Below are 46,711 nucleotides of genomic sequence, written 5' to 3' on the forward strand. Positions count from 1 at the left end.
GCCCTGCACGCCGAGACGAGCGCGCTCACCGCCATCGCCAACGACTACGGCTACGGCGACGTCTACGCCCGCCAGGTGCGCGCCCACGGCCGTCCCGGCGACGTCCTGCTGCTGCTCAGCACCAGCGGCGCCAGCCCCAACCTGGTCACGGCCGCGCAGGCTGCCCGCGACGCCGGCCTCACCACCTGGGCGCTCACCGGGGCCGCCCCCAACGCCCTCGCCGACGCCTGCGACGACGTGCTGGCCGTCGCGTCCCCGGACACCCAGGTCGTTCAGGAGCTGCACCTCGTGACCAGTCACCTGCTCTGCGAGTACCTCGAACAGGAACTGCCCGCCGCGCTGGCAGCAGCCGCCCGACCACCGGCCGCCCACCCGGTGCCGGCGGAGCCCGCGCCGGCCGGTCAGCTCCCGTCCGGGCCGGTGCGCACCGGGGTCGAGGTGGTGCTCGACGGTGGGCCGGGACAGCAGGTCGACGCGTGAGGATGAGGAGGCAAGCGTGAGGGGACCTGTGGTGGTGCTCGGGGACACCCTGCTCGACCGGGACGTGGAAGGGGTGGTGAACCGGCTCTGCCCGGACTCCCCGGTGCCGGTGCTCGACGAGACCGCGGCCATCGACCGACCCGGTGGTGCCGGCCTGGCAGCGGTCTTCGCCGCCGCGCAGGGCGCCGAGGTGGTGCTGGTGACCGCGCTCGCCGACGACGCCGGTGGGGCCCGACTGAGCGCGCTGCTCGCCGCCGCCGGCGTGCAGGTGTACCCACTGGCCCTGTCCGGTGCGACGCCGGAGAAGATCCGGCTGCGGGCCCGGGGCCGGGTGCTGCTGCGCCACGACCGTGGCGGCGCGTCCGGCGAGCCGGGCCAGCCTTCCGACGAGGTGCTCCGCGTGATCGGCGCGGCGTCCGCGGTGCTGGTCAGCGACTACGGCCGGGGCGTTGCCCGGCAGCCCGCGCTACGCGACGCGTTGGCCGCCACCCGCGCGCCGGTGGTGTGGGACCCGCACCCGCGCGGGCCGGCGGCGGTGCCCGGCGTCCACCTGGCCACCCCGAACGAGTCGGAGGTGCGCGACCTGGTTCCCGCACTGCCCGGTGCCTCCCGGCTGGCTACGGCGTCCCGTGGTGCCCAGGGGCTACGGCGGCGTTGGCGGGCCGGTGCGGTCGCGGTGACGCTGGGCGGTGACGGCGCGCTGCTCTGCCACGCCGGGTCGACGCCGCTGGTGGTGCCGACCCCGGGCAGCGCCGAGGGGGACACCTGCGGGGCAGGCGACCGGTTCGCGGCCGCCGCCAGCCTCGCGTTGGCCCAGGGCGCGCTGGTCTCCGAGGCGGTGCAGGCGGCGGTCGCCGAGGCGTCCGCGTACGTGGCCGGTGGGGGAGTGGCGGCGGCCCTGCCTCCGCCGGTGCCTCCCATGAACGCTGGTGTGGTCGGCCGGGGTGGCGACCGGGTGGGAGTCGTTGCGGTTGCCACGCTCCTGGGCGAGGTACGGGCCGCGGGTGGCACGGTGGTGGCGACCGGGGGTTGCTTCGACCTGCTGCACGCGGGGCATGTGGCCACGTTGGAGGCGGCCCGGCAGTTGGGTGACTGCCTGATCGTCTGTGTGAACTCCGACGCCAGTGTCGCCGGGTTGAAGGGGCCGGATCGACCGGTGATGTCCGAGGGTGACCGCGCCCGGTTGCTGGCCGCCTTGAGCTGCGTCGACGCGGTCCTCATCTTCGACGAGCCGACCCCGGACGCGGCACTGTCCTGGGTACGACCGGACATCTGGGTCAAGGGCGGCGACTACGCCACCGGCGGTGGGGACGCCGCCGCCACACTGCCGGAGGCGGAGGTCCTGCGTCGGTGGGGCGGGAACACGGTGGTGGTGCCCTACCTGGACGGTCGTTCCACCACCGACATGATCGTCCGCTCCATCGGGGGGCGGACCCGATGACCGCCACGCGGCCCAGCGCCGGGCCCACCGTCCTGGTCACCGGCGGCGCCAGCGGGCTCGGCGCCGCGGTGGTCGCCGCGGTGGCCGCTTCCGGCGGTCGGCCGCTCGTGCTGGACCGGCAGCCGCCGGTCGACGGGGTGTCCTGGACCGAGTGCGATCTGGCCGATACCCGAGCCGCCGAGGTCGCCACCCAGCACATCGCCGAGCAGGCCGGTGGCCTGGACGCGGTGGTCACCGCCGCCGGGACGGATGTGCCGGGTCGACTCGCCGATCTGCCGGGGGAGACCTGGGACCGGATCGTCGCCGTCGATCTGCTGGCCACCGCAGCGGTGATCCGGGCCGCGCTGCCGTTTCTGCTGACGTCTCGGGGCCGCATCGTCACGGTCGCCTCCACCCTGGGCGTCAAGGCGGTCAGCGACGCCACCGCGTACTGCGCGGCGAAGTTCGGCGTGGTCGGCTTCACCCGCGCCCTCGCCGCCGAGCTGGCCGGTCAGGTCGGCGTCACCCTGCTCATCCCGGGCGGGATGCGTACCTCGTTCTTCGACGAGCGCGACCCGCAGTACAAGCCGGGGGCGGACGCGATCCTCAACGATCCCGTCGACACCGCTGCCGCGATCATGTTCGCGCTCAACCAGCCGCCCGGCTGTGCGGTTCGCGAGCTGGTGGTCTGCGCCGAGCAGGAGACCTCGTACCCGTGATCCTCGTCCTGCGCGCCCTCGGCGTCGGTGATCTGGTCACCGCGGTGCCCGCGCTGCGGGCGCTGCGGGCCGCGTACCCCGGTCGGGAGCTGGCGCTCGCCGCGCCCGCCTGGCTGGCCCCGCTGGTCGACCTGGTCGGCGGTGTCGACCGGCTGGTGGACACCGCCGGGCTGGATGGACCCATCCGGGTCGGGTCGGCTCCGCAGGTCGCGGTCAACCTGCATGGGCGCGGCCCGCAGTCGCACCGGTTGCTCGCGGCCACCCGGCCCGGCCGCCTGCTCGCCTTCGTCGCACCGGACGCCGGCCATACCGACGGGCCGCGGTGGGCCACCGACGAGCACGAGGTGGACCGGTGGTGCCGCCTGCTGTCCTGGTACGACATTCCAGCCGACCGCGCCGACCTGGGCCTGCGCCGGCCCGGATCGGCCGGGTTGCCCACCGGAGTCACCGTGCTGCATCCCGGCAGCAAGATCCCCGCCAAGCGGTGGCCCGCCGAGCGGTTCGCCGCGCTGGCCCGGGCACTCACCGACCAGGGGCATCGGGTGTTGCTCACCGGCTCGGCCGACGAACGGGCGCTGGCGGCCCGGGTGGCCGAGGCTGCCGGCCTGGCATCCGACTCCGTTCTGGCTGGCCGGACCGGCCTCGGCGCGCTCGCCGCGCTGGTGGCCGACGCCCGGCTGGTGGTCAGCGGGGACACCGGGGTCGCTCACCTGGCCACCGGGTACGGCACCGCGTCGGTCGTCCTCTTCGGGCCGGTGCCACCGGCTCACTGGGGGCCGCCACCGGATCGGCCCCGGCACCGGGTGCTCTGGGCCGGCGAGGGGGACTGGCCCAGGTGGGACGGGGTAGGAAGCCACCCGACGATGGCCGCTCTGCGCCTCGACGAGGTGCTGGCCGCCGTGGCTGAGGTGGAAAGGGTGGTGCGGGTCTCCGGTGCGGTTGCGGCGTAGCGACCCGGGTCGACCGGGGTACGGACGGCGCCGGCGCGGACGGGGCTGGCTCTTCGTCGACCCGACCGGCGGTGCGGTCCGGGATCCGGATGCCCTGGCCCGGCTGCGGGAGCTGGTCATCCCTCCGGCCTGGCAGAACGTCTGGATCTCACCACACCCGAACGGGCACATCCAGGCGATCGGGATCGACGCGGCCGGGCGCAAGCAGTACGTCTACCACCCGCTGTGGCGGGAGAAGCAGGACGAGGCGAAGTTCGACCACATGCTGGAAGTGGCCCGACGGCTGCCGGCGCTGCGGGAGCGGGTGGGGCGTGACCTGGACGGCCGAGGGCTGGGCCGGGACCGGGTGCTGGCCACGGTGGCCCGACTGTTGGACATGGGGATGTTCCGGGTCGGCAGTGACCAGTACGCCGCCGGGGACGACCCGACGTACGGGGTCTCCACCCTGCGCCCCGAGCATGCCCGTTCCCGGGGCGGCTGCGTGGTCTTCGAGTTTCCCGCGAAGGGTGGCATCGAGCAGGTCCGCCGGATCGAGGACCCGGAGCTGTGCCAGGTGCTGGTCAATCTGCGCCGTCGCCGGAGGCAGGCGGACCGGCTGTTCGGCTACTGGGACGGCCGGGAGTGGCGCGACGTGCGCAGCGACGAGGTCAACGGCTACCTGCGCGACGCCAGTGGCGGGGAGATGACCGCCAAGGACTTCCGCACCTGGCACGCCACCGTGCTCGCCGCCACCGAGCTGGCCACCGCCGGCCCGGCCCGATCGGTGACCGCCCGTCGCAAGGCGGTGGTCGCCGTGATGCGCGAGGTGGCCGAACTGCTGGGCAACACTCCGACGGTGGCTCGCGCGTCCTACGTGGACCCGCGGGTCGTCGACCTCTACCACGACGGGGTGGTGGCGCCGGTGGACCCGGGGGCACCACGCGAGGAGGCCGAGCGAATCGTGCTGGAGCTGCTGGAGAAGGCCTGACCGGCCCCGCCGACGGTCCTGGGGGGAGAGTGACGGGGCCGGGGCCTCAGGTGTGACCGGGGGCCACCGGGCGGCCGCCCGCCGCGCCTGGCGGCGGGCGCTCGCCACGGCCCCCGTTGGCGGCCTCCCGCAGACCCGGCGGTGCGGGCGGCGGTCGGCCACGTTGGCTGTCAGTCTGCCCGCACCGAGTTGACCGTGAACGCCGCGCGGTTGACGATCCGCGCCGGATCCGAGTTGCTCTCCCGATACGCCTGCGGGCTGATCCCGTAGGCCATCCGGAACACCCGGCTGAAGTGGGCCTTGTCGGGAAACCCCCAGCGGGCGGCAATGGCCTGCACGGGTTGGTTGCGGAGGGCCGGGTCGGTCAGGTCCCGCCGGCACCGGGCCAGCCGCATGTCTCGGATGTACGACGCCACGGTCGAGTCCTCGGCTTCGAACAACCGGTGCAGCGACCGCACCGAGATGTGGTGGGCATCGGCGACGGACTGTGGGCTGAGCGTCGCGTCGCCCAGGTGTCGGTGGACGTACGCGTGGACCTGGGTGAGCAGCGCCCGGCGGCGGACCTCGGTGGGCACCGCGTCCTCGGCGACGAGGTGCCGTCCGAGCATGGTGGTGGCGAGGTCCAGCCCCACCGCGCCGAGGCGGCTGGTGTCGGCGGCGTGGTACTGCTCGGGGTGCCCGGTGACCTGCAGCAGGAACTGCGCCAACAGCGCGCCGATCCCCTCGCTGCCGGACATGCGGCCGCCGTAGAGCGCGGCCATCCGTTGCGGCGGCAGCGGCAGTGCGGCGTGCGGAATCATGGTGATGATCGAGCTGGCCCGGCCCTGCTCCGGCTCGGTCGCGTGGTGGCCGACGTCGTGCGGGCGGGATGCGTCGTAGAAGGTGAACTCGCCGGCACGGATCTCGCTGTGTCGGCCGTCCTGGCTGGACGTGCCGACGCCGTCGGTGGTGAGGGCGAGCATGTACAGCTCCGGGTCGGACTGGCGGATCAGCTTGGCCGTCCGGGTGGCCTCCAGCGACGGGTAGTGGTAGTTGATCAGCTGGATCGGGCCGAGGTCGAGGAAGTCGGCCCGGGCGGTGAAGTCGCCGGCGTGCGCGGACCAGATCCGCATCGGCGCTGACGTACGCGCGACCAGGTCCAGCCACATCCCGAATCGTTCACTCGGCGGCAGGACGGTGGTGTCGACGGTGTCCCGGTGCAGCATCCTGCGCTCCTCAGGCGGCTCGCCGTTGGATCAGAGCCTCGATGCCGTCGAGGATCCGGTCCAGGCCGAAGGTGAACTCGTCGTCGGGGTCGTCGTCCTGGCTGAGCACTCCGGAGGTCAGCACCCGGTGCAGCGCCGGGAAGCGATCCGGGTCGATCAACCGGGCCACCATCCGACCGTACGCCGGCATCATCTCACTCGGTGCGACGCCGGCCGCCCGGCTGCCCTCGGCGATCTGTGCCGTGAGGGTGGCCTCGTTGCGGATGTAGCCCGTGATCAACAGCAGCACCGACATCTTCTCGCTCTCGGCGAGCGTGGTGCCGTCGAGGCAGCGCAGCCCGTCCTCCATCCAGCCGAGCTGCTGCGGGGTGATGGGCGGGCCGGTGATCGGCACGTGCAGCAACCAGGATCGTTGCCGCAGCACCTCGTGCTCGGCCCAGGCCCACCGGATCAGGCCGGCGCGCCACTCGTGGTCCGGCGGGGGCGGGCCGGGTGACGGGCCGTACCCGGCGTCGACCATGAGCATCAGCAGCTCGTCCTTGGAGCCGACGTATCGGTAGAGGGCCATGGTGGCGGCGCCCAACTCCTTGGCCACCCGGCTCATCGAGACGGCGGCCAGCCCGTCGGCGTCGGCCACCCGGACGGCGGCGTCCACGATGGCGGGCACGCTCATCCCCGGCCGGGGGCCCTTGGGTGGCCGTTCCCGCAGCCCCCAGGCGCTCTCGATGGCCGGCGGGATCACTGGCCCGCTGTCGTCTGTCTTCGCCGCCACATTTCCTCCTTGCTTCGTCATCCTAGTTCTGCGTATGGTCTACGCATAACAGCGTACGACATACGCAGAAGGGAACTCATCATGACGACGACGAGCACACCGGCACCGCGCGCGGGCCGGCGGGAGTGGATCGGATTCACGGTGCTGATGCTGCCGCTGCTCCTGGTCTCGATGGACGTGTCGGTGCTCTACTTCGCCGTCCCGTTCATCAGCGAGGAACTGCGCCCCACCGGAGCCCAGCAGCTCTGGATCTTCGACATCTACGGCTTCGTGCTGGCCGGGCTGCTCATCACCATGGGCGCTCTGGGCGACCGGATCGGCCGACGCCGGCTCCTGCTGATCGGCGCCACCGCGTTCGGGGCGGCATCGCTGCTGGCCGCGTACGCCGACAGCGCCGCGACGCTGATCGCCGCGCGCGCCGCGCTCGGCGTCGGTGGGGCCACCCTGATGCCGTCCACGCTCGCCCTGGTGCGCAACATGTTCCACGATGCCAAGCAGCGCGGCACCGCGATCGGCATCTGGACCGCCACGCTCACCGGCGGCATCGCGATCGGCCCGGTGCTCAGTGGCATCCTGCTGGAGCACTTCTGGTGGGGCTCGATCTTCCTGATCAACATCCCGGCGATGCTGATGCTGCTCCTGCTCGCCCCGATCCTGGTGCCCGAGTTCCGCAACCCGGCGACCGGGCGGTTCGACCTCATCAGCGCAGCACTGTCGCTCGGCGCGCTGCTGCCGGTGATCTACGGCATCAAGGAGATGGCCCGCGACGGCCTCAGCCCGGTGCGGGTGCTCGCCATCGTCGCCGGCCTGCTGGTGGGGGCGCTGTTCCTGCACCGCCAGCGGACCCGGGCGTACCCGATGATCGACCTGGCGTTGTTCCGCCGTCGCGGCTTCGCCGGGTCGCTCGCGGTCAGCCTGCTGGCGATGTTCGCCCTGGTCGGCTTCGCCATCTTCACCACCCAGCACCTCCAGTTGGTGCTCGGCCTGAGCCCGCTGCGGGCCGCACTGTGGAGCCTGGTGCCGTCGCTCGCGGTGGGCGGAATCGCGCCGGCCGCCGCCGCGCTCGCCCAGCGCGTCGAGCGGGCGTACCTGATCGGCGCGGGCTTCGGGATCGCCGTGCTCGGCTTCGCGGTCCTGACCCGGGTCACACCGGAGACGCCGCTGTGGCTGCTGCTCGCCGGCGCCAGCGTCTACGCCGGTGGCCTGGTGATGGTGATGTCACTCGTCACCGAGTTGGTCCTCGGCGCGGCGCCGCCCGAGCAGGCCGGTGTCGCCTCGGCGCTGACCGAATCCAGCAGCGAGCTGGGCGGCGCGCTGGGAATGGCCATCCTCGGCAGCGTGGGCGCGGCGATCTACCGCCGCGAGATCGTCGACGGTCTGCCGGCTGGGTTGCCCGCGGATGCCAGTGGCGAGGCGCGAGAGACACTGGGGGGTGCGCTCGCGGTGGCGCAGGGGCTCCCGGCGGATCTGGCCGACGCAGTACTGCACGCCGCACGGGTCGCCTTCACCGACGGGCTGCACCTCGCCGCGATCGCCGCCATGGTGGCGATGCTGCTGGGCGCGGTGACCGCGCTGGTCGCGCTCCGCGGCGTCCGGCCGGCCGACCCCGCGGCGCTGGCCGCCGAGCCGACCGGTCCGGCCGGTACGTCGTTGTCGTCGGTCAGTCGGTGAGCACGTGCGCGAGCCGGTCGCGGAAGCGCCGCTCGGAGTCGCTGACCGACTCGCCGCCGAGGCCGAGCAGCCCGCCGCTGGAAGCGGCGCCCACCACCTGCTCGGCGATCTTCACCAGCCAGTGCTTGTACGCGCCGGCCGCGCCCTCGTCGACCCGTGCGGCCAGCAGCGTGGCGGCCTCGGCGGCCCGCAGCAGCACGTCGTCGATCATCGCCCGCGGGTCGGCGGGCGCGATGACCGGCAACTCCTCGCCGGTGTCCGGATCGCCGACCCGGGTCACGATCTCGCTGGCCACGGCGACGACCAGCGGGCTGGCTGACTCCCGGCCAGCGGCGATGGTCTCCAACCCGGCCGCGTTCTCCGCCATGGTCCGGCGGGTGCCGTCGGACTCGGCGGCGCTCGCCGCGGTCAGCACCGACTGCGGCAGGCCGACCAGCAGCCCCCACTCCTCGTCGGAGAAACCGAAACCGGTGTACGCCGGCTGCTCGATCACGGCAACGCCCCTTCCACCCTGCTCTGTTTGGTCAATCGGTTGGCCCGGTGCCCGGGACAGGCTAGTCCAGGGTCAGCAGGCCCTGTTCGGACACCACGCGCACCGACAACGTCTTGTACCCGACCTCATCGAAGAGAACCGTCATCTTGTCGTCCTCGTACCCGAGCACCATGCCGTGCCCCCACTCCGGGTGGCGCACCTGACTGTGCACCGGGAACGGCCCGACCGCCCCCTGATCGGCGACGCTGGTGCCGGCGTGACAGTTGTCGCAGTGCCCGCAGATCTGGGTCATCTGCTCGCCGAAGTAGGCCAGCAGGGTCTGCCCCCGGCAGGCGTTGGTCTCGGCGAAGGCCCGCATCATGTCGGTGCGGGACCGGGTCACCGTCTGCTGGCGTTCCGCCTCGGCCAGTGCCGCCGCGGCGGCGTCCACCGGGTCGGGGGAGTAGCGCGGTGCGCTGATGCGCTGCCGGGCGCGCGGCTCGGCCGCCCCGACCTGCTCCAGCAGGGAGAGGTACTGGCCCAGCTTGCGTGGCCCGAGGCCGGTGGTCTCACGCAGCTCGGTCTTGGTGGCCGGCTTGCGGCGCAGGAGCGCGGCCAGGTCGCGCAGCTCCTCGGAGTTGGGCAGGCCGCCGCTGAAGAACCGTTGCAGGCCCACGTCCTCGGCCTGCCAGAGCAGCAGCACCCGGGCCGGTTGCCCGTCGCGCCCGGCCCGGCCGATCTCCTGGAAGTAGCTGTCCGGCGAGTCGGGCAGCGCCATGTGCACCACCCAGGCGATGTTGGGCTTGTCGATGCCCATGCCGAACGCGGAGGTGGCCACCATGATCGGCACCTGGTCGGCGAGGAACGCCTCGTGCAGCTCGGTGCGCGCGCCGGCGGCCATTCCGCCGTGGTAGAACTGCGCCGGAAAGTCGGCGTCGGTCAACCGGGCAGCCAGCTCCTCGGCGGCGCGGCGGGTCGGCACGTAGATGATGCCCGGCCGCTTTTCGTCGCGCAGCAGCGTCACCAGGCGCCGCCACCGGTAGTCCTCGGTGGGGCAGTGCGCCACCTCGAGGAACAGGTTGGACCGGTCCAGCCCGGAGACCACCACCTCCGGCTCGCGCAGCCGCAGTCGGGCGATGATGTCGTCGCGTACGGGCGGGGAGGCGGTGGCGGTCAACGCGACCACCGGCGGTCGGCCGATGCCCTCGATGAGGTGCCCGAGCGCCAGGTAGTCGGGGCGGAAGTCGTGCCCCCAGGCCGAGATGCAGTGCGCCTCGTCGATCGCCACCAGGGCGGGCTTCAGCGCGGCGACCTCGGCCATCCGGGCGGGGTTGCTCAGCTGCTCCGGGGTGATGAACAGGAACTCCGCTCGACCCTCGCGGATCTCGGCGATCGCCTCGGCCTGTTGGGCGGCCGACTCGTTCGAGCTGATCCGCACCGCCCGCAGCTCCGGGCGCTGGCGCTCGTTGAGGGCCGCGATCTGGTCCTGCTGGAGAGCCAACAGCGGGGAGATCACCACGGTGGGGCCGGGGATCAGGCTGGCCGGGATCTGGTAGATGGCCGACTTGCCGGCGCCCGTGGGCAGCACGACTAGGGCGTCACGTCGCTTCATCACCGCGCGCATGGCGGCCAGTTGGTTGGGCCGCAGTGCGGTCCAGCCGAAGAGGCTCCGGGCCGCGCGGCGCAACGTCATCGAATGCGTGGACAGTTTCATCGAAGGCCGGAGGTACCCGAGCCCATGACCGCCGAAACACGTTCGGACGATCATGGGCTCGTCGGTACGGGGCTCAGCGCAGGCGGGGCAGGACCTCGCGCTGGTAGAGATCGAAAAGGCCCTGGTAGTGCGGGCCGGTGTTGGCCACGTAGACCTCGTCGAAGCCGGCCTTGGTGTACTGGTCGATCATCTCCAGGTGCGCGTCGGCGCTGTTGCCGCAGACGAACGCGTCCTTCAACATCTCCGGCTTGACCAGTTGGGCGGCCTGCTCGAAGTGGCGTGGTGAGGGGAGCACCTGCGACAGCTCACCCGGCACCCCCGCGTTGGGCCAGCGCTCGTACGCGATCCGCATGCCCTCGTCCTCGCTGTCCGCGTACGCCGCCTTGAAGCCGGCCTGGCACGGCTTGTCGCCGCCGCCGTTCTCGCGGAAGCGCCGGACCATCTCGCCGTCGGGCATGGTGCTCACGTAGCCGTCGCCGATCCGGGCGGCCAGGTCGATGGACTTCGGGCCGAAGCCGGAGACGTAGATCGGCGGGGGAGTGTCGGGCAGCGTGTAGATCCGGGCGTGCTCGACGGTGTAGTGCTTGCCGTGGTGGTTGACGAAGTCGCCACCCCACAGCGCGCGCAGCACCTCGACGGCCTCCTCCAGCATCTCCAGCCGGACGTCGGTCTGCGGCCAGGCGTCGCCGAAGATGTGCTCGTTGAGCGCCTCGCCGGTGCCGACGCCGAGCACGAACCGCCCGCCGTGCAGCACCGCGCTGGTCGCCGCCGCCTGGGCGATCACGGCCGGGTGGATCCGCAGGGTCGGGCAGGTCACCGCGGTGGTCACCGGCAGCGAACAGACCTGGCTGAGCGCGCCGATCATCGACCAGACGAATGGGCTCTGGCCCTGTGCGTCGACCCAGGGGTGGTAGTGGTCGGAGATCCACAGCGCCTCGAAGCCGGCCTGTTCGGCACCGCGCGCCTGCTCCAGCAGCTCGGCTGGCGTGAACTCCTCACTGGACAGAAAGTAACCGATCTTCATTGCTTCCCCTTCGGCACGCGGACCTGCTGATGGGAGAGCCGTACCCCGGTCGTCGTCGGCCACACCCGGCTCGCCGGGCACTGACCGGCGGGTAGCGCTCAGCGCCGACCGAACATCGCCCGGATCGCGGCGAGCAGCAGCAGGGCGCCGACCACCAGGCCGAGCAGGCGTACGCCGGGGATGTCGGCCGGGCTCGTCGCGTCGGCCAGCAGGGCGGGGTTCATCCCCGCACTCTCCCGGGGACCGGGCCGTCGGGCAACTGTAAGGTTTATTGACTATTGAAAGGCCCGGTGTGACCATGGCAGGACCGCCTGCCGGTGGCGGTGCGCCGAGGGCGCGCGAGAGATGGGGTACGGGGGCCGCATGAGCGAGCGCAACCAGCGGGTCGACGGGGGCGCGTCGACGCCGGTGATCGACGCCGACCGCCACGAGGGGGCGGCGTGAGCGCGCCCACCGGGCATCTTCCGGCGCTCGCGTCCGCCGTCCTGCAACCCGGGTTCGTCGGGACCACCCCGCCACCGTGGGTGTGCCGCTGGCTCGGCGAGGGCCTCGGCTCAGTGGTGCTCTTCGCCCGCAACGTCGTCGACTCCGCACAGGTGGCGGCGCTCACCGCGACGCTGCGCGCCGAGCGGCCGGACGTCATCGTGGCGATCGACGAGGAGGCCGGCGACGTCACCCGGCTCGAGTCGGTCCACGGCAGCACCCGACCCGGCAACTTCGCCCTCGGCGCGGTCGACGACCCGGAGCTGACCGAGGCGGTCGCCCGCGACCTCGGCGTCGAGCTGGCCGCGGCGGGGGTCACCCTCAACTACGCCCCGGACGCCGACGTCAACTCCAACCCGGAGAACCCGGTGATCGGTGTCCGCTCGTTCGGTGCCGACCCGGCGCTGGTGGCGCGGCACACCGCCGCCTGGGTCCGCGGGCTCCAGGCCGGCGGCGTGGCCGCCTGCGCGAAGCACTTCCCCGGGCACGGCGACACCCGCGTCGACTCGCACCACGACCTGCCCCGGATCACCGCCGACCGAGACCGGCTGGACGCCTGCGAGCTGGCCCCGTTCCGGGCCGCCGTGGCCGCCGGGGTGCAGGCGGTGATGACCGGCCACCTGCTGGTGCCCGCGCTCGACCCGCACCTGCCCGCCACGTTGAGTCAGCGCATCCTGGGCGGGCTGCTCCGCGACGAGATGGGCTTCTCCGGCGTGGTGGTGACCGACGCGGTGGAGATGCGCGCGGTCGCCGACCGGTACGGCTTCGCCGGGGCGACGGTCCGCGCCCTCGCCGCCGGGGCCGACGCGATCTGTATCGGCGGCGAACGGGCCGACGAGCAGGCGGCCCGCGAGCTGCGCGACGCCATCGTGGCGGCGGTCGTCTCCGGTGAGCTGCCCGAGGAACGCCTCGCCGAGGCGGCCAAGCGGGTCGGTCAACTCGCCGCCTGGACGGTGGCCGCCCGCACCGCCGGGTTGGCCGGAGGGCGCGGTGCCGCCGACGTCGGCCTGGTCGCCGCCCGCCGGGCCGTCCGGGTCACCGCCGCCCGGACCGCGACGGTCGCGCTGCCCCTGACCCGCGCGGCGCACGTGGTCGAGTTCGAGCCGCTCCGCAACATCGCCATCGGTGCGGAAACCCCGTGGGGCATCGGCGCGCCGCTGGGTGAGCTGCTGCCCGGCACGAGCACGGTCCGCTACGCGGAACCCGACGTGCCGGCCGACCCGGGCGCCGGGGCGGGCACCCGCCCACTGGTCCTGGTGGTCCGCGACCTGCACCGGCACGACTGGATGCGCTCCGCCGTGCAACGCGCGTTGGTCGCCCGGCCGGACGCGGTCGTGGTCGAGCTGGGCGTGCCCGAGTTGGTCACCGGGGCGGTGCACCTGGCCACCCACGGCGCTACCCGGGCCAGTGGGTGGGCCGCCGCCGAGGTGCTGACCGGCGCTCGCTGAGACGGTCTGCCGGCGCGGCCGCGCCGACCTGATCGATCGGTCCTACGGAAGGTCGGCGATCAGGTCGGCGTACTCGGGGTGCTTGTCGATGAACGCGGCCATGAAGGAGCACTGCGGCACCACCTTCGTGCCACGGGCACGGACCTCGTCCAGAGTGCCCCGCATCAGCGTGCCGCCCACGCCCTTGCCCTGGAAGCCCCGGTCCACCTCGGTGTGGGTGAAGACCAGGACCTCCCCGCGCGGCACGTACGCGGTGAAGCCGGCCAGCGCGTCGTCGACCAGGATCTCGAAGCGGTGCTTCGCCGGGTTGTCCTCGACCAAGGTGCTCATCCGGCCATTCTCCCCGTGGCGTCGGTCAGTGCGTCCAGTTCGGTGAGCAACCGGTCGACCTCGTCGGCCGTGTTGTAGTGGTAGATGCTGGCCCGCACCGCGCCGCCGCTGTCACGCAGACCCATCATCTGGAAGTACTCGTAGGCGTAGTAGTCGCCGACGGAGAGGCAGAACCCGGCAGCGCCCAACGCCTCCTGGGTGGCCGCTGGTGACATCCCGGCGACCCGGAACGAGACCGTCGGGCAGCGTCGGGCCGGCGAGCCGTAGACGGTGATCGCCGGACGCTCCACCAACCCGGCGAGCAGCCGGTCCAGCAGTGCCTCCTCATGTGCCTGGGCGGCGGCCAGCCCGGCCCGCAGCCGCGCCCGCCGGTCCCCCGCCGCGTCCGGGTCCAGCCCGGCCAGGTGATCCACCGCGGCGGTCACGCCTGCCAGCAGCGGGAAGCTCGGGGTGCCGTACTCGAACCGGTCCGGCACCGCGTCGGAGGACGGCACCAGCTTCGCCGGGCGCAGCGCCGCCCACCGGGCCGGGTCGGCCACCATCGCCGCCAGGTGCGGCCCGGACCACTTGTACGCGCTGGTGACCAGCACGTCAGCGCCGAGCGAGGTCAGGTCGGTCGGCCCGTGCGGGACCGAGTGCACCCCGTCGACGTAGACCAGCGCACCGACCGCGTGCGCGATTTTGGCGATCGCCGGCACGTCCGGCATGGTGCCGATGGCGTTGCTGCCGGCCGTCACGGCGACCAGTCGGGTCCGCTCACCGACCAGGTCGGCGTACTGCCCGGCGGGCAGCTCGCCGGTGTGCCGGTCGACCTCGGCCCAACGCACGGTCGCGCCGGCCGCCTCGGCGGCCTGCACCCACGGGCGCACGTTCGCGTCGTGGTCGAGCCGGGAGACCACCACCTCGTCGCCCGGTCGCCAGCTCGCGCCGAGCGTGCGGGCCAGGGTGTACGTCAGCGCGGTGGCACTCGGACCGAGCACCACCCCGGCCGGGTCGGCGCCGAGCAGGTCGGCCACCGCCGAGCGGGCCTCTGCGACCAGCTCCAACGACCGGCGACCCGGTACGAAGGCCGCGCTGCGGTTGCCGACCGCCGTACGCATGGCGTCGGTGACCGCGTCGATCACGCCGGCTGCGGTCTGGGTGCCCCCGGCCCCGTCGAAGTGGACGAAGCCCTCGGTCAGGGCGGGGTAGGCGGCCCGGGTGCGGGCGATGTCGAACGGCATGTCCCGGACCATAGCCCGTGCTCCTCGCGCCCTGGTGGGCCGCCGGGTGATCACCGTTCGCCGCGGGCCTCGCTGGCGTCTCGTACCCTTGGCGGGGTGACGAAACGACCCGCCACCATGTCATTGCCCCCCATTCGCCGCACCGCCAGCCTTTTCGTTGGTCTGGCGCTCGGCCTCGCCGTGCTCGCCGGTTGCAGTTCCCAGGGCGCCTCCACAGACTGTGGTCTGGACGCCTGCACAGTCACCTTCGAGCGGGGTGTCGACGCGCGGACCACCATCCTGGGCGTCGAGGCCAAGCTGGTCGGCGCGGAGGGTGACCAGGTGACCGTCGAGGTCGCCGGCGAGCAGCTCACCCTCACCACCGGGCAACAGGCCGCCGAGGCCGGGGGCTTCGCGGTCACCCTGGACAGCGTCACCGACCAGCAGGTCAAGATTCGCGTATCGCGTAACCCGGGCAGCTGACCTGGGCGGGCGGCGGTGGCCGACGTTTGAGAATCTTCGCAATCGGAGATTGTGGCGCCATGTCACTTACCCGTAGCGCAGAAGCCACCGCCTCCCGTACGGCGGACAGCCGGTGGCTGGAACTCCTCGCCCGGGCCGGCTTCATCGGCTACGGCATCGTCCACCTCCTCTTCGCCTGGCTGGCGTTGCAGATCGCGTTCGGCACGTCGTCCGACGACGGCGACCAGTCCGGCGCGCTGCGTACCCTTTCCGAACAGCCCCTGGGTAAGTTCCTGGTCATCGCCATCGCGGTCGGCCTGCTCGCGATGGCGATCTGGCAGGCGCTGGAGGCGGCTGTCGGGCACCGCGCCGAGCGGGGCAAAGAGCGGATCATCGAACGGGTCGCCTCGGCCGGCCGCACCGTCGTCTACCTCTACTTCGCCTGGACGGCCTTGAAGGTCTTCCGGGACGTCGGGTCGAACAGCGCCGACCAGCAGGAGGCGCTGACCGGGAAGCTGATGACCTCCAGCGGCGGTCGCTGGCTGGTCGGCCTGGCCGGGCTGGTGCTCGCCGCGATCGGTGTCGGCCTGGTCATCTACGGCATCCTCAAGAAGTTCGAGAAGCACCTGAAGACCGGTGAGATGAGCCCGAAGACCCGCCAGTTGGCCCGCCGCCTCGGTATGGCCGGCTACGTCGCCAAGGGCGTCGCGTACGGCATCTCCGGTCTGCTGGTCATCGTGGCGGCGGTGAACTACGACCCGGAGAAGGCCCGTGGTCTGGACGCCGCGCTGCACACCCTGCGCGAGCAGTCGTACGGCACGTTCCTGCTGACCCTGGTCGCCCTGGGCATTGCCGCCTTCGGCCTGTACTGCTTCCTCCAGTCCCGGTACCGCAAGGTCTGAGCTGGTCGATTCCGAGGACGTCGGGCACTCTTGGGCTTTTGCCCGAAGTGCCCGACACTTCGTCGAAGGGAAGCACCGAAGCCGTGCAGAGTTATCTCGAAACGGCCGTCGCCGCGCTCGTCGCGGCGGCGGTCGCCCTGTTCCTGGTCGAGGTCGTCCACCGGCTGACCCGGCGGTTCGGCCGCCGGGCGCAGCTGTTGACCGAGCTGACCGACCACGCGCACCGCCCGTTCCAGGTCGCCGGCACGGTCCTGGCCGTGCAGTTCGCCGTCCGCTTCAGCACCGGGTACGCGGTCGGCGAGAGCTGGCGGCAGCTGCTGCTGCACCTGCTCGTCCTCAGTGTCATCGCCAGCACCGCCTGGCTGGTGGCCTGTCTGCTGGTCGTCGTGGAGGACACCGCACTGGCCCGGTTCCGGGTCGACGTGCCCGACAACCGTCACGCCCGGCGGGTACGGACCCAGGTGGTGATGCTGCGCCGGCTGACCATCGCGATGATCGTCATCCTGACCATCGGCGTGATGCTGATGACGTTCCCGAGCGTGCGCGGCATCGGCGCCGGTGTGCTGACCTCGGCCGGTGTGGTCGGTGTGGTGGCCGCCCTGGCAGCGCAGAGCCTGCTCGGCAACGTCTTCGCCGGCCTCCAGCTCGCCTTCAGCGATGCCGTCCGGCTCGACGACGTGGTTGTCGTCGAGGGGGAGTGGGGTCGGATCGAGGAACTGACCCTCAGCTACGTCGTCGTGCAGATCTGGGACGACCGGCGGTTGATCCTGCCCACCTCGTACTTCACCAGCAAGCCGTTCCAGAACTGGACCCGGACCGAGGCGGCGGTGCTCGGCACCGCCGAGATCGACGTGGACTGGGCGGTGCCGGTGCAGACCATGCGTGAGGAACTGCGCCGCCTGGTCGAGGGCACCGAGCTGTGGGACGGCCGGGTCTGCGTCCTGCAGGTCACCGACGCCACCGGCGGGATGGTGCGGATGCGCGCGCTGGTCAGCGCCGCCGACGCGGGCAGCCTGTGGGACCTGCGCTGCCTCGTCCGTGAGCACCTGGTGGCCTGGATCCGGGACAACCGACCGACCGCGATGCCCCGGATGCGCACCGAGTTGGGTGACTCCGGCAGCAACCTGCCCTGGCAGTGGGTGCAGCCGAGGCGGCCGGCTCGCCGCGCGGCCGACACCGAGGCGCCTGACGACGCACGCGTCTTCGGCGGCAGCGATGACGGCGACGCCCGCAGCGAAGCCTTCGTAGGCCCCGAAGAAGCCCGCCCGTAAACCCCACCCCCTATTCGCGTGATCATGAAGCGGGCGGCGGCCGGAACGGTGTCTCGCGCCGTCAACTTCATGATCGACGAGGGCCTGCGATGGGGGTTGGGGTTTGGTGGGAGGTTTGGTCGGGCTTGGGTGGGGGATCTGCTGCCGGACGTCTCTGGCGCGATCGAGTGGGCCAGCGCCGGATCTACGGCGCGGCGACCGGACAACGGGGACGGTGAGCTGCTCGGCGCGCTTTAGGATTGACGGGCGGCGACTCCGGGCATACAGCGCGGTGATGAGGAAAGGAGGACAGCATGGCTGACGTGGCGAACGCCCGCACACCCCGCAATGGGAGCGAGCCCTCCACCGCCGAGTTGGTGCAACGGGCCACCGAACAGGTCTCCCGCCTCGTGCGGGACGAACTGGCGCTGGCCCGGGCGGAGTTGACCCAGAAGGGCAAGCACGCAGGCATCGGGATCGGCCTGTTCGGCGGCGGCGGCGCACTGGCGTTCTTCGGCCTGGGCGCGCTGGTCGCCACGGCGATCCTGCTGCTCGACCTGGTGTTGCCCGCCTGGGCCGCCGCGCTGATCGTGGCGGTGGCCTGCTTCCTGGTGGCCGGCGTCCTCGCCCTGGTGGGCAAGAAGCAGGTCAGCCGGGCGGTTCCGCCGGTGCCGGCGGCCACGGTCCGCAGCCTCCGGGCCGACATGGACACCGTCACCGCCGCGGTGAAGGACAGGGGGCGGCAATGACGGGCAACGGGACCGGCGACACCGAGGCGCTCCGCGAGGAGATCCGTCGCACCCGCGTCGAGTTGGGCGAGACGATGGAGGCGTTGGCCGCCAAGGCCGACGTCAAGGCGCGCCTCAAGGAATCCGCTGGGCAGGCGAAGGAGCGGATGCGTGAGCAGGCGGCGCAGACCGTCGCCCGGGTCCGTGAGCAGGCCGTGCGTGGCGCCGGGATGGCGCGCGCGCAGGCGTACGAAAAGGGCGAGTTGGTGCGTGCGCAGGCGCACGACAAGGGCGAGTTGGTGCGCCACAACCCGGTGCCATGGGCGGCCATCGCCGCCGGTGCGGTGGCCACCGTGGTGGTGCTGATGATCGTGCGGGGGAGGCGTAGGTGAGCAAGAGCATCGGCAAGGTCGCGTACCGGCCGGTCGGCGTGTTGTTGGGTATCGCCGCAGGCACGGTGGCTGGCGCGATCTTCCGGCAGGTCTGGAAGGTCACCGCGGGCGACGGTGAGGCGCCCAACGCGATTGACGAGGATCGCGGCTGGGGCGAGATCCTGGCCGCCGCGGCGTTGCAGGGGGCCATCTTCGCGGTCGTCCGGGCTGCCGTGGACCGTGGTGGCGCGGTCGGCGTCCGCCGGATGACCGGCAGTTGGCCGGACTGACCACAGCGACTCCAGCCCCCTTTCCGCATCGATGGGAAGGGGGCTTTCGCATGGCATCGGACGCCGCCCAGCGGATCTCAGGCATCCGTCAGGTCACATGTCGGAGAAATTCGTTCCAGAGGTCGTGACAGACTTTTTGCGTACGTGATTTGCTGTTCCACGCTGTTGCGAGATGGCGTGGGTTGAGAGAAGTCTCCTTCGTGGGGCCGCCTCAGGCACCGCTGCTCGAAAACGGCCAATCGGCCGCACGGCGTGCACGGCCACGAGTTTTAGAAGGAGATTCGCATGGCGCAGGGAACCGTGAAGTGGTTCAACGCTGACAAGGGCTTCGGCTTCATCACCGTCGATGGCGGGGGTGCTGACGTGTTCGTCCACTTCTCGGCCATCCAGTCCAGCGGCTACCGTTCGCTGGAGGAGAACCAGCGGGTGGAGTTCGAGATCGCTCAGGGTCAGAAGGGCCCGCAGGCTGAGCAGGTCCGTCCCATCTGAGCACTATGGCCGGCCCCCGCCGGTCAGTGGGACGATCCGGCCAGGGGTCGTTGTGTAGCCCCGTATCCCTCCCGGGATGCGGGGCTCTCCACGTGTCGGCCCCGGTTCGGCTCCGCAGTCGAGCGCCGGCTCAGAGTCGGCGGCGCGAGCGCAGGCCGAGCCAGATCATCACCAGCCCGGCCAGTGCGACGAGTGGGCCGACCACCGCCCAGATCTTCTCGTCGGTCATCACGCTGCCGCTGACGTAGCCGAGGCCCTGCACCGTCCACACCGCACCGATCACGACGGCCAGCAGGCCGAGGGTGAGCGGAAGCCAGCCCCTCATCGCGTCCCCTCTCCGCCGCCCGGAGCGGCACGCCGCCCTCCAGCATTACCGGTCGCGCGACGCGACGCGAGCACCCCGGGTGCGCGGGTCACCACCGGTCGTGCACCTGCGGGCGGATCAGTTCGTCGTAGATCTCGCGTACGCCGGCCAACTGGCCGTCGGTGAGCGGCGACAGGTCCGCAGCGGCGGCGTTGCGCCGCGCCTGGTCGGCGTCGCGGGCACCGGGGATGACGACGGTGACGCCCGCCTGGTCCAGCACCCAGCGCAGTGCGAACTGTGCCATCGTGCGGTCGGCGTCGACCAGCGGCGCCAGCCGACGTACGGCGGCCAGGCCCCGCTCGAAGTCGACCCCGGAGAACGTCTCCCCGACGTCGAAGGCCGCACCGTGCCGGTTGAAGTTGCGGTGGTCGTCGGCGGGAAACTCGGTGTGCTCGTCGTACCGGCCGGAGAGCAGGCCGCTGGCCAGCGGCACCCGGGCGATGATGCCGACCCCGGCTGCCGCGGCGGCCGGCAGGACACGCTCCAGCGGCTTGTGGCGGACCGCGTTGAGGATGATCTGGACGCTCGCCACCCCCGGTCGGGCGATCGCGGTGAGGGCCTGGTCGCAGGTCTCGACGCTGACGCCGTACCCGGCGATGGCCTTCTCGGCGACGAGGGTGTCCAGGCCGTCGAAGACCTCGTCGGAGGAGAAGACGGCGGTGGGCGGGCAGTGCAGCTGGACCAGGTCCAGCGTGTCCATTCCCAGGTTGGCCCGGGACCGGTCGGTCCACTGCCGGAAGTTGGCCAGGGTGTACGCCTCCGGCCGCTGCTCGACACGGCGGCCCATCTTGGTGGCGACGGTCAGCCCGGCGTCGGGTCGGGAGCGCAGGAAGCGGCCGATCAGCTGCTCGCTGCGGCCGTCGCCGTACACGTCGGCGGTGTCGAGGAAGGTGACCCCGGCGTCCACGGCGGCGGCGAGCACGGCCATCGCGTCGTCCTCGCTGACGGTGCCCCAGTCCGCGCCGAGCTGCCAGGCGCCGAGGCCGACGATCCCGACGGTCCGGCCGAGCCGGTTGAAGCTGCGCTGTTCCATGCCCTGAGCCTAGTGATCGGCTTGCCGGGGTGCCACGCGAACCGTACCTTGAAACATAACGGGCGTACGGTTTGGAGGCGACGATGTGGGATCCGACGACCTATCTGCGCTACGGCGACGAACGATCCCGGCCGTTCCACGACCTGGTCGCGCGGATTCCGGCCGAGCGGCCCCGGACGGTGATCGACCTCGGCTGCGGCCCCGGCCAGCTCACCGCCACCCTCACCGAGCGCTGGCCGACGAGCCGGGTGCTCGGCCTGGACTCCTCGCCCGAGATGATCGACCGGGCCGCCGCCCTCGGCGCTCCCGTCGACTTCGCCGTCGCCGACCTGCGCGACTGGCGTCCGGCCGGCGACGAGGACGTGGTGGTCACCAACGCGGCGCTGCAGTGGGTGCCCGGCCACCAGGAGCTGCTGCGCCGCTGGGCCGCCGAGCTGCCCGCCGGAGCGTGGCTCGCCATGCAGGTCCCCGGCAACTTCGACGCCCCGTCGCACCGGGCGCTGCGCCAGGTCGCCGACCTGCCGACCTGGCGGGCCGAGGTCGCCCCGCTGCTGCGTGCCGACCCGGTCGACGACCCGGCCGACTACGCGGCGCTCCTGACCTCCGCAGGCTGCGCGGTGGACGCCTGGGAGACTACCTACGTGCACCTGCTGCCCGCCCGGCCCGCCGCCGACCACCCGGTGCTGGCCTGGATGGAGGGCACCGCGCTGCGCCCGGTCCGGGCCGCGCTGGACGCCGCCGGCTGGTCCGCCTTCCGGGCCGAGCTGGGGGTACGGCTCACCGCCGATTACCCGGTCCGGCAGGGTCAGGTGTACTTCCCGTTCCGCCGCGTCTTCGTCGTCGCCCACACCAGCGACCATGTCCAGGAGAACCCGTGACCGACCTGCCCACCTTCATCGCCGGCCTGCCCAAGGCAGAGCTGCACGTGCACCACGTCGGCTCCGCCTCGCCCCGGATCGTTGCCGAGTTGGCCGCCCGCCACGAGGGACGCACTCCCGTGCCGGCCGACCCCGAGGCGCTTGCCAACTACTTCGAGTTCCACGACTTCGCGCACTTCATCGAGGTCTACCTGAGCGTCGTGGACCTCATCCGCGACCCCGAGGACGTCTGGATCCTCACCCACGAGGTGGCCCGGGAGCTGGCCCGCCAGCAGGTCCGGTACGCGGAGCTGACCATCACCCCGTACTCGCACGTGCGTCGGGGCATCCCCGCGCCGGCGTTCTGCGAGGCGATCGAGGACGCCCGCAAGCGTGCCATGGCCGACTTCGGCATCGAGCTGCGCTGGTGCTTCGACATCCCCGGCGAGGCAGGGCTGCCCGCAGCCGAGGAGACCCTGCGTATCGCGTTGGAGGAGCGCCCGGACGGGCTGATCAGCTTCGGTCTTGGTGGCCCGGAGATCGGCGTACCCCGGCCGCAGTTCCGGCCCTACTTCGATCAGGCCCGCGCCGCCGGGCTGCACTCGGTGCCGCACGCCGGGGAGACCACGGGCCCGCAGACCATCTGGGACGCGCTGAACGAGCTGGGCGCCGAGCGGATCGGGCACGGCATCTCCGCCGCACAGGACCCGGAGCTGCTCGCGTACCTGGCTGAGCGGCAGATCGGGATGGAGATCTGCCCGACGTCCAACGTGCGGACCCGGGCGGTGGCCACCCTCGACGAGCACCCGCTGCCCCAACTGGTCGAGGCCGGGCTGCTGGTCACCATCAATTCCGACGACCCGCCGATGTTCGGCACGACCCTCAACGACGAATACGCGGTGGCGGCCCGGCTGCTCGGGATGGGCCCCGAGGGTCTGGCCGGGCTCGCCCGCAACGCGGTGACCGCGTCCTTCCTCGACGCCGCCGGCAAGCAGCGGATCACCGCCGAGATCGACGCGTACCTCGCCACCGCCGCCGGCTGAGCGGGTCGGCCGCAGAACGCGACTGAGCGGGTCGGCCGCAGAACGCGGGTTGAGCGGATCGGCCGTCGAAACGGGGCTGAGCCGGTCGGGGGAGCAGGGCGCGCGGCGGGAGCGTGGGTGTGGGGGGACCTGATACTCCCGCCGCGCGCGCGGCTCCACCGGCCGTGGGTGCGCGGTGCGCTCGGCCGGTGGAACTGGTGGGTTCGTGCTGTGATCCTGTCAGCCCACAGCCGGTCCATCACGGTCGTTAAGCCCGATCTAAGGAAGACTTGCGCCGGCGCACAGCCCCGGCCGGCCCGGTCAGTCGTCGGTGGGGCGCTGGCGGGGCCAGCGACGTGCGCTGGCCTTCGTGTCCCGGGCGTCGCGTGCCATCCTGCCGACCAGACCGAAGCGGCTGACCTGTCGGGGCGTCGCCTCCGGGTCGGCGAGCAGCATCACCACGCTGGCACCGCCCAGCCGGGCGCGATCGATGCTCACCGAGCCATTGGCCTGCAACGCCACCCGCTTGGCAATGTCCAGGCCGAGCCCGGTCGAGCCCTGGTCACTGGTTCCCCGGCGCAGCGCCCGGTCCGGGTTGGCGATGCCGGGGCCGGCGTCGTCGATCCGGATCGCCACGTAACCGTCCCGCCGGGACACGGCCACCTCGAACGCGGTGCCCTGCGGGGTGTACCGGAAGACGTTGCCGATCACCGCGTCCAACGCGGCGGCCAACTCGGCCCGCGGCACCGGCGCGGGGATGCGCAACTGAGCGCCGTTCACCCGGTGCGGCCGATTCTGGTCGCCGGCCAGCGCCGCCCAGAACACCATCCGGTCCCGGACCACCTCGCTGACGTCGCACATCGCCGGCCCGGCCTCGTGCGCCACCGCCTTGCGGGTGGTCTTGATCAGCACGTCGATCTCACCCTCCAGGGTGACGATCGCCTGCCGGATACGCCGGATGCCGCGGAGCCGGTCCAGCTCCGCCGGGCTGAACGAACCCACGCTGGTGTCGTCGGACTCCAACGCCTCCGCGTCCAGCCGCAACACCGTCAACGGGGTACGCAGACGATGTGACAGGTCGGCTACCAGCTCACGCTCATCGGTGCGGGCCGCGTCCAGCCGGTCGGCCATCCGGTTGAAGGCGTACCCGGCCTCGGCGAGCTCGCGGGGACCCGTCGGCTCGATGCGTACGCCCACGTCGCCGTCGCCGATCGAGAGCGCGGCCTTGACCAGACCACGGGTCGAGTCCACCGCGCGGGCGGCGACCCGGTCGACCACCAGCACCGCCGCGCCGGCCATCGCCGCGCCGACCGCGAACAGCAGCAGCCAGGTGCCGCCGGCACCCTCGCCCAGGGCCGAATCCGGGAGGAACACCTCGACCACGGCCGTCCGGTCGCCGAGGACGACCGGGTCGAGCCGGACCACCCCGCCGTCGACGTCGACGACCAACGACCGCCGGTCGGCGCGGGCCCGGTCCAGGTCGCTGCCGCTGGCCCGACCAGCGGACTCGTCCAGACCCAGCCCGTGCACCACCGGCCGGGTCGGGGCGCCCTCGGCGCTGGCCACCACGGCACGCTCGACGACCGCCGGGTCGGTGCTCACCGCCAGCGCGCCGGTCACCAGCGCGCTGCGCCGGGCCGCGTCGGCGATCGCCTCGTCCCGGCTCTGCTCGCGCAGGCTCAGCCCGAGAGGGATCAGGAACGCGAGCGCGACGAGACTGCACATGCCGGCCGTGAGCAGGGCCAGCGCCGTCCTCAGTCCGGTGCCACCAGCCGGAAACCGACCCCCCGCACGGTGCGCAGGTAGCGCGGCTTCGCCGCGGACTCGCCCATCTTTCTGCGGAGCCAGTACAGGTGAACGTCGATGGTCTGATCCTCGCCGACCGATGGCTGCCGCCATACCTCCTCCAAGAGTTCCCGGCGGGACACTACCCGCCCGGGTCGTGCGGCGAGATACGCCAGCAGGTCGAATTCCTTGCGGGTCAGCGCCAGCGGCTCCCCGTCGAGCTGGGCGCTGCGCTCGCCCACGTCCACCCGCAGCCCGCCGACACTGTGCACCGCGGGCTGCACCGTCCGGCTGGCCCGGCCAGCCCGGCGCAGCACGGTGGTGATCCGCGCGTCCAGGTGCGCCCCGGTGAACGGCTTGACCATGTAATCGTCGGCGCCAGCACGCAGCAGCTTGACCACCGACTGCTCGTCATCGCGCGCGGTGGCGATGATGATCGGGACGTCGGTGATGCCGCGCAGCATCCGCAGTGCGTCCGAGCCGTCCAGGTCGGGCAGGCCGAGGTCCAACACCACCAGATCGGGTGTCTCCGCGGCGACCCGACGCAGGGCGTCCAACGCCGTACCCACGGCGTGCACGGCGTGCCCCCGATCAGTGAGGGACCGCAGCATCGCGCCGCGTACGACGTGATCGTCTTCGACCAGGAGCACGGAGGCCACGACAAGACCGTACTTGGCCTGGCAAGTTGATCGCGTTGCGACGTGCCTGGCGAGCGGGCAAGCTGGTACGACGATGTCTTTCATCCTGTTCGCCGATGCCCGCCTGGCGCTCGCCCGGGACAGCCTCGCCGGTCTCTCCACCGGCGACGCGCTCGGCGCGCAGTACTTCCTGCCGTGGACAGCGCCCCCGGATCTCGCCAGGGGCGCACTGCCGCCAGCGCCCCCGGATCTCGCGACGGGCGCACTGCCGCCGGCGCCCTGGGAGTGGACCGACGACACCGAGATGGCCTGCTCGGTCCTCGCCGAGCTGGCCGACTCCGGAGGCATCGACCGGGACCGGCTGGCCCTGGCCTTCGCCGAGCGGTGCGCCCCGCGCCGGGGCTACGGAGCCGGCGCGATGCTGATCCTGCGGCTGATCCGCACCGGCACACCGTGGCCGGTGGCCGCCGCGTCCGCCTTTGACGGTCAGGGCTCCTGCGGCAACGGCGCCGCGATGCGCGTCGGCCCGCTGGGCGCGTACTTCGCGGACTCGACGGCCCGTGCCGCGGCGCAGGCCCGGGCCTCGGCCGAGGTGACCCACGCGCACCCGGAGGGGATCGCCGGCGCTGTCGCGGTGGCTGTTGCCGCCGCGCTGGCCGCCCGGGCCCGCCTCGACGGGCACCGACCGGCGCCGGAGCGGCTGCTCGGCGGGATCGCCGCCGCGCTCGACCCCGGCACCGAGGTATACCGACGCGTCAGCCGGGCGGCCGGGCTGCTCGGCCGGCCACTGCCCGGGGTGGTGGCGGCGGTCGGCAACGGCTCCCGGGTGACCGCCCAGGACACCGTCGGGTTCACCCTCTGGGTGGCCGCCACCCACCTCGACGACTATCCGGCGGCGATCCAGGCCTGTGTGCAGGCCGGTGGGGACGTGGACACCACCTCCGCCATCGTCGGCGCGGTGGTGGCCGCGTACACCGGCGTCGGCACGCCCGGCGGGGTGCCCGAACCGTGGCTGGCCGCCCGCGAGCCGCTACCCACCTGGGCGCCCTGACGATGATCGACACCAGATCGGCGATCTAGCGGTGTCCCGGGCGGGGAATGCCGCGATGTCGGCGATGTGGAGTTGATGATGGGTGCGCTGGTGCCGCTCAGCCGGTGCGCACCGCGTTTCCGACGGACGCCGGCTCCGCATCGGCTGGTGCCGGGGCCTCGTCCGCACCGCCGGTCACCTCGGCGAGCGCCGCGTCCTCGGCCGGGTCGCGTCGGCGCCACCGGCTGACCAACCAGCCGATCGCCGCGCCGCCGCCCAGCCCGGCCAGCAGACCGGCGGCCAGCATCCCGTCGGCGCTGCCCGACTCCTCGCCGGCGCCGCCCGCACCATTCGCCGGCTCCGCGGCGACGCCGGCGTCGGGGTTGGTCCCCGCGTCGGCCGCCGCGGTGCCGTGTCCGCCGTGCCCGGCGGGGCCGGCCGCGCCCGCCGCCGCAGGCAGCAGGGTCAGCACCGGGGCCCGGTGCGCGCCGGTGGCGTCCGCCCAACGGACCACCGTGTCGTCGGCGTACGTCTGGACGACCTCGAAGGCGATCCGCTCCACCTGGGGCATCGGCCCCATGGACAGCGCCAGCCGGGCCGGCCCAGGTTCGCTCTCGCCGACCCGGACCCAGGTCACCGCGGTGGTCACCGTGCTCACCCCGGTGGAGTGGATGCCGGCCACCGGCTTGTCCAGGGTGCGCGAGCTGATCCGGGGAGCCCAGCCGTTCACCGACATCGGGTAGACCTCCGCCACCGGCGCGTCGGCCGGCAACCGGACCTCGATCTGGCGGGTCTTCGTGCCGGCCCGCTCCTCCGGCACGGTGAACTCCAGGCGTACCGCGTCGCCCTGCCGGGCCTCGGTCGGCGTGGTCGTCACGTCCGCCGCCTGCGCCGTGCCGGGCCATCCGAGCAGCAGCCCGGCGGCGGTCAGCGCGGTCACCGCCGCGATCCGCCGCCGGCGCCCACCGCCGTGCGTGCTCGCCATCTCGTGCCCCCATCGTGTCGACGCGACCGGCACCGGTTCCGGCCACACCTCCTAGTTCGGCTGCGAGCACCAAAAGGTTCAACGCCGACTGTCAGGAAGTGCCCTTCCGCTGCCGCGGGCGTTAGGAAGGTGCCCTTCCTTGGCCTGGGTGGGTGGACCGATAGCATCGGCAGGTGCCGAGGATCGGCACCGTTTCGTACCGCTTGGAGGAGTCACCGTGTCCGCACCCCGTACCCCCGCCGTGGCCGACCCCGTCGTCGTCGCCGCCGGGACCACGGCGGCCGACGCGGTGGCCGCGGCCGGACTGCCCGCGAACGGCCCCAAGGCGATCGTGGTGGTCCGCGACCCGGAGGGTCAGCTGCGTGACCTGGACTGGGCGCCGGCCGAGGAGACCGTCGTCGAGCCGGTCACCCTGGACTCGCCCGATGGGCTCAACGTGTTGCGCCACTCCACCGCGCACGTGCTCGCCCAGGCCGTGCAGGACATCTTCCCCGAGGCCAAGCTGGGCATCGGCCCGCCGATCGAGAACGGCTTCTACTACGACTTCGACGTCGACAAGCCGTTCCAGCCCGACGACCTCAGCAAGCTCGAAAAGCGCATGCAGGAGATCATCAAGTCCGGGCAGCGGTTCCGCCGCCGCCGCTTCGGCAGCCTGGACGAGGCGCGCTCCGAGCTGGCCGACGAGCCGTTCAAGCTGGAGTTGATCGAGGTCAAGGGCGAGGGCCTGGACACCGACGAGGTGATGGAGGTCGGCGGCGGCGAGCTGACGATCTACGACAACCTCGACGCCAAGGAGGGCAAGGTCTGCTGGTCGGACCTGTGCCGGGGCCCGCACCTGCCCACCACCCGGCTGATCGGCGCGTTCAAGCTGATGCGCTCGGCCGCCGCGTACTGGCGAGGCTCGGAGAAGAACCCGCAACTACAGCGGGTGTACGGCACCGCGTGGCCGACCCGCGACGAGCTCAAGGCGTACCTGAAGCTGTTGGAGGAGGCCGCCCGGCGCGACCACCGCAAGCTCGGCGCGGACCTGGACCTGTTCAGCTTCCCCGACGAGATCGGCTCCGGCCTGGCGGTCTTCCACCCCAAGGGCGGCATCATCCGCCGGGAGATGGAGAACTACTCCCGCCAGCGGCACGAGGAGGCGGGGTACGAGTTCGTCAACACCCCGCACATCAGCAAGGCGCAGCTGTTCCAGACGTCCGGTCACCTGCCGTACTACGCGGACACCATGTTTCCGCCCATGCAGTTGGAGGGTGCGGACTACTACCTCAAGGCCATGAACTGCCCGATGCACAACCTGATCTTCAGGTCGCGCGGGCGGTCGTACCGGGAGCTGCCGCTGCGGATGTTCGAGTTCGGCACGGTCTACCGGTACGAGAAGTCCGGCGTGGTGCACGGCCTGACCCGGGTTCGTGGCCTGACCCAGGACGACTCGCACATCTACTGCACCCGGGAGCAGATGGCCGGAGAGCTGTCCACGCTGCTGAGCTTCGTGCTGGACCTGCTGCGCGACTACGGTCTGGACGACTTCTACCTGGAGCTGTCGACCCGGGACGACTCGCCCAAGTTCATCGGCGCCGACGAGGACTGGGCGGAGGCGACCGAGGCGCTGCGGACCGCCGCCGCGACCTCCGGCCTGGACCTGGTGCCCGACCCGGGCGGCGCGGCGTTCTACGGGCCGAAGATCTCCGTGCAGGCGCGGGACGCGATCGGCCGGACGTGGCAGATGTCCACCATCCAGGTCGACTTCAATCAGCCGGAGCGGTTCGGGCTGGAGTACCAGGCCTCCGACGGCAGCCGGCAGCGGCCCGTGATGATCCACCGGGCGCTGTTCGGCTCGATCGAGCGGTTCTTCGGGGTGCTCACCGAGCACTACGCGGGCGCGTTCCCGGCGTGGCTGGCGCCGGTGCAGGTGGTGGGCATCCCGATCCGCGAGGACCACACCGACTACCTGCACGGTTTCGTCGCGGCGCTGCGCGCCGAGGGGATCCGGGCCCAGGTGGACGCGGGTGACGACCGGATGCAGAAGAAGATCCGTACGGCTCAGCAGCAGAAGATCCCGTTCATGGTGATCGCCGGTGACGATGACGTGGCGGCCGGCACGGTGTCCTTCCGCTACCGCGACGGTTCCCAGCGCAACGGGGTCCCGATCGCCGAGGCGGTGACCCACGTCCTCGACGTGGTGTCCTCCCGCACCAACATCGGCCCGTCCGCCGCCGCCGAGTAAGCGGGCACGGCCGCGACGCGCGTCGCGGCGGGGGCCGCGCGTCGCGACGCGGGCCGCTTGTCGCGACGCGGCCGCTACGAAGATCGCGCTCGATCCAGGAAGTAGTGGCCTCCCTGTGCTGGGGAGGCCACTACTTCCATGTTCGAGCGCGATCTCTGCCGACGCCGCGACGGGTCGCCGCGGCCCGCTCGTAGCGTGCCGTGGTCGGACGGGTCGCCGCGGCCGGTCGGGTCGGGCGTCAGACGCCGCAGTTCGGCGCTGACCAGCCGCCGACCGCCGCCACGTGGGTGTGGTCGTTGTGGTCCGGGTAGCCGGGGCCGAGGATCTGCCCGAAGCCGTGGTAGCGGGCCTGCTGGGCGAGCCGGCAGAACGACGGGGACCCGACCAGGTCCACGCCGTCGCCGTACAGGTGCCGGCTGTTCGACGCTCCGCCGACCGCGCTGTTGCAGGCGTAGCTGCGGAAGCTGCTGCTGATCGCGATGTTCACGTCACCGAGGGCGTGCCGCATGGCCTGGAGCTTCCACATCGACACGAGGGCGTTGAACCGGGCGGTGCTCGCCGCGACCGCGCCGCCGGACCAGGTGCTGTTGCACTTGTTCAGCTCGGCGTAGCTGAAGTTGACGGGCGTGCAGTCGTCGTCCTGGAGGGCGTAGAGCCGGTTGAAGGTCTGTGGGCCGGCGACGCCGTCCGCGGACAGCCCGTACGCCTGCTGGAAGCGGATCACCGCAGACCGGGTGGCCGGGCCGTACGCGCCGTCGATGGTCAGCACGGCGGCGTAGCCGGGGTAGCCGGCGACCCGGATCTGGAGTTGCCGGACGTCCTCGCCGGACATCCCCTGGGACAGGGCGCGACCCCAGGTGTAGCAGCCGTCCGCCTGTGCCGCTCCGGCGGTGAGGGTGACGCCGGTCACTGTGGTGGCGGCGGTCAGCGCGAGCGCCGCGAGGATTCTGCCGAGCCGTCGGATCATGCAACTCTCCATCAATCAATGGAAGTACGTGGATGCATGGAATTTTCAGGTTCCGGCATTGATCAGTCAAGAACTTGCAGCAAAGAGTTTTCCCCGGCGGTCGGTGTCGCGGCCCGCCTGCGCGGCTCCGTAGGATCGGCTCGTGACAGGGGCGGAACGGCACACGGACATCGGCGGCATGGCGGACGGCCTGGAGCGACTCTGGACGCCGCACCGGATGACCTACATCTCCGGCGAGGACCGCCCGGCCGAGGGCTACGAGAAGCCGACCGGTTGCCCCTTCTGCCTGGCACCCAAGCTGCCACCGGAGGAGAGCCTGGTGGTGGCCCGTGGCGAGCACGTCTTCGTGGTGCTCAACCTCTACCCGTACAACCCGGGGCACCTGCTGGTCTGCCCGTACCGACACGTCGCCGACTACACCGACCTGGACGTGCCGGAGACCACGGAGCTGGCGTCGTACACCCAGACCGCGATGCGGGTGATCCGCAACGTGAGCAACGCGCACGGCTTCAACCTGGGCATGAACCAGGGCGGGGTGGCCGGTGCCGGCATCGCGGCGCACCTGCACCAGCACGTGGTGCCGCGCTGGGGCGGCGACGCGAACTTCATGCCGGTGATCGGCCGTACCAAGGTCCTGCCGCAGTTGTTGCACGACACCCGCGACCTGCTGGCCCGCGCCTGGCCGTCCTGACCGCCGCGCGTCCGCGCCGGTCCGGCTAGTCGGCGCGCAGCAGCGGGGTCAGCTCCGGCCAGCTCTCCACCCGGTGTACGCGGGGCAGCAGTGCGGCGTGCGCGGCGACCTGCGCCGGGCGGGGCCGGAACAGGAAGCGGTGCGGCACCGAGTCGAGGTAGCCGAGCACCTCCAGCTTGTCGTCCACGAAGTGGGTCAGCCCGAGCCGCCGGGCGATCGGCGCCTTGGCCGGTCGGGTGCGGCAGAAGTGCACCCGCTCGACGGGGATGCCGGTGCGGGTCGGGAAGGCGTGGTGGGCCAGCCACTCCCGGGTGCGCCGCTCGGTGCCCTCTCCGCACTTGGACACCAGGTGCACCTCGTCGAACGCCGGGCCGAGCGCGGCGAGCCCGTCGAACGCACCATCAACCATGGGTGTACGGAGGTAGTGCGCGCCGAAGAAGGACGTGTCGGCGTCCCCGTCGGCCGGCTCGATGATCACGCCGCCGATGTCCACGCCCAGTCTCCGCATGCGGCCGATCATGCCGCACCGGCCGGTCGGCACGCATCCACGATTCGCTCCCGGGGATCTGCTTCATCCCGACCCGGCGGAGGTGGCACGATCGGCCGATGGCAGTCACGACACGGACGTTGGGGCGCAGCGGCATCACGGTCAGCGCCCTCGGCATGGGGTGCTGGGCGATCGGAGGGCCCTGGGCTGAGGGCACCCAGCCGCTGGGCTGGGGCGCGGTCGACGACGACGAGTCGTTGCGGGCGGTACGCCGGGCGCTCGACCTGGGCATCACCCTCTTCGACACCGCCGACACGTACGGCGCCGGGCACGGTGAGCGGGTGCTCGGGCGGGCGCTCGCCGGCCGCCGGGACGACGCCGTGATCGCCACCAAGTGGGGTTACACCTTCGACGAGGCGAGCCGACAGGCCACTGGGGAGGATGCATCGCCCCCATACCTGCGGCGGGCCGTGACCGCCTCGCTGCGCCGGCTGGGCACCGACCGGATCGACCTCTACCAGCTGCACCTGGCCGACCTGCCGGTGCCGCGGGCGGAGGCCCTGATCGGCACCTGCGAGGACCTGGTGGCCGAGGGACTGATCCGGGCGTACGGGTGGAGCACCGACCGCACCGACCGGGCCACCGCGTTCGGGCAGGGCGCCGCCAGTGCCACCGCCGTGCAGCACACCCTGTCGGTCCTGCGGGACGCCCCCGAGCTGCTCGCCGTCTGCGAGAAGTACGACCTGGCAAGCGTCAACCGGGGCCCGCTGGGGATGGGGCTGCTCACCGGCAAGTACTCGGCCGCGTCGACACTGCCCCGCGACGACGTACGCGGGTTGGCCCCGGGCTGGTTGGAGTGGTTCCGTGGAGGCCGGCCGGCACCGGAGTGGCTGCGCCGGGTCGGCGCGGTCCGCGCCGCGCTCACCGCCGACGGGCGTACCCTCGCCCAGGGCGCGCTGGGCTGGATCTGGGCGCGCAGCGGTCGCACCATCCCGATACCGGGCTGCCGCACGGTCGCCCAGGTCGAGGAGAACGCCGCCGCGCTGTACCAGGGTCCACTGCCGGCGGACCAGTTCGCCGAGGTGGAGCGCCAGCTGGCGGCCCTACGTACCGCCGCCCTGCGCGACGCCGACCGCCCTCACTGGCCGCGCCCCACCCACCCCACAACCCACCCCTAACCAGCCCTCTCCCGCCAACCGCACCCCGCCCTTCCGCGCCCCGCAGCGCAGCCCGCGCTTCCCGTAGACCGTGCCCGTGCCGTGCCGTGCCGTGCCCGTGCCCGTGCCCGCGCCCGTGCCCGCGCCGATCAAGGAGTTGTGGTGCCCCGCAAATCGGGCCAACCCCGTGTATCGCCCACCACGAGTCCATGATCGACCGGGGTGGCGGCCCGAGCCCCGCGATCTTGCGCTTTCTGCCGGGATTGAAGCCGTAATCAAGGCATCTCGGCGACGGAAAGCGCAAGATCGCGGGGCTCGGGGCAGAAGGTGCAAGATCGCGGGGAGCGGGGAGCGGGGAGCGGGGAGCGGGGAGCGGGGAGCGGGGAGCGCGGGCTGCGGGGCGCGGGGTTAGGGGGTTTGTTCTTTGCGGGCCTGGTCGGCCAGGTGGGTGGGCATGGGGTCGTGGCGGACGAAGTGGCGGCGGAAGGTGCCGGTGCCAGCCGTCATCGAACGCAGCTCGACGGCGTAGCGGAGCAACTCGGCGGCCGGCACCTCGGCGCGGACGAGGGTGCGGCCCTCGGCGTCCGGGTCCGGTTCGGTGCCGAGTACTCGACCGCGTCGGCCGGAGAGGTCGCCCATCACCGTGCCCACGGAGCCGTCCGGAACCCGGATGGTGACCTCGTCGATCGGCTCCAGGAGCGCCGGCTGACCACGGTCGGCGGCGTCGCGCAGGGCCAGCGCGCCGGCGGTCTGGAAGGCCGCGTCGGAGGAGTCGACGCTGTGCGACTTTCCGTCGACCAGGGTCACCCGCAGGTCCACCACCGGATGGCCGGCGACCAGGCCGCGCTCAAGCTGCGCGCGGACGCCCTTCTCCACCGACGGGATGTAGTTGTGCGGAACCGCGCCGCCGACGACCCGGTCGACGAATTCGAAGCCGCTGCCGCGGGGCAGGGGCTCGACCTCGACGTCGCAGACCGCGTACTGGCCGTGCCCGCCGGACTGCTTGACGTGCCGGCCGTGCCCCTTCGCGGGCACGGTCAGCGTCTCGCGCAGCGACACCTTGACCGGCTCGGTGTCCAGCTCGACGCCGCCGGCGCGCAGCCGGTCGAGCACCACGTCCGCGTGTGCCTCGCCCATGCACCAGAGCACCAGCTGGTGGGTCTCCGGGTTGCGCTCCAGCCGCAGTGTGGGGTCACCGGCGACCAGCCGGGCGAGGTTGCGGGCCAGGGCGTCCTCGTCGGCGCGGCTGCGGGCGACGATCGCCACCGGCAGCAGCGGCTCCGGCATCTCCCAGGGGGCGATCAGCAGCGGGTCGTCCTTGGCGGAGATGGTGTCGCCGGTCTCGGCGCTGCCCGACTTGGTGATCGCGCAGATGTCGCCGGCCACGCAGAGTGACGTCTCACGCAGGGTGGCGCCCAGCGGTGTGTAGATGTGCCCGACCCGCTCGTCGGCGTCGTGGTCGGGGTGCCCGCGCTCGACCATGCCGTGCCCGGAGACGTGCACGGTCTGGTCGGGGCGCAGCGTGCCGGAGAAGACCCGGACCAGCGAGACCCGACCGACGTGGCGGTCGACGGTGGTCTTGACGACCTCGGCGACGAGCGGCCCGGCCGGGTCGCAGGTCAACGGCGGACGAGGCGAGCCGTCCAGGCCGGTCACCGCCGGCAACTCGTGCTCCAGCGGCGACGGGAACGCGGCGGTCAGCACCTCCAGCAGGACGTCCAGCCCGACGCCGGTGTGGGCGCAGACCGGCACCACCGGGTAGAAGTGGCCTCGGGCGACGGCTTTCTCCAGGTCGTCGATGAGCACCTCGGTGCTGATCTCCTCGCCGTCGAGGTAGCGGTCCATGAGGGTCTCGTCCTCGCTCTCGGCGATGATCCCCTCGATCAGCTCGTTGCGGGACTCGTCGATGGCCGGCTGGTGCTCCGGGTCCGGGTCGCGTACGTCGGCGGGCAGCCCGGCGGTGTAGTCGAAGACCCGGCGGGTGATCAGCCCGAGCAGGCCGTCGGTGGACACACCGTCGTCGCCGAGCATCGGCAGGTAGAGGGGCATCACGTTGTCGCCGAAGAGACGCTGGCAGAGCGCCACCGTCTCGTCGATGTCGGCGCGGGGCTGGTCCAGTCGAGCCACCGCGACCGCGCGGGGCATGTCGACCGCCGCGCACTCCTCCCACAGCGCGACGGTGGCCGCGTCCATGCCGCCCGCCGCGGACACGACGAAGAGCGCGGCGTCGGCGGCTCGCAGCCCGGCGCGCAGTTCACCGACGAAGTCGCCGTACCCGGGGGTGTCCAGCAGGTTGACCTTGATGCCGTTGTGCAGCAGCGGTGCGCAGGACAGGCTGACCGAGCGCTGTTGACGGACGGCCGCAGGGTCGTGGTCACCGACCGTGGTGCCGTCGACCACGGTGCCGGCCCGGCCGATCGTGCCGGTCGCCGCGAGCAGGGCCTCGATCAGGGTCGTCTTGCCCGCTCCGGAGTGCCCGACGAGCACCACGTTGCGAACCCGCTCGGGCTCGGTCATTACCGGCGTGCCGCCGGTGGAACCCTTGTCCTGACTTTTCTGCGCCATGGGGCGCACCTCCCTCAGCCGGTGGTGGGTGGCGACCGCCGCGCGACGGGAAGCGGCCCGGGGCGAGTGCGCGGCGATATCCTCCGGTGGTCTGCTGCACAGCGGGAACGGGACGGGCGGACGGGTGAGCTGGCTCACCTCCCGGCTCGATCTCACACCCGTTGTCGGGTAGGCACAAGCTTCCCCCGGCGGGTCGGCGGGACCGTCCGTATCGCCGGAGCTGGGCGGACCGTTATCGTGGGGACCGCCATGGCAAAGATCTTCCAAGTATCGGCCCGCGCGGGGATGACCCGCGTCGTCGAGCCGATTGCCCGCGCCCTTCTGCGCGCGGGCGTCACCCCCAATGCCGTCACCGTTGCGGGCACCGTTGGTGTGCTCGTCGGCGCGCTCGGCTTCGGTGCCCGCGGCCACCTGGTCGCGGGCGCGTTGATCGTCACCCTGTTCGCGCTCACCGACCTGCTCGACGGGACGATGGCCCGGATGAGCGGCGGCTCCACCAGGTTCGGCGCGTTCCTCGACTCAAGCATGGACCGGGTAGCCGACAGCGCCGTCTTCGGTGCTGTCGCGTACTGGCTGGCCACGCAGGGCAACCACTCCGGGGTGGCTGCCGCGTTGGTCTGCCTGGCCGCAGGCGGGCTGGTCTCCTACGTCAAGGCCCGCGCCGAGGGGCTCGGCATGACCTGCAACGTGGGCATCGCGGAGCGCACCGAGCGGCTGCTGATCGTCGGGGTCGGCGGGATCCTCACCGGCCTGAACGTGAAGCCGGCGCTGGAGATCGCGCTGTGGCTGCTCGCCGCGGTGTCGATCTTCACGGTGGGGCAGCGGATGACACACGTCTACCGCCAGGCCCAGCAGCGCCAGCCGGACGGCCAGGCGTGAGGGGCGCATCGGTGACCCGGGGCCGGACGACCGGCGGCCGGGCCGCGTGAACCTCACCGAGCTTGGCTACGTCGCCGGCTGGCGGGTGGTCCGCGCGCTACCCCGGCCGCTGGTGGCGGCGGCGTTCCAGGTGGGCGCGGACCGCGCCCACCGCCGCCCAGGTGGGGGTACGGCCCGACTGCGCGCGAACCTGCGCCGGGTGGTCGGCCCGGAGCTGCCCGAGGCCGAGCTGGACGCGCTCGTCAAGCGCGGGCTCCGCTCGTACGCCCGGTACTGGATGGAGGCGTTCCGGCTGCCCGCGTTGAGCCGGGCGCAGATCCTGTCCGGCTTCCGCCTCGAAGGCGCGGAGCTGCTCGCCGCCGACGTTGCCGCCGGCCGGGGCGCGGTGGTGGCGCTGCCGCACGCCGGCAACTGGGACGCCGCGGGCGCCTGGGTGGCGGCCACCGGTTGGCCGATCACCACGGTCATGGAGCGGCTCAAACCGGAGGGCGTGTACAAGCGTTTCTTGGCGTTCCGAGAGATCCTCGGGATGGAGATCCTGCCGACCCACGGTGGGCCGCGCCCGGCGTTCGACGTGCTGCTGGATCGTGTACGCGCCGGTGCGGTGGTGCCGCTGCTGGCCGACCGGGACCTCTCCGCCCGAGGGGTGGAGGTGGACTTCTTCGGCGGGAAGACCCGGATGCCGGCCGGGCCGGCGCTGCTCGCGCTGCACACCGGTGCGCCGCTCTACGTGGCCTCGCTGTGGTTCGAGTCGGACGTGGCGTGCGCGTCGCTCGCCGGCCCGCTGCCGGTGCCGGGGCCTGAGGTGGGACCCCTGGACCAGCGGGTCCGGTCGCTGACCCAGCTGATCGCCGACCGTCTGGCGGCGGGTATCGCCCGGCATCCGGAAGACTGGCACATGTTGCAGCGGATGTGGCTGGACCAGCGGGGGGCGGGGGACGGCACCGCGCTGCCCGCGCCGGCCTCCGGTCAGGCCTGAGGGGGTGGGCACGGTAAGCGCGAGGAGTGCAGCGCAGCGGAGCCCCGCAGTCGCGCTCGAGTGTGGTGCGGTAAGCGCGAGGAGTGCAGCGCAGCGGAGCCCCGCAGTCGCGCTCGAGTGTGGTGCGGTAAGCGCGAGGAGTGCAGCGCAGCGGAGCCCCGCGGTCGCGCACAGGGGCAGCGCAGCGTGGTGTCCCGCAGTCGTGGACGGGGGGCGCTGACGCATGCGGATCGGCATCGTGTGCCCGTACTCCTTCGATGTCCCCGGCGGGGTGCAGAACCACGTCATGGACCTGGCCGAGGCGCTGATCCCGCTCGGCCACGAGGTCAGCGTGCTCGCCCCGGCCGACGAGGATTCGCCGTTGCCGGAGTACGTGGTGTCCGCCGGCCGTGCCGTGCCGTTGCCGTACAACGGCTCGGTGGCCCGCATCGCGTTCGGCCCGGTCTCGACCGCGCGGGTCCGACGTTGGATCACCAACGGCGACTTCGACGTGCTGCATGTGCACGAGCCGCTCACGCTGAGCCTGTCGCTGCTGGCCGTGCTCTCCGCCCGCGGCCCGGTGGTGGCCACGTTCCACACCGCGATGACCCGTTCGCGGGTGCTCGCGGCCGCGCAGGGCGTGCTTCAGATCGTGCTGGAGCGGATCACCGCCCGGATCGCGGTCAGCGCGCTGGCCCGCAAGGTGCAGGTCGAGCACATGGACGGCGGTGCGGTGGAGGTCCCCAACGGGGTGGCGGTGGCCAAGTTCGCCGACGCCGAGCCGTTGCCGGGCTGGCCGGGGGAGTGCGCCCCGGGCACCGGCGGCACGTTGGGTTTCCTGGGTCGGTTCACCGAGGCGCGTAAGGGTTTCCCGGTGCTGCGCGACGCGTTCGTGGCGTTGGCCGCCACCCGGCCCGGGCTGCGGTTGCTGGTCGCCGGCCCGGGTGACCCCGACGACCTGTATGACCAGTTCCCGGCCGAGCTGCACGAGCGGGTCACGTTCCTCGGCCTGGTCACCGAACAGGACAAGGCGCGGATGCTGCGTAGTGTGCACCTCTATGTGGCACCGAACACCGGCGGTGAGTCGTTCGGCATGATCCTAACCGAGGCGTTGGCCGCGGGGACGACCGTGGTCGCCAGCGATCTGGACGCGTTTCGGCGGGTGCTCGACGGTGGGCGCGCCGGTCGGCTCTTCCCGACCGGCGACCCGGTGGGGCTGCGTGACGCGGTGACCGAGTTGCTGGACGATCCGACCGGGCGGGCCACTCTGAGCGCCTGTGGTGATCAGGTGGTGGCGAATTTCGACTGGCCGGTGGTTGCTCGCCGCGTTCTGGAGGTATACGCAGCGGCGATCGAGGCAACCGACGGGCGGGTCATCGACCAGGAATGGGCGGGGCTGGGCTGAGCCGGTGTGACGGATGATGCGGCAGTGACCGGGTGACCGGCGCGGCCGCGCCCAATCGGAGGCGGAACGGAGCAGCACGACGATGCGGCACATGTGGTGGGTGGTGGCCGCGAGCGTGGTCGTGGGGCTCGTCGCGGCGTACCTCATCTGGACCGCCGGCCGCGTCGAGCGGCTGCAGGGCCGCGCGGAGCTGGCGGCCCGGGCCCTTGACGCCCACCTGTTGCGCCGTGCCGCGGCAGCCGCCGTGCTGGCCGAGCGGCGCTTCGGCGTCGAGCTGTATGCGGCAGCCCGGATCGCCCTGGACGCCAGCCCGGACGAGCGGGAGGCGGCGGAGAACGACCTGACCCGGCAGTTGCGTGTCGTCCAGTTGGATCCGGGCGATCCGGACTGCGGGGCGGTCATCGCCGCCAGTCGCCGGCTCGCGCTGTCCCGGCAGGTGCACACGGATCTGGTCCGGGACGCCCGCTCGGCGCGTAGCCGCCCGTTGGTGCGGTTGTTGCGGATGGGACGGGGCCAAGAGTGGCCGCGCTACTTCGACATCGACGACCCGACCCTCACCGTCCCGGCGGACGTCCCCGCCGCCTGACCCGGAAGATCACGGGCGAGTCGGTGATCGGGGCCACAGTGCAGGCCACCGGGGGTCTGATTGGCTGTCGGTGCGGCGTTGACCCGCGCGTAGCATTTTCGCTGCCACCCCCAGAGCACGTTGAAGGAGCGATGACCCGTGCCTGAAAACACCGCCTCGAACACCGGTACCGCCCCCGTCGTCGGCACCGCCCGCGTGAAGCGCGGTATGGCCGAGATGCTCAAGGGCGGCGTGATCATGGACGTGGTCAACGCCGAGCAGGCCAAGATCGCAGAGGATGCCGGCGCCGTCGCGGTGATGGCCCTGGAGCGGGTGCCCGCCGACATCCGCGCGCAGGGTGGGGTGTCCCGGATGAGCGACCCCGACATGATCGACGGGATCATCGAGGCGGTCTCCATCCCGGTGATGGCCAAGGCCCGCATCGGCCACTTCGTGGAGGCGCGGATCCTCCAGTCGCTCGGCGTGGACTACGTCGACGAGTCCGAGGTGCTGACCCCGGCCGACTACGCGAACCACATCGACAAGTGGGCCTTCACGGTGCCCTTCGTCTGTGGTGCGACCAACCTGGGCGAGGCGCTGCGTCGGATCACCGAGGGTGCGGCCATGATCCGCTCCAAGGGCGAAGCCGGCACCGGTGACGTCTCCAACGCGACCACGCACATGCGGAAGATCCGCCAGGAGATCGGTCGGTTGTCTTCGCTGCCGACCGACGAGCTGTATGTCGCGGCCAAGGAGCTGCAGGCCCCGTACGAGCTGGTCAAGGAGGTCGCCGAGAGCGGCAAGCTGCCGGTGGTGCTGTTCACCGCCGGCGGGATCGCCACGCCGGCCGACGCCGCGATGATGATGCAGCTCGGCGCCGAGGGCGTCTTCGTCGGCTCCGGCATCTTCAAGGCTGGCAACCCGGCCCAGCGGGCCGCCGCGATCGTCAAGGCCACCACCTTCCACGACGACCCGGACGTGCTGGCCAAGGTCTCCCGCGGTCTCGGCGAGGCCATGGTCGGCATCAACGTCGAGGAGATCCCGCAGCCGCACCGCCTGGCCGAGCGGGGCTGGTGAGTCGGGACGGGCGGAGCCCCTCCTGACAAGGCGACGGCAACGAGAGGAACGGTGGGGGACGTGGCCGTACCCGTGATTGGTGTGCTCGCGCTTCAGGGGGACGTGCGCGAGCATGTGGCGGCACTGGCCGCGGCGGGCGCGGATGCCCGCCCGGTCCGCCGTCCGGCGGAGCTGGACTTGGTCGACGGCCTGGTCATCCCCGGGGGCGAGTCCACCACCATCAGCAAGCTCACCGACATCTTCGAGATGCGGGAGCCGATCGACAAGCGGATCGCCACCGGTATGCCGGTCTACGGTTCCTGCGCCGGCATGATCATGCTGGCGACCGAGGTGCTCGACGGTCGACCCGACCAGCGGGGCTTCTCCGGCATCGACATGACCGTGCGACGCAACGCGTTCGGCCGGCAGGTGGACTCGTTCGAGGCGCCGGTGGAAATCGCCGGGGTGCCGGGTGACCCGTTCCACGCGGTCTTCATCCGCGCCCCCTGGGTCGAACGGGTCGGTGTCGGCGTCCAGGTCATCGGGACGGTGACCGATGGCCCGGCCGCCGACCGGATCGTGGCGGTCCGGCAGGGTAATCTGCTGGCCACCTCGTTCCACCCCGAGTTGACCGGTGACCTGCGCGTGCACGCGTACTTCGTGGACCTGGTTCGCACCACCTCCTGATGGCGTGATCCGTTGGCTGGACGGCGCGGGAAACCATGGACGTGAAGCCGCCGCGCGCGGTGCATGACAGCGACCCCGGGGACGTCGGTAGGATTGCGGAGATTCGGCAGGGCCATCTGCCCGCCACGGCTTCCACCAGAGCTGACCGGCACCTCCGCGTGCGCCGGCGGGAGCGGGGCGTGAGCGGTGCGGTCGATGCAGACGGCGGGTAGCAACGGAGGTAGCAGATGTCCGGCCACTCAAAATGGGCGACCACCAAGCACAAGAAGGCCGTCATCGACGCCAAGCGCGGCAAGATGTTCGCCAAGCTGGTCAAGAACGTCGAGGTGGCCGCGCGGACCGGCGGTGGCGACCCCTCCGGTAACCCGACGCTCTACGACGCCATCCAGAAGGCGAAGAAGAGCTCGGTGCCGAACGACAACATCGACCGGGCGGTCAAGCGCGGCTCCGGCCTGGAGGCCGGTGGCGCCGACTGGCAGACCATCATGTACGAGGGGTACGGCCCGAACGGTGTGGCCATGCTGATCGAGTGCCTCACCGACAACCGCAACCGTGCGGCGACCGAGGTGCGCACCGCGCTCACCCGCAACGGCGGCTCACTCGCCGATGCCGGCTCGGTGTCGTACATGTTCACCCGCAAGGGCGTGGTGATCGTGCCCAAGGCCGACGCCAGCGAGGACGACGTGATGATGGCCGTCCTCGACGCCGGCGCCGAGGAGGTCAACGACCTCGGTGAGGCGTACGAGGTGGTCTCCGAGCCGACCGACCTGATCGCGGTCCGCACCGCGCTGCAGGACGCCGGCATCGAGTACGACTCGGCCGAGTCCTCCTTGATCCCCAGCATGAACATCCCACTGGACGAAGAGGGCGCGCGCAAGATCTTCAAGCTGATCGATGTCCTGGAAGACTGTGACGACGTGCAGAACGTCTACGCCAACTTCGACATCAGCGACGACGTGATGGCCGCGGTCGACGCCTGACAAGACCCGACCCGCGGCGGGATTTTCGTTGGTCGAGGAGGTGCCGGGGCGTGGCGGTGCAGCGGTTCGCGGCGGGCGACGTGGTCGTCCGACGCGAGGTTCTGCGTGGCGAGGTGTGGTTCGGCTGCCCGACGATCTGCGTCGAGGACTCGGCCGACCTGCTCGCCCTGTACATCCCACCCGGGGCCGAGTTCGGCTTCCCGGAGACCGGCGTCTTTCCGTGCGGGCGACACCCGTGGTAGGCCGCCGGGCACCGCGCCTGGCAGGGGCACGGCAAGCTGATGCTGCACCGTCCCGGTGAGGCGCACTCGATCGACGTGTTCTGGACAGGGCCGGGACGCGACTTCGCCGGCTGGTACTTCAACCTGCAGGACCCGTTGCGGCGTACGCCGATCGGGGTGGACACCCTGGACCACGAGCTGGACCTGTGGTGGGGCGCGGACGCCGACCGGTACGTCTGGAAGGACGTGGAGATCTTCGCCCAGCGCCTCGTCGAGGGGCGCTACCCGGGGATGGGGGACGCCATCCAGGCCGAGGGTGACCGGATCGCCGCGCTGCTCGACGCGGGCGAGCGCTGGTGGGACCCGGCGTGGGCGCAGTGGCAGCCCGACCCGGCCTGGTCGGCGTCCCCGCTGTCCGCCGGTTGGAACGAGGTGCCGCGCGCCCGCTGAGCCCGCCCCGCGGGTCCGTGCGAGAGCAGGTGCCACGGTCGGTCAACGGCCGTGGGCGTCGGCGTCCGACCAGGACACCGACGCCCGGGCGGGCGAACTCTCGGCTCAGCCGATCGTCTCCCGCTCCCGCCAGGCGGCGCGCAGCGAGGTCCGGCCGTTGGTGCGCAGGAGCGACCCCTCGTACACCCGGGCCCCAGCGACCACGAACGCACCGGCGGCGACCAGCAGGATGGCCAGCGAGACGATCGGCTCCCAGGGGGCCGCGTCACCGGTGAACAGCCGCAGCGGCATGGCCGTGGGCGAGGAGAACGGCAGGTAGGACAGCACCCGCATCGCGATGGCGTTGTCGTTCAGGAAGATCACCGCGAAGAACGGCAGCATGACGGCGAACTGCACCGGCGTCGACACCCCGGCGATGTCCTCCTGCCGGTTGACCAGCGCTCCGGCCGCTGCCCACATCGCGGCGAGCAGCACGAAACCGAGCAGGAAGAACGGTACGAACCAGCCGATCGCCGGGGCGAGCAGGCTGAGCAGGCCGCCACTGTCGCTGAGCTGCATGCCGATCACCGTCACCACCGCGATCAGCGCGATCTGTGCGAACGCCAGGATGCCGCCGGCCACCACCTTGCCGGCCAACAGTGCTCGGACCGGCACGGCGGCGACCAGGATCTCCACGATGCGGGTCTGCTTCTCCTCGGTGACGCTCTGGGCGATCTGCAGGCCGAAGGTCTGCGAGGTGATGAAGAAGACGAACGCGAAGACGAACGGCACCAGGAACGCCACCACCGGGTCGACCGCGTCCGGGTCGAGCAGCTGCACCGGCGGCGCGCTGCTCAGCGCCATGACCACGTCGTTCGGGGTCTCGTCCATCGCGAGCACCTTCGGGCCGGAGACCACCGCGGCGTCCACGTCACCGTCGCGGACGGCCTGTTCGGCGGCCCGGTCGTCGGCCACCACGCGGACGTCGAGACCAGCGTCCCGCAGCGGGCCGGCGGCCTCCTGGGTGACGGCGACGCTCTCCGGCCCGCCGGAGAGCAGCGGCGGCAGGATCGTGCCCGCCGCGGCGATCAGCAGGAAGAAGAGCGTGCCGAACAGAAAGGTACGGTCGCGGAGCTTGACCCGGATCTCGCGTTCGGCGACCAGCCGGGTGGCCTGGGTGACGTTCACTGGGTGACCTCTCGGAAGATCTCGGTGAGCGACGGGCTGACCGGGCGGAAGGCGCGGACCGGGCCGCGGGCGAGGGCCGCCTGCAGGACGGGCTGTTCGTCGGCGCCGGTGGGCAGGTCGAAGACCACTCGTGCGCCGTCCAGCTCGACCAGGGTCACCCCGGGGTGGTCGCGCACCCAGCCGGCGTCGTTCGCCACCACCAACTCGTAACGGGGCACGGTGTACGAGTCGCGCAGCTGCTGCCTGCTGCCGGCGGCTCGGATCACACCGTCGCCGATGATCACGAGGTCGTCGCAGAGCCGTTCCACGACGTCGAGCTGGTGGCTGGAGAAGAGCACCGGCGCTCCCGCCGAGGCCCGTTCCCGTAGCACGGTGACGACGGTGTCGACGGCCAGCGGGTCGAGGCCGGAGAACGGCTCGTCGAGTACCAGCACCTCGGGGTCGTGCACCAGCGCCGCCGCGATCTGGGCGCGCTGCTGGTTGCCCAGCGACAGCGTCTCCAGCAGGTCGTCGCCGCGCTCGCCGAGCCCGACCCGTTCCAGCAGCGTGTCGGTGGCACGCCGTGCTGCGGGGGCGTCCAGGCCGTGCAACCGGCCCAGGTAGGTCACCTGCTCCCGGGTGGTCATCTTGGGGTAGAGGCCCCGTTCCTCCGGCATGTAACCGAAGCGCTGGCGGTCCTGCCGGGTCAGGGTCGTGCCGCCCCAGCTCACCTTGCCGGCGTCGGGGGCGAGCACCCCCAGGATGATCCGCATGGTGGTGGTCTTGCCGGCGCCGTTGGCGCCCACGAAGCCGGTCATCCGGCCGGCGGCCACCTCGAAGGACACGTTCTTGAGCACCTGCCGGTCGCCGAAGCTACGGTCGACGCCGTCGATGCGAAGCGTTCTGGTCACGCATCCACGCTAGATCGAGTACGGCCGTCAGCCGTCCGCCCGGCGGTTGAGCGGCTGGGTCCACCTTGCGGCGGACGTCGGTCACCCGCCGGGTCGGACCACCCCGTTCTCGTACGCGAACACCACCGCCTGCACCCGGTCGCGCAGGCCGAGTTTGGCCAGTACCCGGCTCACGTGCGTCTTCACCGTGGCCTCACCCAGGTGGATGGTCACGGCGATCTCCGCGTTGCTCGATCCGGCGGCGAGCAGCATCAGCACCTCCCGTTCACGCGGGGTCAGCTCGGCCAACGCGGCGTCGGCGTCCGGCCCACGGTGCGCGGTGCCCGCCGGGTCGCCGGGGCGGGCGAAGGTGGAGATCACCCGGCGGGTGATCTCCGGGGCGAGCAGACCGTCGCCCCTGGCCAGCACCCGGATCGCCTCGATCAGTTCCTCCGGCGTGCCGTTCTTGAGCAGGAAGCCGCTGGCCCCGGCCCGCAGCGCGGCGAACAGGTAGTCGTCGCGGTCGAAGGTCGTGAGGATCAGCACCGCGGGCGAACCGGGCCCGCCGGCGGTGATCTGCCGGGTGGCCTCCAGGCCGTCCATCCCGGGCATCTCCACATCCATGAGTACGACGTCGGGGCGGGTGGCTCGGGTCATGGTGACGGCGCGTTCGCCGTCGGCGGCCTCACCGACCACCTCGATGTCGTCCTCCACCTCGAGGATGACCCGGAAGCCGGTGCGGACGAGGTGCTGGTCGTCGGCGAGCAGCACCCGGACCGGCTGGCCGGCGTCCGGTGCCTCGTGGGCAGGTGCGGCGCTCACGCCGAACGCTCCGCGCCGGCTGCCAGCTGGTGCCCCTCGCTCGTTCTCCGTTGCGCGCCGACCGGCGGGTCCGTCGACACCGCCAGTGGGAAGCGCGCGCGTACCCGCCAACCGCCGCCGGCACGCGGCCCGGCCTCCAGGTCGCCGTCGTGCGCGGTGACCCGTTCGCGCATTCCGATCAGGCCCAGCCCGACGGCGTTGGTCCGGCCGCCGGCCCGTCCGTCGTCGGTCACGTCGACCTCCACCTCCCGGGCCAGGTAACGGACCCGCACGTCCAGCAGGTCCGCTCCGGCGTGCTTCAGGGTGTTGGTCACCGCTTCCTGCGTCACCCGGTAGGCCGCCTGGGAGACCGATTCGGGCAGCGCGACCGGGTCGCCGTACACCCCGAGGGTGGTCGTCAGACCGGCGGCCCGGGCCCGCTCGACCAGTTCGCTGATGCGTTCCACGCCGCCGGCCACCGGCGGCTCGGCGTCGGCGCCGGCGGAGGTCCGCAGCACGCCGAGCATCCGACGCAGCTCGTCGACGGCGGTGCGGGCGCTCTGCTCGATGGCGGTGAGTGCCGTGCGGGCCTTGTTCGGGTCGCGGTCGAACACCCGGCGGCAGGCGGACGCCTGCACTCCCATCACCGACACGTGGTGGGCGACCACGTCGTGCAACTCCCGGGCGATCCGGACCCGCTCGCCGAGCACCGCCCGTTCTCGGGACTCGGCCTGCGACCGGCGCAGGTCCTCGGCCTGGGTACGCAGCTCGTGCTCGCGCCGCGCGGCCACCCAGGCTGTCTCGCCGAAGAAGTACGCGAACCCGAAGACCAGCACATTGACCAGTACGCCGGTGACCATCGCGGCGAGCACCGGTGGCACCGGCCCGACCGCGTCGGCGAAGGCATCGCGCGGGATGTGGTCGATGGTCACCGCGTAGTAGATCCCCAGCCAGGCGAACATCGTGGCGATCACGCCGATCCGGAGCCGACGGGCCAGCTGACGGTTCTGCCCCCAGGCGCCGACGGTGTAGAGGGCGCCGAACAGGGCCCAGGAGGAGAACTGGGTCTCCGGGGCCGATCGTGCCTGCGCGGCGATGAACGCCACCGCGATGATCAGCAGGGTCGCGGCCGGCCAACGGCGCCGCCAGATCAGCGGCAGGGTCACCGCGACGGTCCAGAACAGCTGTTCCGGCCCGGACGGCGGTGGACCCAGCAGGAACGCCCCGGTGCTGCGGGCCAGGGTGAGGCTCACCAGCGCCAGCCCGGTCATCCCCAGCCCGATCCAGAGGTCGTTCCGGCGCTGATCCGTCGTCGGACCCGGACGGCGCCATTCCTCTCGCTGTGCCACGGTCATCCAGGAACGATGCCACGCCGGCAGCCACGGCCGCTCGCCGGGCGGTGCGGCGGTGACCTGGCCCGGTGGACGGGCGGCGGAACCCGCTGAGCTACCGCCCCGTACCGGCGGCGATCCTATCCCGGCAGCTCAACTCCGAGCTACCGATCCTCGTTCCGGTC

General features: G+C 72.2%; 49 protein-coding genes (1 of these 49 running past the window's edge). 29 read left to right on the forward strand and 20 right to left on the reverse strand.

Features of this window, described 5'->3' with window-relative positions; genetic code table 11:
• The 5 genes in view from ABZT18_RS10210 to ABZT18_RS10230 are tightly spaced (at most 16 nt apart) and all read left to right on the forward strand, a layout consistent with a single transcriptional unit that may run on beyond the window.
• Positions 1–480: the 3' portion of an SIS domain-containing protein gene (locus tag ABZT18_RS10210; RefSeq protein ID WP_354994052.1), read on the forward strand. 237 nt of this gene lie to the left of the window's left edge; the window shows 480 of its 717 coding nt (coding positions 238–717); the start codon falls outside the window, past its left edge; the stop codon is at positions 478–480.
• A 16-nt stretch (positions 481–496) separates the two neighbouring features.
• The gene (locus tag ABZT18_RS10215; RefSeq protein WP_354993806.1) at positions 497–1,921 is read left to right on the forward strand and encodes a PfkB family carbohydrate kinase; all 1,425 of its coding nucleotides are present in this window, start codon (positions 497–499) and stop codon (positions 1,919–1,921) included.
• The gene (locus ABZT18_RS10220; RefSeq protein ID WP_355250984.1) at positions 1,918–2,619 is read left to right on the forward strand and encodes an SDR family oxidoreductase; all 702 of its coding nucleotides are present in this window, start codon (positions 1,918–1,920) and stop codon (positions 2,617–2,619) included. The genes ABZT18_RS10215 and ABZT18_RS10220 overlap by 4 nt, the downstream gene beginning before the upstream one ends.
• Entirely contained in the window at positions 2,616–3,569 is a 954-nt protein-coding gene (locus ABZT18_RS10225) for a glycosyltransferase family 9 protein (RefSeq protein ID WP_355250987.1), read from the forward strand. Before ABZT18_RS10220 ends, ABZT18_RS10225 begins: the two co-directional genes overlap by 4 nt.
• The gene (locus tag ABZT18_RS10230; protein WP_354993803.1) at positions 3,553–4,536 is read left to right on the forward strand and encodes a DNA topoisomerase IB; all 984 of its coding nucleotides are present in this window, start codon (positions 3,553–3,555) and stop codon (positions 4,534–4,536) included. The genes ABZT18_RS10225 and ABZT18_RS10230 overlap by 17 nt, the downstream gene beginning before the upstream one ends.
• Before the next feature lie 170 nt (positions 4,537–4,706).
• Here ABZT18_RS10230 and ABZT18_RS10235 read toward each other — a convergent pair whose 3' ends face one another.
• Positions 4,707–5,741, reverse strand: a complete 1,035-nt coding sequence (locus ABZT18_RS10235) for a helix-turn-helix domain-containing protein (RefSeq protein WP_355250989.1) — start codon at positions 5,739–5,741, stop codon at positions 4,707–4,709.
• A 10-nt stretch (positions 5,742–5,751) separates the two neighbouring features.
• On the reverse strand, positions 5,752–6,513 hold the full coding sequence (locus ABZT18_RS10240) for a TetR/AcrR family transcriptional regulator (protein ID WP_354993801.1): 762 nt from the start codon (positions 6,511–6,513) through the stop codon (positions 5,752–5,754).
• 81 nt (positions 6,514–6,594) lie between these two features.
• On the opposite strand from ABZT18_RS10240, the gene ABZT18_RS10245 reads away from it, so the two are divergent.
• Entirely contained in the window at positions 6,595–8,184 is a 1,590-nt protein-coding gene (locus ABZT18_RS10245; protein WP_355250992.1) for an MFS transporter, read from the forward strand.
• Here the strand turns inward: ABZT18_RS10245 and ABZT18_RS10250 are convergent.
• The 4 genes from ABZT18_RS10250 to ABZT18_RS10265 all read right to left on the reverse strand — a co-directional run bounded on the left by ABZT18_RS10250 (position 8,174) and on the right by ABZT18_RS10265 (position 11,618).
• The gene (locus tag ABZT18_RS10250) at positions 8,174–8,677 is read right to left on the reverse strand and encodes a hypothetical protein (protein WP_354993799.1); all 504 of its coding nucleotides are present in this window, start codon (positions 8,675–8,677) and stop codon (positions 8,174–8,176) included. The two genes, ABZT18_RS10245 and ABZT18_RS10250, sit on opposite strands and share 11 nt — an antisense overlap.
• A 61-nt stretch (positions 8,678–8,738) precedes the next feature.
• Positions 8,739–10,370 (reverse strand): RecQ family ATP-dependent DNA helicase, encoded by a 1,632-nt coding sequence (locus ABZT18_RS10255; RefSeq protein ID WP_354993798.1) that lies wholly within the window; start codon positions 10,368–10,370, stop codon positions 8,739–8,741.
• 73 nt (positions 10,371–10,443) lie between these two features.
• Positions 10,444–11,394 carry a TIGR03557 family F420-dependent LLM class oxidoreductase gene (locus ABZT18_RS10260; protein ID WP_354993797.1) on the reverse strand — a complete coding sequence of 317 codons (951 nt, stop codon included), beginning with the start codon at positions 11,392–11,394 and terminating at the stop codon, positions 10,444–10,446.
• A gap of 98 nt (positions 11,395–11,492) precedes the next feature.
• The gene (locus ABZT18_RS10265) at positions 11,493–11,618 is read right to left on the reverse strand and encodes a hypothetical protein (RefSeq protein ID WP_354993796.1); all 126 of its coding nucleotides are present in this window, start codon (positions 11,616–11,618) and stop codon (positions 11,493–11,495) included.
• A gap of 216 nt (positions 11,619–11,834) precedes the next feature.
• On the opposite strand from ABZT18_RS10265, the gene ABZT18_RS10270 reads away from it, so the two are divergent.
• Positions 11,835–13,325, forward strand: a complete 1,491-nt coding sequence (locus tag ABZT18_RS10270) for a glycoside hydrolase family 3 N-terminal domain-containing protein (RefSeq protein ID WP_355250995.1) — start codon at positions 11,835–11,837, stop codon at positions 13,323–13,325.
• Positions 13,326–13,367: 42 nt separating this feature from the next.
• Here the strand turns inward: ABZT18_RS10270 and ABZT18_RS10275 are convergent, their stop codons facing one another.
• Positions 13,368–13,655, reverse strand: a complete 288-nt coding sequence (locus tag ABZT18_RS10275; protein WP_355165956.1) for a GNAT family N-acetyltransferase — start codon at positions 13,653–13,655, stop codon at positions 13,368–13,370.
• Positions 13,652–14,878: a cysteine desulfurase-like protein gene (locus ABZT18_RS10280; RefSeq protein WP_355250998.1), complete on the reverse strand. Its 1,227-nt coding sequence runs from the start codon at positions 14,876–14,878 to the stop codon at positions 13,652–13,654. Before ABZT18_RS10280 ends, ABZT18_RS10275 begins: the two co-directional genes overlap by 4 nt.
• 117 nt (positions 14,879–14,995) lie before the next feature.
• Between ABZT18_RS10280 and ABZT18_RS10285 the strand changes: the two genes are divergently transcribed.
• From ABZT18_RS10285 to ABZT18_RS10315, 7 genes are all read left to right on the forward strand, one after another.
• The gene (locus ABZT18_RS10285; RefSeq protein WP_355251024.1) at positions 14,996–15,340 is read left to right on the forward strand and encodes a hypothetical protein; all 345 of its coding nucleotides are present in this window, start codon (positions 14,996–14,998) and stop codon (positions 15,338–15,340) included.
• Positions 15,341–15,399: 59 nt separating this feature from the next.
• On the forward strand, positions 15,400–16,221 hold the full coding sequence (locus ABZT18_RS10290) for a DUF1206 domain-containing protein (RefSeq protein ID WP_354993792.1): 822 nt from the start codon (positions 15,400–15,402) through the stop codon (positions 16,219–16,221).
• An 83-nt stretch (positions 16,222–16,304) separates the two neighbouring features.
• Complete coding sequence (locus ABZT18_RS10295) at positions 16,305–17,492, forward strand: mechanosensitive ion channel domain-containing protein (protein WP_355251001.1); 1,188 nt, start codon at positions 16,305–16,307, stop codon at positions 17,490–17,492.
• 293 nt (positions 17,493–17,785) lie between these two features.
• Positions 17,786–18,220, forward strand: a complete 435-nt coding sequence (locus tag ABZT18_RS10300; RefSeq protein ID WP_354993790.1) for a phage holin family protein — start codon at positions 17,786–17,788, stop codon at positions 18,218–18,220.
• Positions 18,217–18,591 (forward strand): DUF3618 domain-containing protein, encoded by a 375-nt coding sequence (locus ABZT18_RS10305; protein ID WP_354993789.1) that lies wholly within the window; start codon positions 18,217–18,219, stop codon positions 18,589–18,591. Before ABZT18_RS10300 ends, ABZT18_RS10305 begins: the two co-directional genes overlap by 4 nt.
• Positions 18,588–18,860, forward strand: coding sequence for a DUF4235 domain-containing protein (locus tag ABZT18_RS10310; RefSeq protein WP_354993788.1), 273 nt, complete (start codon positions 18,588–18,590; stop codon positions 18,858–18,860). The genes ABZT18_RS10305 and ABZT18_RS10310 overlap by 4 nt, the downstream gene beginning before the upstream one ends.
• 285 nt (positions 18,861–19,145) lie before the next feature.
• A complete protein-coding gene (locus tag ABZT18_RS10315) occupies positions 19,146–19,349 on the forward strand; it encodes a cold-shock protein (RefSeq protein ID WP_088962828.1) in 204 nt (67 codons plus the stop codon).
• Between the two features lie 130 nt (positions 19,350–19,479).
• Here the strand turns inward: ABZT18_RS10315 and ABZT18_RS10320 are convergent, their stop codons facing one another.
• Entirely contained in the window at positions 19,480–19,674 is a 195-nt protein-coding gene (locus ABZT18_RS10320) for a hypothetical protein (protein ID WP_355251004.1), read from the reverse strand.
• 88 nt (positions 19,675–19,762) lie between these two features.
• Positions 19,763–20,746: an aldo/keto reductase gene (locus tag ABZT18_RS10325; RefSeq protein WP_355251007.1), complete on the reverse strand. Its 984-nt coding sequence runs from the start codon at positions 20,744–20,746 to the stop codon at positions 19,763–19,765.
• A gap of 83 nt (positions 20,747–20,829) precedes the next feature.
• Between ABZT18_RS10325 and ABZT18_RS10330 the strand changes: the two genes are divergently transcribed.
• Both ABZT18_RS10330 and ABZT18_RS10335 read left to right on the forward strand, forming a co-directional pair.
• Complete coding sequence (locus ABZT18_RS10330; protein ID WP_355251010.1) at positions 20,830–21,624, forward strand: trans-aconitate 2-methyltransferase; 795 nt, start codon at positions 20,830–20,832, stop codon at positions 21,622–21,624.
• Positions 21,621–22,646: an adenosine deaminase gene (locus tag ABZT18_RS10335; RefSeq protein ID WP_354993784.1), complete on the forward strand. Its 1,026-nt coding sequence runs from the start codon at positions 21,621–21,623 to the stop codon at positions 22,644–22,646. The genes ABZT18_RS10330 and ABZT18_RS10335 overlap by 4 nt, the downstream gene beginning before the upstream one ends.
• Before the next feature lie 300 nt (positions 22,647–22,946).
• On the opposite strand, the gene ABZT18_RS10340 is transcribed toward ABZT18_RS10335, so the two are convergent.
• Positions 22,947–24,350 carry a HAMP domain-containing sensor histidine kinase gene (locus ABZT18_RS10340; RefSeq protein ID WP_354993783.1) on the reverse strand — a complete coding sequence of 468 codons (1,404 nt, stop codon included), beginning with the start codon at positions 24,348–24,350 and terminating at the stop codon, positions 22,947–22,949.
• Positions 24,351–24,379: 29 nt separating this feature from the next.
• Positions 24,380–25,069: a response regulator transcription factor gene (locus ABZT18_RS10345; RefSeq protein WP_030489108.1), complete on the reverse strand. Its 690-nt coding sequence runs from the start codon at positions 25,067–25,069 to the stop codon at positions 24,380–24,382.
• 73 nt (positions 25,070–25,142) lie between these two features.
• Here ABZT18_RS10345 and ABZT18_RS10350 point away from each other — a divergent pair, with 73 nt between their 5' ends.
• Complete coding sequence (locus ABZT18_RS10350; protein WP_354993782.1) at positions 25,143–26,099, forward strand: ADP-ribosylglycohydrolase family protein; 957 nt, start codon at positions 25,143–25,145, stop codon at positions 26,097–26,099.
• 97 nt (positions 26,100–26,196) lie between these two features.
• On the opposite strand, the gene ABZT18_RS10355 is transcribed toward ABZT18_RS10350, so the two are convergent.
• Positions 26,197–27,063, reverse strand: coding sequence for a DUF1775 domain-containing protein (locus tag ABZT18_RS10355; protein ID WP_354993781.1), 867 nt, complete (start codon positions 27,061–27,063; stop codon positions 26,197–26,199).
• 217 nt (positions 27,064–27,280) lie between these two features.
• Here ABZT18_RS10355 and thrS point away from each other — a divergent pair, with 217 nt between their 5' ends.
• Positions 27,281–29,290, forward strand: a complete 2,010-nt coding sequence (gene thrS / locus ABZT18_RS10360; protein ID WP_354993780.1) for a threonine--tRNA ligase — start codon at positions 27,281–27,283, stop codon at positions 29,288–29,290.
• 238 nt (positions 29,291–29,528) lie between these two features.
• Here thrS and ABZT18_RS10365 read toward each other — a convergent pair whose 3' ends face one another.
• Entirely contained in the window at positions 29,529–30,257 is a 729-nt protein-coding gene (locus ABZT18_RS10365) for a D-Ala-D-Ala carboxypeptidase family metallohydrolase (protein WP_354993779.1), read from the reverse strand.
• Between the two features lie 178 nt (positions 30,258–30,435).
• Between ABZT18_RS10365 and ABZT18_RS10370 the strand changes: the two genes are divergently transcribed.
• Entirely contained in the window at positions 30,436–30,948 is a 513-nt protein-coding gene (locus tag ABZT18_RS10370; RefSeq protein WP_354994050.1) for an HIT domain-containing protein, read from the forward strand.
• Positions 30,949–30,973: 25 nt separating this feature from the next.
• Here the strand turns inward: ABZT18_RS10370 and ABZT18_RS10375 are convergent, their stop codons facing one another.
• Positions 30,974–31,456: a hypothetical protein gene (locus tag ABZT18_RS10375; protein ID WP_354993778.1), complete on the reverse strand. Its 483-nt coding sequence runs from the start codon at positions 31,454–31,456 to the stop codon at positions 30,974–30,976.
• Positions 31,457–31,554: 98 nt separating this feature from the next.
• Here ABZT18_RS10375 and ABZT18_RS10380 point away from each other — a divergent pair, with 98 nt between their 5' ends.
• A complete protein-coding gene (locus ABZT18_RS10380; protein ID WP_354993777.1) occupies positions 31,555–32,613 on the forward strand; it encodes an aldo/keto reductase in 1,059 nt (352 codons plus the stop codon).
• Between the two features lie 387 nt (positions 32,614–33,000).
• Here the strand turns inward: ABZT18_RS10380 and ABZT18_RS10385 are convergent, their stop codons facing one another.
• Positions 33,001–35,157, reverse strand: a complete 2,157-nt coding sequence (locus ABZT18_RS10385; protein ID WP_354993776.1) for an elongation factor G-like protein EF-G2 — start codon at positions 35,155–35,157, stop codon at positions 33,001–33,003.
• 249 nt (positions 35,158–35,406) lie between these two features.
• Between ABZT18_RS10385 and pgsA the strand changes: the two genes are divergently transcribed.
• The 9 genes from pgsA (at position 35,407) to ABZT18_RS10430 (ending at position 42,358) form a co-directional block, all read left to right on the forward strand.
• Positions 35,407–36,036 (forward strand): phosphatidylinositol phosphate synthase, encoded by a 630-nt coding sequence (gene pgsA, locus ABZT18_RS10390; RefSeq protein WP_354993775.1) that lies wholly within the window; start codon positions 35,407–35,409, stop codon positions 36,034–36,036.
• Between the two features lie 46 nt (positions 36,037–36,082).
• On the forward strand, positions 36,083–37,015 hold the full coding sequence (locus ABZT18_RS10395; protein WP_354993774.1) for a phosphatidylinositol mannoside acyltransferase: 933 nt from the start codon (positions 36,083–36,085) through the stop codon (positions 37,013–37,015).
• A 223-nt stretch (positions 37,016–37,238) separates the two neighbouring features.
• Positions 37,239–38,399 carry a glycosyltransferase family 4 protein gene (locus ABZT18_RS10400; protein ID WP_354993773.1) on the forward strand — a complete coding sequence of 387 codons (1,161 nt, stop codon included), beginning with the start codon at positions 37,239–37,241 and terminating at the stop codon, positions 38,397–38,399.
• A 91-nt stretch (positions 38,400–38,490) separates the two neighbouring features.
• A complete protein-coding gene (locus tag ABZT18_RS10405; protein ID WP_354994049.1) occupies positions 38,491–38,985 on the forward strand; it encodes a hypothetical protein in 495 nt (164 codons plus the stop codon).
• A 138-nt stretch (positions 38,986–39,123) separates the two neighbouring features.
• Positions 39,124–40,041, forward strand: coding sequence for a pyridoxal 5'-phosphate synthase lyase subunit PdxS (gene pdxS / locus ABZT18_RS10410; RefSeq protein ID WP_354993772.1), 918 nt, complete (start codon positions 39,124–39,126; stop codon positions 40,039–40,041).
• 60 nt (positions 40,042–40,101) lie between these two features.
• Positions 40,102–40,707: a pyridoxal 5'-phosphate synthase glutaminase subunit PdxT gene (gene pdxT, locus ABZT18_RS10415; RefSeq protein WP_354993771.1), complete on the forward strand. Its 606-nt coding sequence runs from the start codon at positions 40,102–40,104 to the stop codon at positions 40,705–40,707.
• A gap of 227 nt (positions 40,708–40,934) precedes the next feature.
• Positions 40,935–41,687, forward strand: a complete 753-nt coding sequence (locus ABZT18_RS10420; RefSeq protein WP_354993770.1) for a YebC/PmpR family DNA-binding transcriptional regulator — start codon at positions 40,935–40,937, stop codon at positions 41,685–41,687.
• A gap of 50 nt (positions 41,688–41,737) precedes the next feature.
• Entirely contained in the window at positions 41,738–41,929 is a 192-nt protein-coding gene (locus tag ABZT18_RS10425) for a hypothetical protein (RefSeq protein ID WP_354993769.1), read from the forward strand.
• A gap of 39 nt (positions 41,930–41,968) precedes the next feature.
• The gene (locus tag ABZT18_RS10430) at positions 41,969–42,358 is read left to right on the forward strand and encodes a DUF402 domain-containing protein (RefSeq protein WP_354993768.1); all 390 of its coding nucleotides are present in this window, start codon (positions 41,969–41,971) and stop codon (positions 42,356–42,358) included.
• Between the two features lie 105 nt (positions 42,359–42,463).
• Here the strand turns inward: ABZT18_RS10430 and ABZT18_RS10435 are convergent, their stop codons facing one another.
• The 4 genes from ABZT18_RS10435 to ABZT18_RS10450 form a co-directional block, all read right to left on the reverse strand.
• Positions 42,464–43,525, reverse strand: a complete 1,062-nt coding sequence (locus tag ABZT18_RS10435) for an ABC transporter permease (RefSeq protein ID WP_354993767.1) — start codon at positions 43,523–43,525, stop codon at positions 42,464–42,466.
• Positions 43,522–44,415 carry an ATP-binding cassette domain-containing protein gene (locus ABZT18_RS10440; RefSeq protein WP_354993766.1) on the reverse strand — a complete coding sequence of 298 codons (894 nt, stop codon included), beginning with the start codon at positions 44,413–44,415 and terminating at the stop codon, positions 43,522–43,524. Before ABZT18_RS10440 ends, ABZT18_RS10435 begins: the two co-directional genes overlap by 4 nt.
• Positions 44,416–44,496: 81 nt before the next feature.
• Positions 44,497–45,216, reverse strand: coding sequence for a response regulator transcription factor (locus tag ABZT18_RS10445; RefSeq protein WP_354993765.1), 720 nt, complete (start codon positions 45,214–45,216; stop codon positions 44,497–44,499).
• Entirely contained in the window at positions 45,213–46,550 is a 1,338-nt protein-coding gene (locus ABZT18_RS10450; protein ID WP_354993764.1) for a sensor histidine kinase, read from the reverse strand. The genes ABZT18_RS10445 and ABZT18_RS10450 overlap by 4 nt, the downstream gene beginning before the upstream one ends.
• Between the last annotated feature and the right edge of the window lie 161 nt (positions 46,551–46,711).

The organism is Micromonospora sp. NPDC005291 (assembly GCF_040607415.1).
Lineage (GTDB): Bacteria > Actinomycetota > Actinomycetes > Mycobacteriales > Micromonosporaceae > Micromonospora.

Coding starts and splice junctions, on each gene's coding strand:
- ABZT18_RS10220 (WP_355250984.1), top strand. CDS start 1,918: ATGACCGCCACGCGGCCCAGCGCCGGGCCCACCGTCCTGGTCACCGGC.
- ABZT18_RS10235 (WP_355250989.1), bottom strand. CDS start 5,741: ATGCTGCACCGGGACACCGTCGACACCACCGTCCTGCCGCCGAGTGAA.
- ABZT18_RS10245 (WP_355250992.1), top strand. CDS start 6,595: ATGACGACGACGAGCACACCGGCACCGCGCGCGGGCCGGCGGGAGTGG.
- ABZT18_RS10255 (WP_354993798.1), bottom strand. CDS start 10,370: ATGAAACTGTCCACGCATTCGATGACGTTGCGCCGCGCGGCCCGGAGC.
- ABZT18_RS10260 (WP_354993797.1), bottom strand. CDS start 11,394: ATGAAGATCGGTTACTTTCTGTCCAGTGAGGAGTTCACGCCAGCCGAG.
- ABZT18_RS10265 (WP_354993796.1), bottom strand. CDS start 11,618: ATGAACCCCGCCCTGCTGGCCGACGCGACGAGCCCGGCCGACATCCCC.
- ABZT18_RS10275 (WP_355165956.1), bottom strand. CDS start 13,655: ATGAGCACCTTGGTCGAGGACAACCCGGCGAAGCACCGCTTCGAGATC.
- ABZT18_RS10280 (WP_355250998.1), bottom strand. CDS start 14,878: ATGCCGTTCGACATCGCCCGCACCCGGGCCGCCTACCCCGCCCTGACC.
- ABZT18_RS10285 (WP_355251024.1), top strand. CDS start 14,996: ATGTCATTGCCCCCCATTCGCCGCACCGCCAGCCTTTTCGTTGGTCTG.
- ABZT18_RS10290 (WP_354993792.1), top strand. CDS start 15,400: ATGTCACTTACCCGTAGCGCAGAAGCCACCGCCTCCCGTACGGCGGAC.
- ABZT18_RS10300 (WP_354993790.1), top strand. CDS start 17,786: ATGGCTGACGTGGCGAACGCCCGCACACCCCGCAATGGGAGCGAGCCC.
- ABZT18_RS10305 (WP_354993789.1), top strand. CDS start 18,217: ATGACGGGCAACGGGACCGGCGACACCGAGGCGCTCCGCGAGGAGATC.
- ABZT18_RS10315 (WP_088962828.1), top strand. CDS start 19,146: ATGGCGCAGGGAACCGTGAAGTGGTTCAACGCTGACAAGGGCTTCGGC.
- ABZT18_RS10320 (WP_355251004.1), bottom strand. CDS start 19,674: ATGAGGGGCTGGCTTCCGCTCACCCTCGGCCTGCTGGCCGTCGTGATC.
- ABZT18_RS10325 (WP_355251007.1), bottom strand. CDS start 20,746: ATGGAACAGCGCAGCTTCAACCGGCTCGGCCGGACCGTCGGGATCGTC.
- ABZT18_RS10330 (WP_355251010.1), top strand. CDS start 20,830: ATGTGGGATCCGACGACCTATCTGCGCTACGGCGACGAACGATCCCGG.
- ABZT18_RS10340 (WP_354993783.1), bottom strand. CDS start 24,350: ATGTGCAGTCTCGTCGCGCTCGCGTTCCTGATCCCTCTCGGGCTGAGC.
- ABZT18_RS10350 (WP_354993782.1), top strand. CDS start 25,143: ATGTCTTTCATCCTGTTCGCCGATGCCCGCCTGGCGCTCGCCCGGGAC.
- ABZT18_RS10355 (WP_354993781.1), bottom strand. CDS start 27,063: ATGGCGAGCACGCACGGCGGTGGGCGCCGGCGGCGGATCGCGGCGGTG.
- ABZT18_RS10365 (WP_354993779.1), bottom strand. CDS start 30,257: ATGATCCGACGGCTCGGCAGAATCCTCGCGGCGCTCGCGCTGACCGCC.
- ABZT18_RS10370 (WP_354994050.1), top strand. CDS start 30,436: ATGGCGGACGGCCTGGAGCGACTCTGGACGCCGCACCGGATGACCTAC.
- ABZT18_RS10375 (WP_354993778.1), bottom strand. CDS start 31,456: ATGCGGAGACTGGGCGTGGACATCGGCGGCGTGATCATCGAGCCGGCC.
- ABZT18_RS10380 (WP_354993777.1), top strand. CDS start 31,555: ATGGCAGTCACGACACGGACGTTGGGGCGCAGCGGCATCACGGTCAGC.
- ABZT18_RS10385 (WP_354993776.1), bottom strand. CDS start 35,157: ATGGCGCAGAAAAGTCAGGACAAGGGTTCCACCGGCGGCACGCCGGTA.
- pgsA (WP_354993775.1), top strand. CDS start 35,407: ATGGCAAAGATCTTCCAAGTATCGGCCCGCGCGGGGATGACCCGCGTC.
- ABZT18_RS10400 (WP_354993773.1), top strand. CDS start 37,239: ATGCGGATCGGCATCGTGTGCCCGTACTCCTTCGATGTCCCCGGCGGG.
- ABZT18_RS10405 (WP_354994049.1), top strand. CDS start 38,491: ATGTGGTGGGTGGTGGCCGCGAGCGTGGTCGTGGGGCTCGTCGCGGCG.
- ABZT18_RS10420 (WP_354993770.1), top strand. CDS start 40,935: ATGTCCGGCCACTCAAAATGGGCGACCACCAAGCACAAGAAGGCCGTC.
- ABZT18_RS10430 (WP_354993768.1), top strand. CDS start 41,969: ATGCTGCACCGTCCCGGTGAGGCGCACTCGATCGACGTGTTCTGGACA.
- ABZT18_RS10450 (WP_354993764.1), bottom strand. CDS start 46,550: ATGACCGTGGCACAGCGAGAGGAATGGCGCCGTCCGGGTCCGACGACG.